The sequence below is a fragment of the Amycolatopsis sp. EV170708-02-1 genome, from assembly GCF_022479115.1.
In the GTDB taxonomy this organism is placed as follows: domain Bacteria; phylum Actinomycetota; class Actinomycetes; order Mycobacteriales; family Pseudonocardiaceae; genus Amycolatopsis.
Genome location: NZ_CP092497.1, coordinates 1319133 through 1376803 on the forward strand (window position 1 = coordinate 1319133; position 57671 = coordinate 1376803).

General features: G+C 68.5%; 47 protein-coding genes and 4 pseudogenes (2 of these 51 cut by a window edge). 30 read left to right on the forward strand and 21 right to left on the reverse strand.

Annotated features, from left to right (window positions below; translation table 11 throughout):
- Together MJQ72_RS05955 and MJQ72_RS05960 are read left to right on the forward strand one after the other, a co-directional pair.
- Nucleotides 1–310, forward strand: the 3' end of a protein-coding gene (locus MJQ72_RS05955; protein WP_240598126.1) for a DJ-1/PfpI family protein. The gene continues 401 nt to the left of window position 1, outside the view; 310 of the gene's 711 nt are visible here — the last part of the coding sequence; the start codon falls outside the window, past its left edge; its stop codon occupies nt 308–310.
- Between the two features lie 86 nt (nt 311–396).
- Nucleotides 397–3363: a BTAD domain-containing putative transcriptional regulator gene (locus MJQ72_RS05960; protein ID WP_240598127.1), complete on the forward strand. Its 2967-nt coding sequence runs from the start codon at nt 397–399 to the stop codon at nt 3361–3363.
- 175 nt (nt 3364–3538) lie between these two features.
- On the opposite strand, the gene MJQ72_RS05965 is transcribed toward MJQ72_RS05960, so the two are convergent.
- Nucleotides 3539–4651 (reverse strand): erythromycin esterase family protein, encoded by a 1113-nt coding sequence (locus tag MJQ72_RS05965; RefSeq protein ID WP_240598128.1) that lies wholly within the window; start codon nt 4649–4651, stop codon nt 3539–3541.
- 425 nt (nt 4652–5076) lie between these two features.
- Between MJQ72_RS05965 and MJQ72_RS05970 the strand changes: the two genes are divergently transcribed.
- From MJQ72_RS05970 to MJQ72_RS05980, 3 genes are all read left to right on the forward strand, one after another.
- The gene (locus MJQ72_RS05970; protein WP_240598129.1) at nt 5077–5934 is read left to right on the forward strand and encodes a helix-turn-helix transcriptional regulator; all 858 of its coding nucleotides are present in this window, start codon (nt 5077–5079) and stop codon (nt 5932–5934) included.
- Between the two features lie 67 nt (nt 5935–6001).
- A complete protein-coding gene (locus MJQ72_RS05975; protein WP_396426932.1) occupies nt 6002–7513 on the forward strand; it encodes a CHAD domain-containing protein in 1512 nt (503 codons plus the stop codon).
- A gap of 75 nt (nt 7514–7588) precedes the next feature.
- Nucleotides 7589–7942, forward strand: a complete 354-nt coding sequence (locus MJQ72_RS05980) for an STAS domain-containing protein (protein ID WP_240598131.1) — start codon at nt 7589–7591, stop codon at nt 7940–7942.
- A 134-nt stretch (nt 7943–8076) separates the two neighbouring features.
- Here the strand turns inward: MJQ72_RS05980 and MJQ72_RS05985 are convergent, their stop codons facing one another.
- From MJQ72_RS05985 to MJQ72_RS06000, 4 genes are all read right to left on the reverse strand, one after another.
- The gene (locus MJQ72_RS05985; protein WP_240601261.1) at nt 8077–9513 is read right to left on the reverse strand and encodes a DNA polymerase ligase N-terminal domain-containing protein; all 1437 of its coding nucleotides are present in this window, start codon (nt 9511–9513) and stop codon (nt 8077–8079) included.
- Between the two features lie 128 nt (nt 9514–9641).
- Nucleotides 9642–11660, reverse strand: a complete 2019-nt coding sequence (locus tag MJQ72_RS05990; RefSeq protein ID WP_315860833.1) for an ABC transporter ATP-binding protein — start codon at nt 11658–11660, stop codon at nt 9642–9644.
- Nucleotides 11660–13393 carry an ABC transporter ATP-binding protein gene (locus MJQ72_RS05995; RefSeq protein ID WP_240598132.1) on the reverse strand — a complete coding sequence of 578 codons (1734 nt, stop codon included), beginning with the start codon at nt 13391–13393 and terminating at the stop codon, nt 11660–11662. The genes MJQ72_RS05990 and MJQ72_RS05995 overlap by 1 nt, the downstream gene beginning before the upstream one ends.
- Nucleotides 13394–13423: 30 nt before the next feature.
- Nucleotides 13424–14059: a TetR/AcrR family transcriptional regulator gene (locus MJQ72_RS06000; protein WP_240598133.1), complete on the reverse strand. Its 636-nt coding sequence runs from the start codon at nt 14057–14059 to the stop codon at nt 13424–13426.
- Between the two features lie 272 nt (nt 14060–14331).
- Between MJQ72_RS06000 and MJQ72_RS06005 the strand changes: the two genes are divergently transcribed.
- The 7 genes from MJQ72_RS06005 to MJQ72_RS06035 all read left to right on the forward strand — a co-directional run bounded on the left by MJQ72_RS06005 (nt 14332) and on the right by MJQ72_RS06035 (nt 19729).
- A complete protein-coding gene (locus MJQ72_RS06005; protein WP_240598134.1) occupies nt 14332–15558 on the forward strand; it encodes a sensor histidine kinase KdpD in 1227 nt (408 codons plus the stop codon).
- On the forward strand, nt 15555–15989 hold the full coding sequence (locus MJQ72_RS06010) for a roadblock/LC7 domain-containing protein (protein ID WP_005159022.1): 435 nt from the start codon (nt 15555–15557) through the stop codon (nt 15987–15989). Before MJQ72_RS06005 ends, MJQ72_RS06010 begins: the two co-directional genes overlap by 4 nt.
- 19 nt (nt 15990–16008) lie before the next feature.
- Entirely contained in the window at nt 16009–16392 is a 384-nt protein-coding gene (locus MJQ72_RS06015) for a DUF742 domain-containing protein (protein WP_016334731.1), read from the forward strand.
- Nucleotides 16393–16517: 125 nt separating this feature from the next.
- Entirely contained in the window at nt 16518–17159 is a 642-nt protein-coding gene (locus tag MJQ72_RS06020) for an ATP/GTP-binding protein (RefSeq protein WP_240601263.1), read from the forward strand.
- A 24-nt stretch (nt 17160–17183) separates the two neighbouring features.
- The gene (locus MJQ72_RS06025) at nt 17184–18410 is read left to right on the forward strand and encodes a styrene monooxygenase/indole monooxygenase family protein (protein ID WP_240598135.1); all 1227 of its coding nucleotides are present in this window, start codon (nt 17184–17186) and stop codon (nt 18408–18410) included.
- Nucleotides 18411–18528: 118 nt separating this feature from the next.
- The gene (locus MJQ72_RS06030; RefSeq protein WP_240598136.1) at nt 18529–19383 is read left to right on the forward strand and encodes a Ku protein; all 855 of its coding nucleotides are present in this window, start codon (nt 18529–18531) and stop codon (nt 19381–19383) included.
- Nucleotides 19384–19516: 133 nt separating this feature from the next.
- Nucleotides 19517–19729 (forward strand): hypothetical protein, encoded by a 213-nt coding sequence (locus MJQ72_RS06035; protein ID WP_240598137.1) that lies wholly within the window; start codon nt 19517–19519, stop codon nt 19727–19729.
- A 157-nt stretch (nt 19730–19886) separates the two neighbouring features.
- On the opposite strand, the gene MJQ72_RS06040 is transcribed toward MJQ72_RS06035, so the two are convergent.
- The 6 genes from MJQ72_RS06040 to MJQ72_RS06065 all read right to left on the reverse strand — a co-directional run bounded on the left by MJQ72_RS06040 (nt 19887) and on the right by MJQ72_RS06065 (nt 24158).
- Nucleotides 19887–20108 carry a DUF2795 domain-containing protein gene (locus MJQ72_RS06040; protein WP_240598138.1) on the reverse strand — a complete coding sequence of 74 codons (222 nt, stop codon included), beginning with the start codon at nt 20106–20108 and terminating at the stop codon, nt 19887–19889.
- Between the two features lie 147 nt (nt 20109–20255).
- Entirely contained in the window at nt 20256–20411 is a 156-nt protein-coding gene (locus tag MJQ72_RS06045; RefSeq protein WP_007034891.1) for a DUF6131 family protein, read from the reverse strand.
- Between the two features lie 209 nt (nt 20412–20620).
- A complete protein-coding gene (gene ahcY / locus MJQ72_RS06050) occupies nt 20621–22096 on the reverse strand; it encodes an adenosylhomocysteinase (protein ID WP_240598139.1) in 1476 nt (491 codons plus the stop codon).
- A gap of 250 nt (nt 22097–22346) precedes the next feature.
- Complete coding sequence (locus MJQ72_RS06055) at nt 22347–23396, reverse strand: DNA polymerase IV (protein ID WP_240598140.1); 1050 nt, start codon at nt 23394–23396, stop codon at nt 22347–22349.
- Between the two features lie 9 nt (nt 23397–23405).
- On the reverse strand, nt 23406–23831 hold the full coding sequence (locus MJQ72_RS06060; RefSeq protein ID WP_240598141.1) for a YciI family protein: 426 nt from the start codon (nt 23829–23831) through the stop codon (nt 23406–23408).
- 60 nt (nt 23832–23891) lie between these two features.
- Nucleotides 23892–24158, reverse strand: a complete 267-nt coding sequence (locus MJQ72_RS06065; RefSeq protein WP_240598142.1) for a DUF3040 domain-containing protein — start codon at nt 24156–24158, stop codon at nt 23892–23894.
- A 254-nt stretch (nt 24159–24412) separates the two neighbouring features.
- On the opposite strand from MJQ72_RS06065, the gene MJQ72_RS06070 reads away from it, so the two are divergent.
- Nucleotides 24413–25471 (forward strand): cobalamin-independent methionine synthase II family protein, encoded by a 1059-nt coding sequence (locus MJQ72_RS06070; RefSeq protein WP_240598143.1) that lies wholly within the window; start codon nt 24413–24415, stop codon nt 25469–25471.
- Between the two features lie 22 nt (nt 25472–25493).
- On the opposite strand, the gene MJQ72_RS06075 is transcribed toward MJQ72_RS06070, so the two are convergent.
- Both MJQ72_RS06075 and MJQ72_RS06080 read right to left on the reverse strand, forming a co-directional pair.
- Nucleotides 25494–26120, reverse strand: coding sequence for a LysE family translocator (locus MJQ72_RS06075; protein ID WP_240598144.1), 627 nt, complete (start codon nt 26118–26120; stop codon nt 25494–25496).
- On the reverse strand, nt 26117–26683 hold the full coding sequence (locus MJQ72_RS06080; protein ID WP_240598145.1) for a GNAT family N-acetyltransferase: 567 nt from the start codon (nt 26681–26683) through the stop codon (nt 26117–26119). The genes MJQ72_RS06075 and MJQ72_RS06080 overlap by 4 nt, the downstream gene beginning before the upstream one ends.
- A 51-nt stretch (nt 26684–26734) precedes the next feature.
- Here MJQ72_RS06080 and MJQ72_RS06085 point away from each other — a divergent pair, with 51 nt between their 5' ends.
- Nucleotides 26735–27508 carry an alpha/beta fold hydrolase gene (locus tag MJQ72_RS06085; RefSeq protein WP_240598146.1) on the forward strand — a complete coding sequence of 258 codons (774 nt, stop codon included), beginning with the start codon at nt 26735–26737 and terminating at the stop codon, nt 27506–27508.
- A 198-nt stretch (nt 27509–27706) separates the two neighbouring features.
- On the opposite strand, the pseudogene MJQ72_RS06090 reads toward MJQ72_RS06085, so the two are convergent.
- Nucleotides 27707–28521: pseudogene (locus MJQ72_RS06090) on the reverse strand (MerR family transcriptional regulator).
- A 43-nt stretch (nt 28522–28564) separates the two neighbouring features.
- Complete coding sequence (locus MJQ72_RS06095; protein ID WP_240598147.1) at nt 28565–29719, reverse strand: epoxide hydrolase family protein; 1155 nt, start codon at nt 29717–29719, stop codon at nt 28565–28567.
- Nucleotides 29720–29828: 109 nt separating this feature from the next.
- On the opposite strand from MJQ72_RS06095, the gene MJQ72_RS06100 reads away from it, so the two are divergent.
- Together MJQ72_RS06100 and fdhD are read left to right on the forward strand one after the other, a co-directional pair.
- Nucleotides 29829–31160 carry an OFA family MFS transporter gene (locus MJQ72_RS06100; RefSeq protein WP_240598148.1) on the forward strand — a complete coding sequence of 444 codons (1332 nt, stop codon included), beginning with the start codon at nt 29829–29831 and terminating at the stop codon, nt 31158–31160.
- The gene (fdhD, locus tag MJQ72_RS06105; RefSeq protein WP_240598149.1) at nt 31160–32002 is read left to right on the forward strand and encodes a formate dehydrogenase accessory sulfurtransferase FdhD; all 843 of its coding nucleotides are present in this window, start codon (nt 31160–31162) and stop codon (nt 32000–32002) included. Before MJQ72_RS06100 ends, fdhD begins: the two co-directional genes overlap by 1 nt.
- A gap of 59 nt (nt 32003–32061) precedes the next feature.
- Here the strand turns inward: fdhD and MJQ72_RS06110 are convergent, their stop codons facing one another.
- From MJQ72_RS06110 to sucC, 3 genes are read right to left on the reverse strand one after another with little or no spacing between them, the layout of a single operon-like run.
- A complete protein-coding gene (locus MJQ72_RS06110) occupies nt 32062–32550 on the reverse strand; it encodes a carbonic anhydrase (protein ID WP_315860835.1) in 489 nt (162 codons plus the stop codon).
- A complete protein-coding gene (gene sucD / locus MJQ72_RS06115; protein ID WP_240598150.1) occupies nt 32547–33425 on the reverse strand; it encodes a succinate--CoA ligase subunit alpha in 879 nt (292 codons plus the stop codon). Before sucD ends, MJQ72_RS06110 begins: the two co-directional genes overlap by 4 nt.
- Nucleotide 33426: 1 nt before the next feature.
- Nucleotides 33427–34590 carry an ADP-forming succinate--CoA ligase subunit beta gene (gene sucC / locus MJQ72_RS06120; RefSeq protein WP_240598151.1) on the reverse strand — a complete coding sequence of 388 codons (1164 nt, stop codon included), beginning with the start codon at nt 34588–34590 and terminating at the stop codon, nt 33427–33429.
- Nucleotides 34591–34822: 232 nt separating this feature from the next.
- On the opposite strand from sucC, the gene MJQ72_RS06125 reads away from it, so the two are divergent.
- The 4 genes and pseudogenes from MJQ72_RS06125 to MJQ72_RS06145 all read left to right on the forward strand — a co-directional run bounded on the left by MJQ72_RS06125 (nt 34823) and on the right by MJQ72_RS06145 (nt 41365).
- The gene (locus MJQ72_RS06125) at nt 34823–36562 is read left to right on the forward strand and encodes a thiamine pyrophosphate-binding protein (RefSeq protein WP_240598152.1); all 1740 of its coding nucleotides are present in this window, start codon (nt 34823–34825) and stop codon (nt 36560–36562) included.
- A gap of 16 nt (nt 36563–36578) precedes the next feature.
- Nucleotides 36579–37808: a formyl-CoA transferase gene (gene frc / locus MJQ72_RS06130; RefSeq protein ID WP_240598153.1), complete on the forward strand. Its 1230-nt coding sequence runs from the start codon at nt 36579–36581 to the stop codon at nt 37806–37808.
- Nucleotides 37809–37820: 12 nt separating this feature from the next.
- Nucleotides 37821–39949 (forward strand): annotated as a pseudogene (locus MJQ72_RS06140) (acetate--CoA ligase family protein).
- Nucleotides 39950–39982: 33 nt separating this feature from the next.
- The gene (locus MJQ72_RS06145; RefSeq protein WP_240598156.1) at nt 39983–41365 is read left to right on the forward strand and encodes an OFA family MFS transporter; all 1383 of its coding nucleotides are present in this window, start codon (nt 39983–39985) and stop codon (nt 41363–41365) included.
- Between the two features lie 59 nt (nt 41366–41424).
- Here the strand turns inward: MJQ72_RS06145 and MJQ72_RS06150 are convergent, their stop codons facing one another.
- On the reverse strand, nt 41425–42153 hold the full coding sequence (locus tag MJQ72_RS06150) for a GntR family transcriptional regulator (protein ID WP_315860836.1): 729 nt from the start codon (nt 42151–42153) through the stop codon (nt 41425–41427).
- Nucleotides 42154–42427: 274 nt separating this feature from the next.
- On the opposite strand from MJQ72_RS06150, the pseudogene MJQ72_RS44770 reads away from it, so the two are divergent.
- The 7 genes and pseudogenes from MJQ72_RS44770 (at nt 42428) to gcl (ending at nt 51689) form a co-directional block, all read left to right on the forward strand.
- Nucleotides 42428–43419, forward strand: a pseudogene (locus tag MJQ72_RS44770) (2-dehydropantoate 2-reductase).
- A 14-nt stretch (nt 43420–43433) separates the two neighbouring features.
- Nucleotides 43434–45352, forward strand: a pseudogene (locus MJQ72_RS06165) (molybdopterin oxidoreductase family protein).
- Between the two features lie 10 nt (nt 45353–45362).
- Nucleotides 45363–47099, forward strand: coding sequence for an NAD(P)H-dependent oxidoreductase subunit E (locus tag MJQ72_RS06175; protein ID WP_240598161.1), 1737 nt, complete (start codon nt 45363–45365; stop codon nt 47097–47099).
- Nucleotides 47096–48019, forward strand: coding sequence for a 2Fe-2S iron-sulfur cluster-binding protein (locus MJQ72_RS06180; protein ID WP_240598162.1), 924 nt, complete (start codon nt 47096–47098; stop codon nt 48017–48019). Before MJQ72_RS06175 ends, MJQ72_RS06180 begins: the two co-directional genes overlap by 4 nt.
- 260 nt (nt 48020–48279) lie before the next feature.
- Nucleotides 48280–49107, forward strand: coding sequence for a hydroxypyruvate isomerase family protein (locus MJQ72_RS06185; protein ID WP_240598163.1), 828 nt, complete (start codon nt 48280–48282; stop codon nt 49105–49107).
- Nucleotides 49104–49991, forward strand: coding sequence for a 2-hydroxy-3-oxopropionate reductase (locus tag MJQ72_RS06190; protein ID WP_240598164.1), 888 nt, complete (start codon nt 49104–49106; stop codon nt 49989–49991). Before MJQ72_RS06185 ends, MJQ72_RS06190 begins: the two co-directional genes overlap by 4 nt.
- 3 nt (nt 49992–49994) lie before the next feature.
- Nucleotides 49995–51689: a glyoxylate carboligase gene (gcl, locus tag MJQ72_RS06195; protein WP_240598165.1), complete on the forward strand. Its 1695-nt coding sequence runs from the start codon at nt 49995–49997 to the stop codon at nt 51687–51689.
- Between the two features lie 45 nt (nt 51690–51734).
- On the opposite strand, the gene MJQ72_RS06200 is transcribed toward gcl, so the two are convergent.
- Nucleotides 51735–52163, reverse strand: a complete 429-nt coding sequence (locus MJQ72_RS06200; protein ID WP_016334712.1) for a pyridoxamine 5'-phosphate oxidase family protein — start codon at nt 52161–52163, stop codon at nt 51735–51737.
- A gap of 414 nt (nt 52164–52577) precedes the next feature.
- On the reverse strand, nt 52578–53783 hold the full coding sequence (locus tag MJQ72_RS06205) for a lytic transglycosylase domain-containing protein (RefSeq protein ID WP_240598166.1): 1206 nt from the start codon (nt 53781–53783) through the stop codon (nt 52578–52580).
- Between the two features lie 250 nt (nt 53784–54033).
- On the opposite strand from MJQ72_RS06205, the gene MJQ72_RS06210 reads away from it, so the two are divergent.
- The 3 genes from MJQ72_RS06210 to MJQ72_RS06220 form a co-directional block, all read left to right on the forward strand.
- On the forward strand, nt 54034–54612 hold the full coding sequence (locus tag MJQ72_RS06210; protein WP_240598167.1) for a helix-turn-helix transcriptional regulator: 579 nt from the start codon (nt 54034–54036) through the stop codon (nt 54610–54612).
- A 97-nt stretch (nt 54613–54709) separates the two neighbouring features.
- Nucleotides 54710–57031, forward strand: a complete 2322-nt coding sequence (locus tag MJQ72_RS06215) for a penicillin acylase family protein (protein WP_240598168.1) — start codon at nt 54710–54712, stop codon at nt 57029–57031.
- Nucleotides 57028–57671, forward strand: the beginning of a protein-coding gene (locus tag MJQ72_RS06220) for a S9 family peptidase (RefSeq protein WP_240598169.1). 682 nt of this gene lie beyond the right edge of the window; 644 of the gene's 1326 nt are visible here — the first part of the coding sequence; the start codon lies at nt 57028–57030; its stop codon lies beyond the right edge, outside the window. The genes MJQ72_RS06215 and MJQ72_RS06220 overlap by 4 nt, the downstream gene beginning before the upstream one ends.

Genomic DNA, 57671 nt, shown 5'->3' on the forward strand with positions numbered 1-57671 from the left:
ACTGCTGGGCGCGTTCGGCGCGGAACCGGTCGCGGAGCGCTGGGTCGAGGACGGGAACGTGATCACCGCCGCCGGGGTGTCGGCGGGGATCGACCTAGCGCTGCATCTGGTCGAGCGGCTCGCCGGGGCCGAGATCGCCCGGACGATTCAGTTCGTCATCGAGTACGACCCGGAGCCGCCGCAGGGGCCGCTCGACTGGTCGAAGCGTCCGTACGGGGACCTCAAGCCCTTGCTGGAGCACACGCTGAACGACGCGCTCGCCAACGAGCCCGAGCTGCGGGACAGGCTCCTCGCCCACACCGGGAAGTAAGGGGGCGGCCATCCGGGTGAGAAATCGCCGACTCGGGGACAGCACCGGGTTACATTCGGGTCATCCGTCCAGGTGATAGGTGGTTCGTGGAGTTCAAGGTGCTCGGCCCGCTCGCGGCCTCGGTCCCGCTGCCGTCGGCGGCTCAGCCCCGTCGGGTGCTCGCGGTGCTCCTGACCCGGCCGAACGAGGTCGTCCACCGGGACACGCTCGTGGACGAACTCTGGCCGCAAGGGCCGCCGTCGAGTGCCGCGGCGGTCGTGCAGATGGCGATTTCCAAGCTGCGCAAGGCATTGTCACCCGGCGTGCCGGTGGACGACGAGCGGCAGCGGCTCAGGTCCGGCCGGAGCGGCTATCGGCTGACGGTGTCCGAAGGCGAGCTGGACGTCACCGATTTCTCCGAGCTGACGGCCGCGGCCGCGAGGGCGACCGGTGACGAACGCAAGGCCTTGCTCGAACGGGCTTTGGGGTTGTGGCGTGGCCGGGCCTTCGCCGACGTGCCGGTCGGTCCGCTGGTGGAGGCGCACCGGCTGTGGCTCGAGGACCGGCGCTGTTCGGTGCTGGGGAAGCTCGTGGAGCTGGACCTGGCCGCCGGTGACCACAAGGCGGTCGCGGACCGGTTGGGTCCGGAGCTCGTCGCCCGGCCGGGCGACGAGCGTCTCGCCGGGTGGCTGGCCGAGGCGTTGCACGGTCTCGGCAGGCGGGACGCGGCTCTCGCGGTCCTCGACCGCTGCCGCCAGGCGCTGTGGGAACAGTCCGGAGTCTCGCCGGGGGACGGCCTGCTCGCGGTCCACCGCCGGATCTCCGGAACCGGCTGGTCGGCGGGTGGCGCGCCGTGCCGTCTGCCCGCGGCGACACCGGATTTCACCGGCAGGGCGGCGGAGCTGGCGGAGGTGGGACGCGCGTTGCGGGCTCCCGCGCCGATCGTGCTGCACGGGGCGGCGGGAGCGGGGAAGAGCACGCTGGCCGTCCAAGCCGCGTGGCGCGTGCGCAAGCGGTTCCCGGACGGCCAGCTCGTCGCCGATCTGCGTGAACCCGGTGACGTCCTCGCCGGGTTCCTTCGCGCGCTCGGTCTTGCGGAAGCGGAACTCCCCGCGGACCGGGCGGGGCTGATCTCGTTGTGGCAGAGCCACTCCGCCGACCGGCGGCTGCTGGTGATCCTCGAGAACGGCCGGTCCGAAGCCGAGGTACGGCCGTTGCTGCCGAGTGGCCCCGGCTGCGCGACGATCGTCACGACACGGCGGCGGCTGGCCGGTCTCGCCGGTGCCAGGCCGGTCGAGGTCGGGGCGCTGCCCTACGAGGACGCGCGGACGCTGCTCGGCGAGATCGCCGGAGAAGCCCGGTTGTCCGCCGAACCCGATGCCGTCCGCCGGGTGCTGGCCTGCTGCGACGGTCTTCCGCTGGCGGTGCGGGCGGCGGGGACGAAGCTGCTGCAGCGGCCACGGCTGAGCGTCGCCGAGTTCGCGACACGCCTGGAGAACGAGCGGCTGCGCCTCGACGAGCTCGCCGTCGGCGACCTGGCCGTGCGCCCGGTGCTCGCCGAATACCTCGCCGAGCTGTCGGCGCGACAGCGGAATTCCCTGCGGTTGCTGGGTTTTCCCGGTTCCACCGAGATCGCCGACTGGTTCGCGACGGCCATGCTGGGGTGTCCGCCCCGCGAGGCGGCGGAACTGCTCGACGAACTCGTGGACGACCATGTGCTCCACGCCGAACCGGATCAGGCCGGTTCTCTCAGGTACCGGCTCCCGGGGCTGATCCGGCTCGCGCTCCGGGAACCGCCGGAGCCCGCGGCTCTCAGACGCGCGCTGACGGTGATGGCGGCGTTGGCCGAACACGCTTCCGCCGCGCTCGGCGCCGGGTACCCGCCCTCCCGGCGCGCGGACGTCCCGGCGGCTGTTTCGGATCGCGTCGCGGCCGACCCGATCGGCTGGCGGGTCGCGGAAACCGCGAATCTCGCGCTCGCCGTCCGTACCGCGAAGAACCATGGCTGGACCGGGCTGGCCATGCGGCTGGCCGACGCCTACAGCGATCTCGTCGGACCGCGGAAAGGCGGTTCTCCCGCCTGGCTCGGATTCGGCATCGTGCGTGATCGCCTCGATCTCCCCGCGGAGGCGGAGAAACTGCTGAAGCTCGGGCACGCCCACGCCGACGCGGGGGATCTGGCCCGGGCGAGGACCAGTTTCTCGTTGGCGGAGGCCAGGTTCCGCTCCGTGGGTGATCAGCCGGGCACCGGGGCCGCGCTCGTCGCGCTCGCCGACGTCGACGCGGACTCCGGCCGGACCGGCGCGGCGGTCCACGCGCTGCGCGAGGCATTGGACCTGTTGCGGGACTGTGGTGACCTCGCCGGGCAGGCCATGGCGTCGGCCCAGTTCGGCTCGCTGTGGGACGACCTCGGCGACTTCCGCCGGGCCAAAGAATGCTTCGACGCGAGCCTGCTCCTTTCACTCCATTGCGAAGACGGGCACCAGCACGACAGGTCCGCCAAGCGGTACGCCGACGTCCTGCGCCGGAACGGACGCGTCGACGAGGCCGGTGCCCTGCTGACGAGCGCCCTGATCGGCACGCGCAGCTCGCGTGAACGGCATTGGGAGGCGCACGTCCTCCGGAGCCTCGGTGACCTCCACGCGAAAACCGGTGACGCGGGGGAGAGCGAACGATGTCTCTCGCGCTCACTGGAACTGTTCGAGGATGTCGGGCACCGTCACGCCGCCGCGTACACGCATCGAAGCTTCGGCGAGTCGTTGCGTCTGGCGGGTGAACACAGCCGTGCCGCGGAGCACCTGAGCCTGGCGATGAGTACCTTCCGTGAGCTCGGAGACCGCCGGGGCGGCGGATACGCCTTGCTCAGCTTCGGGCGCCTTCGGTCGGACGAAGGCATCGTGACCGAAGCCGCCCAAGGGCTCCGGACCGCGGCAGGACTGTTCCGGGAACTGGGATTCCCGGTGTGGGAACTGCGTGCGCTCCAGGGCCTTTCCGCCGTCGACGGGAGCGGGCGCCAGCGGGATCGGGCTCGTGAAGCCTTGACGAAGATCCGCTTCGGGGTGACCCCGGCATAGCCCGGCGAGGGATCGACGGCCTCGGCGTTTGGCGAAGTTATGGCGACGGTGTGTTGACTGCTGCTCAAGTGAGCGGACTTCGCGCCGCCCCGAATTCGCGGAACTGGGGGTGGCGGCGCGTGCTCGTGGCCGGGTGACGCCTTCAGAGGGCAGGAGGCGTCACCCGGTTCGCAGGCTAGCCCCGGACGTGCAGGATCACGTCCGCGTCGTTCAGCATCCCTTGGTCGAGCGGGAAGTAGCCCTGCCGAGGGGTGGGATCGGTCCGGACGCTCGCGGTCGGGACGTCGGAGGCGGGGAGCAGCCCCCAAGCCGTCGTGACGTGCTTCTGCAGGAACCCTTCGTAGGTGTCGGGTTCCGGCTCCTTGAGCGCGATGTCCTCGCTTTCGCCGAGACTGGTCGCGACGAAGGTGTAGCGATCGCCGAGCAGCGGCGCCACCAGCGCGCCGGCGGGGAACCAGGTCGTCTCGGTTCCGGCGACGTGCATCGTGCTCGCTTGGCGCCGCAGATGGAGGTTGTGGGCGAAGACCAGCGTCCGCCCGCGACCCGCTTCGGCGGCGCGGATGTCCAGCAGGTTCCGCGCCATGAAGGCGTCCCTGGTCGCGACGAGGGGCGCGTAGCGCTCGTGCGGCGCGAGAGGCTCGGCGCACTGCCGGTGGTAGCGCAGCAGATCGATGCCCGCCATGAGATGGAGCTCCGCCCGCGACCACGCGTCCGCTTGGGGCTGCCGAGAGCGAAGGACGGTGAGCAGTTCGGCGGCGATCGCGCGCAGGCGGTAGGCATCGGCCGTGGCGCCGGGCGAGGAAGCCGCGTCCAGGACGGCTTCCGTGCGGCTCCAGCGTTCGTCGTCGCCCGCCGGGCCGGCGATGTCCACGTCGAGCCCCAGGAAGTCGCGGGCGTACTCGAGGTAGCGCCGTGGGCTGGGCGCGGACGTGTTCTCGGTCTGCGTGTCGAAGCCGTGGAACGAAAGCCGCTCCTCGGGCGGCCGGGTTTCGTTGTACTCGCGCATCCAGGCGATCAGCCGCCTGTTCGCCTCCACGGCACCGAAGACGTGCGAGAAGCCCTCGCTCATCGCGAGGTCGAGGCTTCCGGTGCCGTCCTGGACGAAGTCGTTCGCGACGAGCGCGGCCACGCGATCCGTTTCGAGGGCGATCGAGCGGAAGCCGCGCTCGACCAGCTGGGCGAACAGCTCGTTGCGGACCTCCGCGAAGACCGGGGTCGCGTGCGTCGGCTCGCCCAGTGCCAGCAGGTCGCAGGAGGGGGTCACGAAGTCTCGGATGTCTTGACTCATGAGGTTCAAGCATATCATTGATGTACCGGTTGAAACTTCTGTCGACTTGACCTGGAGATCCGGTGTTGAAGCTTCAAACCGGGCGTCAGGTGATGACTGTGGCTCGCCGAGGCGCGGCCGCCGTGACTGCGAGTCCCTTGCCGACGCGGAGTCCGTGAGGGCCTCCTTCACTACCTTCAAGGTAGGCAAGGAGGCCCTCACGGACCGAACCCGATTCTGCGGTACCGCAAGAAATCCACTGACGAATAGCTGGATCTCTTTTCTTTCTTCCGCTATAAAGCTTTAAAGAACCCTTCGCGCGCGAAGGCGCTTCGCTCGCGAAGCAGCCTTTCGCATAGGTGCGCGAGTGCAAGTTATCAGCAGTTGAGGTGAATCACCGCGTGGCAATCGCCGCGCGGCCGAAGTTCGGCCCTACTTTGTCCCGCATGGTTGAGAAGGATTCGACGGCGCGGACCCGGGAGCTGGGCCACCGCATGAAGGCGTTCCGGCAGCGCAGGCACTTCAGCGGCGCCGACGTCAGCCGCCGTAACGGCTGGTTGCAGAGCAAGGTCACGAGGTGGGAACAAGGGCTGCGCGAGCTGTCCGTGGTGGACGCGGCGCTGTATCTCGCGACCTGCGGCGAGGCGGAGCCCGAACGCGATCTGCTGCTGGAGCTGACCCAGCCCGGTGGCGACCTGTACTGGGTCCGGCCGTACTTCGACGAACTCGTCGACCCGATGAAATCCCTGGAAATACAAGAAAACCTCGCGCATACGCTGGTGCGCTACGAGTCGTTGACGCTCCCCGGGCTGCTGCAGACCGAACCGTACGCCCGCACCGCCTTCGAGCTGATCGGCAACCGCGACCAGGCCCGGCTGGACCAGGTCGTGAGCGCCCGGATGGAACGGCAGCGGTTGCTGCAGCGGGATCGTCCGCCGCGCTGCCGGTTCTACGTGCACGAGCGCGCGCTGCGGTCGGTCGTCGGCGGTCCCCGGATCATGCACGAGCAGCTGCTCCACCTCGTCCTGTCGGCGAACCTGCCTTATTGCTCCATTCGCATCGTCCCCGAAAGCGACGGAGTGGGCCGGGTGATCGAGAATTCGTTCACCATCATGGAATTCGCGGAACATCCGGCGGTGGTGTACACGGATTCCTACGCGGCCGGAGTGTTCATCGACGACCGGGTCGCGGTCGAGGCCTATTATTCCCTCGTCGCGAGGTTGGAAAGCGAGACGCTGACCGAGGAGAGATCTCGGCAAATGCTCGCCGAATGGGCGGACCGGTACGACCGGATGGAGGAATGATCCGTCCGGGGTTTCCCGCCGCCTCCGTACGGGGTAATCCTTCCTGGTAGCCGAGCAGAAGGAGTTCGTGGTGACGAAGACGCAGGGTGGTGCCCCGGTCGCCGAGGCGGAGATCGAGCGGAAGTACGACCTGGCGGCCGACCGGCCGATCCCGCCGCTGGTCCCGGCCGGTCCGGTGACGAACCAGGCCGAGCCGAGGGTCGACGTCCTCGACGCCACGTACTTCGACACCGCCGACTTCCGGCTCGCGCAGGCGGGCATCACACTGCGGCGGAGGCTCGGCGGGACCGACGAGGGCTGGCACCTCAAACTCCCGGTCGGGGAGGACAAGCGGGAGGAACTCCGCCTCCCGCTGGCGGGGAAGCCGGACAAGGTGCCCGGCGCGCTGGCGAAGCTGGTCCGGTCGCACACGCTCGGCGCCAAGCTGGTCCAGGCCGCGCATCTGCGCACCGAGCGCACGTCGTACGCCTTGCTCGACGCCGAGGGCCGCGAGCTCGCGACGCTGACCGACGACGTCGTCACCGGAGAGGCGGGTGGAGACAAGGCGCATCTCGACCGCTGGCGGGAGATCGAGATCGAACTCTCGCCCGGCGCCGATCCCGAAGTGCTCCAGAGCCTGGAACGGGCGGTCGTGGAAGGGGGCGCCGAGCGGTCGAGGTGGCCGTCGAAGCTCCGGCGGCTCACCGACGAGCTCGTGCCCCCGGTCACCGGGGCTTCGGGCTCGGTACTGGCGGATTACCTCGCCGCGCAGCTGGACGCGCTGCGCCGCAACGACATCGGGGTCCGCCGGGACGTCGAGGACGCGGTGCACCAGATGCGCGTCGCGAGCAGGCGGTTGCGGAGCGGCCTGAAAACCTTCCGTCGCTCGCTCGACGCCGACGTCGCGAACCGGCTCGCCGACGAACTCCGCTGGCTCGGCGGCGAGCTCGGTCCGGCGAGGGACAGCGAGGTGATGGCCGCGCGCCTTCACGACGAGGTCGAGGCGCTCCCGGCCGAACTCGTGCTCGGGAACGTCGAGCAGCTGATGACGCGGCACTTCGCGCGCGAGGCTGAAGAGGCCAAGGCGCGTGCCGTCCGGGCGCTCGACAGCAAGCGCTACACGAAGCTGTTGCAAGCACTGGAAAAGCTCGTCGGGAAGCCGCGGAAGATCAAGGATGGCACCAAGGAGCTGCGCAAGGCCGTCGCGCGGTCGGACCGGAAGCTGCGCGAGGCCGTGGCCGCGGCGACTGCGCTGAAGCCCGGCGCGGAGCAGGACGCGGCCTTGCACGAGGTGCGCAAGAAGGCCAAGCGAGCCCGCTACGCGGCGGACGCGGTCCGGCCGGTGACCGGCAAGAAGCTTCGAAAATGGCGAAAGAACGTCAAGGCGGTGCAGAGCACCCTCGGCGAGCATCACGACATCGTGGTCAGCCGGGAGGTCCTGCGGCTCCTCGGCCTCCGCGCCTACGCCGAAAACGAAAACGCGTTCACCTACGGGCTTCTGCACGGTCGTTCGGTCGCCGGCGCCGAGGCCGCGCACCGGCGCTTCGCCGGGGAATGGCAAAAGGTGGGTAAAGGTTCTCGTCCGAAATGGCTCAAATGAGGTAGCCCGGGTTGACCTGTCGCCGTCGCCGAGTAACGTCGAGGGAACTTGGTGGTCTGGAGAGAGGCGCCCCCAATGTTGCCTGGTCAGCGCGTACCCGGCGAACAGCCGGCCCTGGCCGTGACCACCTGCCGCCGCAAGGACGGCGTCTTCATCCTCACCGCGGTGGGGGAGATCGACGCGGCGACGGTCGGGCGCTTCCGCACCGAGCTCAGCGGCGCCTGCGTCAAAGGAAAGCACGTGATCCTCGACCTCTCCGGCGTCGGATTCCTCAGCTGTGCCGGATTGCAGGCGCTCGAAGAGGCCAACGCGACGTCACCCCGGTTCTCGGTGATCGTGAAGACCGCTTTGGTGTCACGGATTCTCGACGTCAGCGGGGTCGGCGCCGACCTCGACGTCCGGTGGGACGTCGAGGACGTGCGAATCTAGGCGCTGTCCTGCAAGTCTTGTCCGCGGTGGTGGGATGAAGGCTCCCTTCGCCGCGTCTAATGCGGTGAAGGGAGCCTTCGGCCCTGGTCAAGCGCGGGCCACATTTGCCTCACCCCTCGATACAGGACAGCGGTCTAGCCGAGTTCGACCTCGTCGGCGTCGACGTCCGGCAGCAGGCCACGCCACCGCGGATTGCGCAGGCAGCCCGCCTCGGTCCAGCCGCCGAAGACGACCTCTCCGACGATGGTCGGCCGCGACCAGCGCGCGTCCCGCGCCTGTTTGTCCGGTACGGAGTGGAACGGGGATGTCTTGCGTTCCAAGCGGAACAGCTGCTTGGAGAGCGTCTCCAGTTCGTCGCTCGCGAAGCCGACACCGACGTTTCCGATGTACCGCAAGCCGTCCTCGTGCGGGACGCCGAGCAACAGCGAACTGAACGTGCCCGCCCGGCTGCCGCCGCCCGGCCGCCAGCCGCCCAGGACCACTTGCTGCACCAGGGTTCCGGTGATGGAAAGCCATTCACCGGTGCGCTTTCCCGGGTGGTACGCGGAGTCGGCCCGTTTGGCGACGACACCGGCGAGCCCGTGTTCGCGGGCCGCCCTGGCGACCGCGCCGCCGTCGCCGAGGTAGTACCGGGGGACCTGCCAATGCGGACCGGCGAGCCCGAGTTCGTCGAGGAGTTCCCGCCGTTCGACGTAGGGCGTCCCGACACAGGAGCGGCCGTCCAGATGCAGGAGATCGTTCACCAGGTAGAACGCCGGATATCGGGAGGTGAGCCGTTTCGCGGAGTTCTTCGTCGCCCGCGCGCGGTGCCCGAGCCCTTCCGGACTCGGTTTCCCGCCGTCGAAGACGACGATTTCACCGTCGAGAAAGACTTCCGTGGCACCGAGTTGTTCGCCGAGGCCGCGGAATTCGGGATACAGCCCGGTGACGTCGTCGCCCGAATCGTCGTAGGCGGTGATCCGGCCGCCGGACACGCGAACGAGGGTGCGGCGCCCCGACCAGTCGAATTCGTAGGCCCATTCCGGGTCTTCGCCGGTCGACGGGAGACGGCCCGGTTTGGTCAGCATCGGGGCGAGGAAGGAGGGGAGTTCCTTCCGGCCGGGGTCGGCGGGGTCGAGCCGTTTGAGCAGCCAGCCGTTGTCGCGACCGTCCTTCTTCACGTTGAGGAACAGGTATTTCCCGCGTGCCCGCGTCCCGTGGAAGACCACTTCGACCTTGTGGTCGTTGAAGTGCAGCGTTTCGTACCGGCCGGTGTCCCAGATGGTCATGGTGCCGCCGCCGTATTCACCCGCCGGGATCTCGCCTTCGAAGGTGAGGTATTCCATCGGGTGGTCTTCGGTGTGCACGGCCAGGCGTTCTTGGTCCGGTGACATCGGCAGGCCCTTCGGCACCGCCCACGAGACGAGCACGCCGTCCCGTTCGAGGCGGATGTCCCAGTGCAGGCTGCTCGCGTGATGTTCCTGGATGACGAAGAGATCGTCGGCCCCGGTCTTCCCGTCGTGGTCCGGAAGGGGTTCGGGGGTTCGTCCCGGTCTGCGCTTACGGCGGTATTCGCCGAGTTTCTCCGCCATGGTCGGCCAGCGCGCCCCTTTCCGGATCGGGTCACGCAAGCCTAGCGCCGTTCACGGTCCTTCCGTGCGCCGAAGGTCCCTTTTCCCACGGTAAAAGGAGGAAAAGGGACCTTCGGCGCCGGTGCGGGTCAGTCGGTCTCGGCCAGCGCCTCCGCGAACTGGGCGGCGTAGAGCCGGGAGTACGCACCACCGGTGAGCAGCAGGGTTTCGTGATCGCCCTGTTCGACGATCGACCCGTTCTCCATCACCAGGATGACGTCCGCGTCGCGGATGGTGGAGAGCCGGTGCGCGATGACGAAACTCGTCCGCCCCTCGCGCAGCGAGTTCATCGCCCGCTGGATCAGCACCTCGGTCCGGGTGTCGACCGAACTGGTCGCCTCGTCCAGGATGAGGATCGCGGGCTTCGCCAGGAACGCCCGTGCGACGGTGATCAGCTGTTTCTCGCCGGCGCTGACCGTGCCGCCCTCGTCGTCGATCACCGTGTCGTAGCCGTCCGGAAGGGTGCGGACGAACCGGTCGACGTGGGTCGCCTTGGCCGCCGCCACGATCTCGTCGTGCGTGGCGCCCGCGGAACCGTAGGCGATGTTCTCCGCGATCGTGCCGCCGAACAGCCACGCGTCCTGCAGCACCATGCCGGTCTTGGCGCGCAGGTCTTCGCGGTCCATCCCGGCGATGTCGACGCCGTCGAGGGTGATCCTGCCGCCGTCGAGTTCGTAGAACCGCATGAGCAGGTTGACCAGCGTGGTCTTCCCCGCGCCGGTCGGGCCGACGATGGCGACGGTGTGCCCCGGTTCGACGGTGAGCGACAGGTCCTCGATGAGCGGCGTGTCCTCGGCGTACCGGAACGACACGTGCTCGAACTCGACCTGACCCCGCACCTGCCCGACCCGTGCGGGTTCGGCGGGCTCCGGCTCCTGCTCGTCCGCGTCGAGCAGCGCGAAGACCCGCTCCGCGGACGCGATACCGGACTGCAGCAGGTTCGCCATGCTGGCGATCTGGGTGACCGGCTGGCTGAACTGCCGTGAATACTGGATGAACGCCTGGACGTCGCCGAGCGACAGCGTCCCGGACGCCACCCGCAGCGCGCCGATCACGGCCACCAGCACGTAGCTCAGGTTGCCGATGAACATCATCGCGGGCTGGATGGTGCCCGAGATGAACTGTGCCTTGAAGCTCGCGCCGTAGAGTGTGTCGTTGTGCTCGCGGAAGACCTCCTCGGCCTCCTCGCGGCGGCCGAACACCTTGACCAGCGAGTGCCCGGTGTACATCTCCTCGATATGCGCGTTGAGCCGTCCGGTGGTGGACCACTGCTTGATGAACTGCGGCTGCGCCTTCTTGCCGATCTTGGCCGCGACGAGCACCGACGCCGGCACCGAAAGCAGCGCGACCAGCGCCAGCACCGGCGAGATGACGAACATCATCACCAGCACGCCGACGACCATCAGCAGCGACGACACGATCTGCGCGAGGGTCTGTTGCAGTGACAGCGCGAGATTGTCGATGTCGTTGGTCGCCCGGCTCAGCACCTCGCCGCGTGGCTGGCGGTCGAAGTAGCTCAGCGGGAGTTTGGCGAACTTCTCCTCGATCCGCTCCCGCAGGTCGAACACCGCCCGCTGGACCAGGTTCGTGGTCAGCCTCGCCTGCAGCAGCGAGAAGAACGACGCCACGATGTAGAGCAGCAGCACCCACAACAGGACCTGGCCGACGGCGTCGAGATCGATGCGCTGACCCGGTACGAAGTCGATCCCCGAGAAGAGGTCGGCGAGTGTGTTGTCGCCTTCCGCCCGCAGGCCGGCGATGACCTGTTCCTTGCTGACCCCCGCGGGCATGTCCTTCGCGACGACGCCCGCGAAGATGAGGTCCGTCGCCATGCCGAGGATCTTCGGCCCGATGACGCTCAGCGCGACGCTGACGACGCCGAACAGCAGGATGCCGTACAGCGTGGCGCGCTGCGGTTGGAGCAGCCGCAGCAGCCGTTTGAAGGATCCCTTGAAGTCCAAGGCCTTCTCGGCGGGCTGCCCGCCCATCAGGCCGGCGGGGCCACGGCCGAAACCGCCGCCCCCGCCCGGGCCCGGTCCCCGTGCCGCGCTCGCGCGCTCGCCGTGGGGTTTGGCCGGGGCGTTCGTCGTGGATTCGGGCGCGCTCATCAGGCGGCCTCCTGCTCGGTCAGCTGGGACAGCACGATCTCCCGGTAGGTTTCGTTGCCGTCCATGAGTTCGGTATGGGTCCCGGTCCCGACGACGCGGCCTTCGTCGAGTACGACGATGCGGTCCGCGTTGCGGATCGTGCTGACCCGTTGCGCGACGATCACGACGGTCGCTTCGGCGGTCTCGGCCACGAGTGCCCGCCGCAGCGCGGCGTCGGTCGCGTAGTCGAGCGCGGAGAACGAGTCGTCGAAAAGGTAGATCTCGGGGCGCCGCACCAGCATCCGGGCGATCGCGAGCCGCTGCCGCTGCCCGCCCGAGACGTTGGTCCCGCCCTGGGAGATGGGGGAGTCGAGCCCCTCGGGCATCCGTTCGACGAAGTCCTTGCCCTGCGCCACCTCCAGCGCGTGCCAGAGTTCCTCGTCGGTGGCGTCGGCCTTGCCGTAGCGAAGGTTGCTGGCGACCGTCCCCGCGAAGAGGTACGGCTTCTGAGGCACCAGCCCGACGGCGTCGGACAGCACGGTCGCGTCCAGTTCGCGGACGTCGACGCCGTCGACGCGCACCGAGCCGTCGGTGGCGTCCATCAGCCGGGGGATCAGGTTGAGCAGCGTGGTCTTCCCGCTGCCCGTGCTGCCGATGATCGCGGTGGTCTCACCGGGCAGCGCCAGCAGCGAGATGTCCTGCAGCACCGGCTTTTCCGCACCGGGATAGCGGAATTCCACATCGGACAGTTCGAGCCGCCCGTGCACCTCGCCGGGCGCCACCGGGTTCTCCGGGAGGACGACACTGGTGTGCGTGTCCAGCACCTCGGTGATGCGCTCGGCGCTCACCTCGGCACGGGGCACCATCATGAACATGAAGGTGGCCATCATGACCGCCATCAGGATCTGCATCAGGTACGACAGGAACGCGGTGAGCGCGCCGATCTGCATGCTGCCCTCGTCGATGCGCAGCCCGCCGAACCACAGCACGGCGACACTGGAGGCGTTCATCACGAGCATCACGATGGGGAACATCAGGGCCATCAGCCTGCCGACGATCAGCGAGACGTCCAGCAGTTCGGTGTTGGCCTTCGTGAACCTCCGCCGCTCGTGGGTGTCTTTGACGAACGCGCGGATCACCCGGATGCCCATGATCTGCTCGCGGAGGATCTGGTTGATCTTGTCGATGCGCTCCTGCATCAGCCGGAAGGCGGGCCGCATCTTCGCGATGATGATCCCGACCGAGACGCCGAGGATCGGCACCACGAGCACCAGCAGCCACGAGAGGGTGACGTCCTGGTTCAGCGCCATGATGATGCCGCCGAAGCACATGATCGGCGCGGACACCATCAGGGTGAACGCCATCAACGTCAGCATCTGCACCTGCTGGACGTCGTTGGTCGTGCGGGTGATCAGGGACGGCGTCCCGAACTGGCCGACCTCGCGGGCGGAGAAGTCCTGGACCCGGTGGAAGACCGCGGCGCGGACGTCGCGGCCGACCGCCATCGCGGTGCGGGCGCCGTAGTAGACGGCACCGATCGAACACGCGATCTGCACCAGCGACACCAGCAGCATGACGCCGCCGACCCCGAGGATGTAGTCGATGTCGCCCTTGACCACGCCGGAGTCGATGATGTCGGCGTTGAGGGTGGGGAGGTAGAGCCCGGCGAGGGTCTGGACGAACTGCAGCAGCACGATCAGCCACAGGTCTCGCCGGTACGGGCGCAGGTGAGTGCGCAACAACTTCGTCAGCACAACGGTTTCTCCCCAGTGGTGGGTAGGGTGTTACTGCTTGTTCGGTTTCTTCACCGGTTCGGGTCCGGTGAGGGACGGGATGCCCGCGGCGGCCTCGTGCAGGAGGACCTCGAGCGTCTCCAGGAACGGCCCGGCGCCCTCGTTCATCAACCAGCTGAAGAACGCGGTCTTCACCGCGGACTCCACGATCGCCGCCATGAGCCGCGCGTTCAACGCGTTTTCCGCGCCCGCGCCCGCGCGTTCCAGGATGGCGTCCGCCAGCACCTGTTCGACCTTGGCGTGCGCCTTGAGGAACTCGCCCTGCACCGACGGGTGCAGCAGCAGGGACCGTGCCAGCTCCACCGAGTGGCGGTTCGGTTCTCCCAAGCTGCCGTAGGCTTCCAGTGTCGCGGTGCCGACCGCCTCCCACAGCGTCTCTTCCGAAGGCCTCTCGCGCAGGGCCTCCCGCAAGATCTCCTGCCGCTCGACGATGAACGAGCAGATCGCCTCCTCCTTGCTGGAGAAGTAGTTGTTGAAGGTGCGCGGGGAGACGCCCACGGCGTTGGCGATGTCCTCGACGCGGACCTGCTCGACGCCCTTCTCCATGGCGAGCCTGAGCGCTGCCTCGCTCATGGCGCGCCGGGCCGCGCGCTTCTTGCGTTCACGCAGTCCCAAGGGTGCGGTCATACCAGCAGACTAGGGAAAAGTTGCGTGGCGCGCAAATTTCTGCGCAGTCCGCACTTTTCGGACATCACCCGTGGCGTGCAACACGCAAGATGCAGCCGAATGGCCTAGCGCGCCGCGCTCACCAGCCGTAACGCGTTCGTGACCACGTCACTGCCAGCGGTTGAACGGAAACCGACTGTGGACACGGATAGTGACTTCTGCTTGCATGGCCGTCGTTGTGCTGGGGAGTGCGACACGGGTCCGGGTATGCGAAGAGAAAGAAGTGGAAGCACATGGTGACGCGGGCTCGAGGCTTGCTTGACCGCTCACGGGTTCTTCTGGACCGTTCCAGGGTCGCCGCGGCGCAGTTCCTCGCCGCACCGCCCCGGCACGCTCCGTCGGCTCCACCGGTCGAACCGGAAGCGGAGCAGCGGCCTGCCGTGGACGCGCCGGACGCCGGCGCGCTCGCCGGGGTCTGCTCCAATGTCGCGCTGCGCGACCTCAACCTGCTCGACCAGCTGCTCGCGCAGCTGGAGGCGATGGAGGCGGGGGAGGAGAACTCCGACCGGCTCGCCGAGCTCTACCGGCTCGACCACCTGGCGACCCGGTTGCGGCGCAACGCCGAGAACCTGCGCGTTCTCGCCGGTCGCGACGCCGACGACACGACGGCCGGTATCTCGTCCGTGCTCGACGTGATGCGGGCGGCGATGTCGTCGATCGACCACTACTCGCGGATCACGATCGGCCGCGTCGTTTCGCTCGGCGTGGTCGGGTTCGCCGCCGAGGACGTCAGCCGGATCCTCGCGGAGCTGTTCGACAACGCCGCGAACCAGTCTTCGCCGAGCTCTCCGGTCAGCGTCAGCGCGCATCTCACCGAACAGGGGAGCGTGCTGATCCGGATCGAGGATGAGGGCATCGGCATGCCACCCGAACGCCTCGCGGCGCTGAACGAGCGGCTCGCGGCCGGTCCGGTGCTCGACGACGATTCCGTGCGGCATATGGGACTCGCGGTCGTCGGCAGGCTCGCCGACCGGCACGAGATCACCGTGAAACTCGACCGCCGCACCCCGCACGGCACGGTCGCCACCGTGCTGCTGCCGGTCCCGGTGGTCTCGGAACTGGCCGAGAAGCAGTGGTCCGGTTCGCAGACGGTCGTGCTGCCGCAGGCCAGGATCACCAACGGCGCGCCCGTGGGAACCCCGGTCGCGACACCGTCCGGGCTGCCGCGGCGCCGCCCGGCCCCCTCGGCGGCACCGGAACCGGAACGGAAGCCCAGCCCGCGTCCGCGCACGGCCTTCGAGCCGCCCGCCGACGGTGGCACCACGGCCAGCGGTCTCCCGCGCCGGGTTTCCCGCAGTATCAGGACTTTGCCCGACGAACCGGCCCCGCCGACCACCCCGCCCGCCGACGCGGCGGACGGGCACGAGGCGCTGCTGGCCGACCTCGATGCCTTCACCGACGGCGAGCGTGCCGCACTCGACGACCGGCACGAGCGTGAGACCGGAGGAAACACCCAGTGACCGCCCAGGACGCGACCACGGATTTCACGTGGTTGCTCGACGACTTCGTGCGCAAGGTGCACGGCGCCAGCCATGCGCTGATCATGTCCGTCGACGGTTTCCCTTTGACCGCCTCGGAATCGGTGTCCAGTGACGACGCCGAGCAGCTCGCCGCCATCGCGAGCGGCCTGCTCAGCCTCGCGGGCAACAGCGCCGCGCTGTTCGGCAAGGGCAACTGCGAGCAGATCATCATCCGGCTCACCCGCGGGTACTTCCTGTTCATGGGGATCGGTGCCGAAGCGGGGCTCGCGGTGCTCACCGAACCGGACTGCGACATGAAGGTCGTCGCCTACGAGATGACCCAGTTCATCACCAACGCCGGTCACGCCCTCACCCCCGAGGTGCGAGCGGGGCTCCGGCAGGTCCTGACCGCCCGACGGCCGCAGGCCTGAGAATCCGGAGAAGGAAGGGATGACCGTGTCCAGCGACCAATCTCCGGACCGGCCCGTCAAGATGCGCAGCCGCAGAATCCGGCCGTACGCGTTGACCGGCGGCCGGACCAAGAGCAGCCAGCTGCTGCTGGTGGAGACCCTGATCTCGGTCCCGCGTTACGACCCGTCGCTGGCCGAGGCGCTGATGCCCGAATCGCGCTCGCTGTACGAGCGCGCTCGCGAACGCTCGTCGATCGCCGAGCTTTCGGTGGGACTGGATCTGCCACTGGGCGTGGTCCGGGTGCTCATCGGCGACCTCGCCACCCAGGGCGCCGTCTTCGTGCACCCGACGGCCCACGCCTACAACCACGATACGAACGTGCTCGAGAGGATCCTCGATGGACTCAAGCGCCTCCCGGTCTGACACAGGCGGAGCGGCGGAGCCTTCGGGTCTTCGGTCGCATCGGTACCCAGTTCGAACCCGCCCCGGCCGGCAGGCCCCGTTTTCGGGGTGTCAGGGCGCCATTCAGGAAGGGCGTGAGTGACGTCGTGAAAGAGCGCCCTGGCGACACGAATGCGGTCGCGGGTTCCGAATCGAACACCGATCTGCTGGCGATCTCCGCCAAGATCGTGGTCGCCGGTGGATTCGGCGTTGGCAAGACGACGTTCGTCGGCTCCGTCTCCGAGGTCCCGCCCCTGAGCAACGAAGCCTGGATGACCGAGGCCGGGGCCGGGGTCGACGAGCTGGTCCCGCCCGGAACCAAATCCACCACCACGGTCGCGATGGACTTCGGCCGGATCACCCTGCGCGAAGACCTGCTCCTGTACCTGTTCGGCACGCCCGGACAGGCCCGGTTCTGGTTCCTCTGGGACGACCTCTCGCGCGGCGCGCTCGGCGCCGTCGTGCTGGTCGACACCAGCAGGATCGACCAGTCGTTCGCCGCGATCAACTACTTCGAGAACGACTCGGAGCTGCCGTTCATCGTCGCGGTCAACCAGTTCGAGGGCATGCCGGTGCACGACCTCGAAGAGGTCCGCGACGCGCTGGCGCTCTCTCCGGACATCCCGCTGGTCACCTGCGACGCCCGCGACCCGAAGTCGGCGGTCGCGACGCTGCAGGAACTGGTGTCGCACACGCTGTCCCTCGCGGTGGTCTCCGGACCGGGCCGCGAGTTCGCTTCACTCAGCTGAACGGTTCTGGGAGGAACGTCGAGGATGCGCAAGGTTCTGATCGTCGGTGCCGGGCAGTCGGGGTTGCAGCTGGCCTTGAGCCTGCTCGCCCACGACTACGACGTCACGGTGATGTCGGCGCGGACGCCGGACGAGATCCGGTCCGGCAAGGTGATGTCGACCCAGTGCATGTTCCATTCCGCTCTGCAGCACGAGCGGGATCACAAGCTGAACCTGTGGGAGGAAGAGACCGTCAAGGTCGAGGGGCTCGGCGTTTCCATCGCGGGACCGGACTCCAGCCGCGTGCTGGACTGGTTCGGCCCGCTGGAGCACTACGCGCAGTCGGTGGACCAGCGGGTGAAGATGGCCGCCTGGCTGGAGCTGGTGGAGGACCGCGGCGGCAAGGTCGTCATCCACGGCGTCACCACCTCGGATCTGGCTCCGCTGGCGAAGCTGTACGACCTGGTCGTCATCGCGGCCGGCAAGGGCGAGCTGGTCCAGCTGTTCGACCGGATCCCGGAGCGCTCGCCCTACACCGAACCCCAGCGGGCGCTCTCGCTGGCGTACGTGCACGGCCTGGAACGCCGGCCGGAGCATCCGGACAAGGCGGCGGTGCGGTTCAACATCATCCCCGGCGTGGGTGAACTGTTCATGATCCCCGCGTACACGCTGAGCGGGAACTGCGACATCCTGTTCTTCGAGGGCGTCCCCGGCGGCCCGCTCGACTGCTGGGACGACCGGCCGTCGCCCCAGCAGCATCTCGACCGGATCCTGTCGCTGATGAAGCAGTTCCTCCCCTGGGAGTACGAGCGCTCGCGGAACGCCGTGCTGACCGACGACAAGGCGACGCTGGCCGGCGGGTACACCCCGGTCGTGCGGAACGCGGTCGGCAAACTGGGTTCGGGGACCGCGGTGCTCGGCATGGCCGACGTCGTCGTCGCCAACGACCCGATCACCGGCCAGGGTTCCAACAACGCGAGTCACTGCGCGGCGTCCTATCTGGACTCGATCCTCGAACGCGGGGACAAGCCGTTCGACGAGGAGTGGATGACCGCGTCGTTCGAGAAGTACTGGGAGTACGCCCAGCACGTGACGACCTGGACGAACGCGATGCTGCAGCCGCCGCCCCCGCACGTGCTCCAGATCATCGGCGCGGCGGGGGAGAATCCCGCCGTGGCGAAGCGGTTCGCGAACGGGTTCTCCGATCCGACCGATTTCCAGCACTGGTTCCTCGATCCCGTGAAGGCGGAGAAGTACCTGGCCGAGGCCTGATTCCGGGAGCGCGACGGTCCCGCGTCCAGGTGCGCGGGACTGTCGCGGTGCGCCGTTTCGGGCTACCGTTGTCACCGTGCGTGAGTACGGTCGGTGACGGCAGCGGAGGTGCGGCTCGATGCGTTCGATGTGGAAGGGCTCGGTGTCCTTCGGGCTGGTGAGCATCCCGATCCAGCTCTACGCGGCCACCGAGAACAAGAACGTCTCGCTGCGCCAGGTGCACGAGGCCGACGGCGGCCGCATCCAGTACAAGCGGTTCTGCACGATCGACGGCGAGGAAGTGCCCTACGCCGAGATCGCCAAGGGCTACGAACTGCCCGACGGCGAGATGGTCGTCCTCACCGACGAGGACATGTCCGAACTGCCGCTGGCGTCGTCGCGGGCGATCGACGTGCTCGAATTCGTGCCGCTGGAGTCGATCGACCCGATCCAGTTCGACAAGACCTACTACCTCGAACCGCAGAAGAACGCCGTCAAACCGTACGTGGTCCTGCGTGACGCGCTGCAGAAGGCGAGCCACGTCGCGGTCGCGAAGGTCGCCATCCGGCAGCGGGAGACGCTCGCGATCCTGCGGGTGCACAGCGACGTCCTGACGATGACGACGATGCTGTGGCCCGACGAGGTCCGCGTCCCGGATTTCGGTTTCCTGCACGAGGATCCGCCGCAGGTGCGGCCACAGGAACTGACGATGGCGGGTTCGCTGATCGACTCGCTGTCGGAGCCGGTGTTCGAGCAGGACAAGTACACGGACTCCTACCGCGAGGCGCTGGAGGCCATGATCGAGGCGAAGGCCGCGGGCAACGAGACGGCGAAACCGAAGGCCGTCGGAGCGAAGGCCGACGTCGTCGACCTCATGGAGGCCTTGCAGGCCAGCGTGAGCGAGGCGAAGAAGAGCAGGAAGCCCGCGGCGGCCAAGAAGGCCACCGCGGCTAAGAAACCCGCCTCCGGCAAGCGAACCCCGAAGAGCGCTTGACCCTCCTTTGTGGACGGTTGTGCCCGGCGTCACCCCGCCGGGTGCCGCGACACGCCGCGCGGATGCCAGGATCTGTCGCCCCTCGGTGGTAGTAAGGCAATCGAGGAGAACTTTCCTGATCCCGGGAGGCGGTATGAGCATGGAGTGCGCGTTCTGCGCCGTCGGACTCGACCACTGCCACGGCACCCTGGTGGTCCACCTCGACGGCGGTTTCACGGAATGCAGCGAAGACGGCTGCGCCGACTTCGACTTCGCGCGGCACACGCTGACGATCGACTGTTTCGACGTCGACGGCGGCTGCTCGTGCGCGGAGGTTCCGGCGCGGGTGCTGCTGCGGGCTTCTTGACCGGCGGTCAATACACCACTCCGGCCCGATTCGGGTGATCGCGACCGATTGCCACTCGAAGGTGTAAGCGTTCGTGTACATCGCGGCCGGGAATGTGTTAACTATGACGGGGTCCTCCGGCTCTCCCTCCCCCTCGGAGCCGGGGGACCCCTTCATGTCACGGCGCTTCCTTCGCGGTGTCGTGGGTCGAAGCGCCGTCACAGGCGCACACCGCCTCCCAGACTCCGTCTCCATCCTGGTAGTCACGCGCGGGAAGGGCACCCAGCGGGCCGAGAACCTCGTCGCCCGCTCCGGCCGCGGCGGCGGCCCGCAGGAGCTCGTCGCGTCCGCACGGATAGCGTGCCTCCGTCAGATACGGGCGCGGGTCTGTTCCTGCCATCGGCTCTCCCTCCTTCTCCTTGTCCGGGGCGGATACCCGGCGGACGGAGGACGGAAACAGCCCGGGCACCCGGCGTGAGGGGAACGCCGGGTGCCCGGGCTGTTTCGGTGCCGGTACCGGGGGCTCGGTACCGGTTCGGTCCGGTGCTCAGTACCAGTGGGCGCGACCGCCGATGGCCTTCCCGGTGTTCCCGAGAACGGCCAGGATGATGCCGATGACCGCGAGCGCGATCCCGATCGAGTACAGAACGGGGATGCTGGCGATGACACCGACGACAATCAGGATGACGCCGAGAATGATCACGGGAACACCTTCTCCTTCGTAGTCGCCCGGCCCGGGTGCTGCCGAGGTGTGGCTACGCAAGGGATTCCCGCCTCGATTTCGTGAGAAACAGGGCCATCCGGCCGAAGTTTTCACGCATTCGGCCTATTCGGCCTAGTGGCTGCCCGCTCGGCCTCGTGAGTGGCAAGGACGGTTCTAACCGTCCTTGCCACTCACGAGGCGTGAAGACCTCAGTACCGGTAGTGGTCCAGTTTGTACGGACCCTCGACGTCCACGCCGATGTACTCGGCCTGGCGCTTGGTCAGCTTCGTCAGCCGGACACCCAGCGCGTCCAGGTGCAGGCGGGCCACCTTCTCGTCGAGGTGCTTCGGCAGCACGTGGACGTCGGTGGTGTACTCGCCGGGCTTCGTGAACAGCTCGATCTGGGCGATCGTCTGGTTGGTGAAGGAGTTCGACATCACGAAGCTCGGGTGGCCGGTCGCGTTCCCGAGGTTCATCAGCCTGCCCTCGGAAAGCACGATGATCGAGTGCGCCTCGCGGTCCGCCGTCGCGGGGAAGACCCACTCGTGCACCTGAGGCTTGACCTCGATCTTCTGGATGCCCGGGATCTTCGCGAGGCCGGCCATGTCGATCTCGTTGTCGAAGTGGCCGACGTTCGCGACGATCGCGTTGTGCTTCATCTTGGCCATCTGGTCGGCCATGATGATGTCGAAGTTGCCGGTGGTGGTGATGAAGATGTCACCGCGCTCGACGACGTCGTCGAGTTCCACGACGTCGAGGCCCTCCATCGCCGCCTGCAGCGCGCAGATCGGGTCGATCTCGGTGACGACCACGCGGGCGCCCTGGCCGCGCAGCGATTCCACCGCGCCCTTGCCGACGTCGCCGTAGCCGCAGACGACCGCGACCTTGCCCGCGATCATCACGTCGGTGCCGCGGTTGAGACCGTCGATGAGCGAGTGGCGGATGCCGTACTTGTTGTCGAACTTCGACTTGGTCACCGAGTCGTTCACGTTCATCGCCGGGAAGAGCAGCTCGCCTTCCTTGGCGAGCTTGTAGAGCCGCTTGACGCCGTTGGTGGTCTCCTCGGTGACCCCGCGGACCTCCTTGGCGATACGGGTGAACCGGCCGGTGTCGCGGCCGAGGCTCTCGCGCAGGGTCTCCAGCACGAGGCCGTACTCTTCGCCGTCTTCCTCGGTCGCCTGCGGGACGGCGCCCGCGGCCTCGAACTCGACGCCCTTGTGGATCAGCAGGGTCGCGTCGCCGCCGTCGTCCAGGACCATGTTCGGGACGCGGCCGTCGCCGAAGTCGAAGAGCTGGTCGGTGCACCACCAGTATTCGGCGAGCGTCTCGCCCTTCCATGCGAACACCGAGGAGCCCGACGGGTTCTCGACGGTGCCGTCCGGGCCGACGACGACGGCAGCGGCGGCTTCGTCCTGCGTGGAGAAGATGTTGCAGGACACCCAGCGCACCTCGGCGCCCAGCGCGACGAGCGTCTCGATCAGCACGGCGGTCTGGACGGTCATGTGCAGCGAACCCGCGACCCGGGCGCCCTTCAGCGGCTGTGAGTCGGCGTATTCGCGGCGCAGCGCCATCAAACCGGGCATCTCGACCTCGGCGAGGCGCAGCTGCTTGCGGCCGGCCTCGGCGAGCGAAAGGTCGGCGACGGCGAATTCGATCCCGTTGACCTTGGACAGGGTGGGGCTCACTGGTTCTCCATTCATCAAGGAAGGCAGGGCGGAGCGGTCCTTCTCGCCGGTGGCGGGAAGGACGGTGTCAGTGCGGGGGTTCAGCGCGCGGCCTCGACGACGAAGGCCGGAAAAGGGTTCTGACGCAAGAAAGGCACCTCCACAGTGGGAGGCGCCCTTACGTCTGTCGCGGCGGGCCGAGCGTGGCGGAAGAATTCCGTCGCAGCGCCTCTCGACCCGGAACCAGAATGGCAAAGCGCCGCGAGCGCTGTCAAGGCGACGCGGGCGTGCCGAATTCGGCGCGGACTCCCAGCAGCCGGACGGGTCTGCCGAGGTCGAACATGCCGAGCACGGTCCGCGCCGCCTTCTCGATTTCGACGGGGTCGGCGGTCGGTGCGGGCAGGGTCACGCTGTGCGTATGGGTCTGGAACGGGGCGAACCGGACCTTGACCGCGACCCGTGCGGCGGGCCTGCCTTCCTCGGCGACGTCCTGTGAGACCCGTTTCGCCAGCGCGGCGATTTCGGTGGCCATGACCTCGGGATCGGTGAGGTTCTGCTGGAAGGTCGTCTCGCGGCTACGGGAACGTGCGACGTAGGGCGTCGCGGTGACTTCGGCGTCGCCGAGCCCGCCGGCGAGGATCCGGTACCAAGGGCCGAGCTTCGGGCCGAACCGGGCCGCGAGATCCGCCGGATCGGCACCCGCCAGTTCCAGCACGGTGTGATAGCCGGCCTCGGCGAGCTTCTTCGTGGTCTTGGTGCCGATGCCCCAGAGCGCGTCCGTCGGCTTCTCGGCCATGACCTCCCACCAGTTGTCCTGGACGAGACGGAAGATCCCCGCCGGTTTGGCGAACCCGGTGGCGAGTTTGGCGCGCAGCTTGTTGTCCCCGATGCCGACCGAGCAGGAGAGCCCGGTCTCTTCGGCCACCGCCAGCCGGATGTCGGCGGCGAGCGCTTCGGGATCGGCGGTGGTGACACCGAGGAATGCTTCGTCCCAGCCGAGCACCTCGACGACCACGGGGAATTCCCGCAGCGTCGCCATCACCCGATCGGAGACTTCTTGGTACGCGGGTGCGTCCGTGGCGAGGAAGATCGCGCCCACGCAGCGTTTCGCGGCGGTTCGCAACGGCATCCCGGACCGGATGCCGAATTCCCGCGCCTCGTACGACGCCGTCGCCACCACGGCCCGTTCGGTCGGATCGCCCGTGCCGCCGACGACCACGGGCTTGCCGCGCAGCTCGGGACGCCGGGCGACCTCGACCGCGGCGATGAACTGGTCGAGGTCGACGTGGAGTACCCAGCGTATCCACTCCCGGTCGGTCATGAGCCGAGCTTAGGACCGTTCCGCGATCTCGTCGCGCATCCGCTGCTCGTTCTCCTGCAGTTCGGGCGTGAAGTTCTCACCGAAATCCTCGGCTTCGAGGATCTTGCGGACCTCGAGCACGGTGTCGCCGGTCGGGGGAGTGGGACAGCGCTTCGCCCACTCGATCGCCTCGGCTCGCGACGGGACATCGACGATCCAGAAGCCGCCGACGAGTTCCTTGGCCTCGGTGAACGGGCCGTCGGTGACGGTGGCCCCGGCCGAGTTGAGCGTGACGCGAGCGCCCTTGGAGCTCTCCTGCAGGCCTTCGCCGCCCACCAGTACACCGGCGTCGAGCATCTCCTGGTTGAACTTCGCCATGGCGGTCAAGGCCTCCATCGGCGGCATCTTCCCGGCTTCGGAATCCTCGTCCGCCTTGATGATGATCATGAACCGCATACGTCTTCCTCCCAGTGAACCCGACGTTTCGCCCGGACTCTACCGGCGGCGGGAAGACGATCAGTCGCGGCCGAACCGGGAAAGATGCACGATCACCGCGGTGGTCACGGTGATCATCCCGGTCAGCAGCAGGGCCGGACTGTTCAGCATCAACCCCAGCAGCATCAACAGTGCCGCGGTGCTGTCGAGGCTCAGCAGGACGGCCAGCCGGAGCAGGGGCGGCCGGGCGGGCCTGCCGGCGCGGAGCCGGGCCGCCAGCGCCGGCTCGGTGAGCTCGAACCAGCGCTCGATCTTCTCCAGCTCTTGCCGGTCGTGATGGCTCAGCATCGGTTTCTCCTTCGGCGCGCCCCGGCCGTCGACAACCACGGAATACCCAGGAGCAGGCCGGGATAAGCATCGAATTTCACCCTCCTTAGTATAACGGCCTATACGCTTGGGCGAAAGAAGATCGATTTCGATCGAATGGTTGCGCCATTAGGGGTTTCGGCACCGATAAAGATCGTCGAAGACGGGGGATCTCGGTAGCTTCTGCGCTTGTGGCCAGGGTGGCCGCGGTTGCGCCATCCGGGAGGACACGAGCGATGACCATGCCCACCGAACCGATCGGCAGTATTCCCCGGCCCGGTTATCTCATCGACGCGCTCGGTGAGCACGCGGCCGGACGGCTCGACGCCGACGGGCTCGGCGAGTTGCGGGAAAAGGCCCTGGTGGACACCATTCGGCGCCTGGAGGAGACCGGTTCCCCGGTCATCACCGACGGGGAACAGGGCAAGCCGAGCTTCGCCACGTATCCGTTGGCGGGCCTCACTTCGCTGGCGCCGGACGGTGTCGTGATCCCGTTCGCCGACGGGCACACCCGGCGGCTTCCGAGGCTCACCGCCGGGCCGTTCCGCTATCAGGCGTACGCCGACACCTATCTGCGCGAGGCGAAGAAGCACACGACCAGGCCGGTGAAGCAGGCGGTGATCGCGGCCTCGGCGGTCGGTCTCGTCTATCCCGGTGAAGAATTGGCGGGCTACGCCAAAGAACAGTTCATCGCCGACCTGGTGAACGAGGCCGAGGCCGATATCCGCCGCAGCCTCGACGCGGGGGCGCACAGCGTTCAGATCGACTTCACCGAGGGCAGGTTGTCGCTGAAGCTCGATCCGTCCGGCGGCCTGCTCCGGTCCTTTGTGGACTTGAACAACGCGGTGCTGGATCGCTTCTCCGAAGAAGAGCGGAAGAAGATCGGGGTGCACACCTGTCCCGGTGGGGACCAGGACTCCGTGCACAGCCTCGATGTCGATTACGCCGGCCTGCTGCCCACGCTGTTCCGGCTGAAGGTCGGCAACGTCTACGTCCAGCTCGCCAGTGAGGCGGATCCCGAACGGGCGCTGCGAGTGATCGCCGAGCACGGGAGGCCGGACCAGCGGGTCTTCATCGGTGTGACCGACCCGATCGACCCGCGGGTCGAAACCGCCGAGGAGGTCCGGGACCGGATTCTTCAGGCGGCGCGGTACCTTCCGCCGGACCGGCTGGGCACCTGCGACGACTGCGGGTTCTCCCCGTTCGCCGACGACACCTCGACCTCCCGGGACCTCGCGTTCGCCAAGATCGCCGCCCGCGTCGAAGGTACGCGCCTCGCCGCCGAAGCACTCTGACGTCGCGCGATGGGCGCCTTCGTCAGTTCTGGACCGCGACCCGGATGCCGAGTCCGACCAGGAAGGTGCCCATCACCGCGTCCATCGTGCGCCGGACGCGGCCGGAGCTGAAGAACCTCCGCAGCGAACCGACCAGCGTCGAGAGGACGAACGTCCAGACGACGGCCACCGTGGTGGCCAGGACGGCGAGTTGCAGGGTCTGCGCTGTCGAGGCCGAATGCGGGAGGAACTGGGGGATGAGCGCGAGGAAGAACATCGCGACCTTCGGGTTGAGCAGGTTCGTGAACAGTCCCTGCCGGAACGCCTCCTTGGGCGCGACGACCGGGGCGACCTTGTCCTTGAGCTCGCTGTAGTCGCCGCGGCGCACCGCGAGCCACGCCTTGACGCCGAGGAAGATCAGGTACGCGGCGCCGATCAGCTTCACCACGGTGAACGCGATCGCCGACGCGGTGAGGATCGCCGCGACCCCGAGCGCGATCGCGACCACCCAGACGAAGACGCCGAGCGCGATGCCGAGCCCGGCGGCGATCCCGGCCTTGCGCCCGCCGAGGATCGCGCTGCGGGTCACCACCAGGAAATCCGGGCCCGGTGCCATCGCGCCGAGCAGGCAGATCAGGACGAACGAAAGTGCGGTGGCCCCGGAGATCATGCTTCGATGCTATCCGGTTCGTCGATGTCCCTGGTCATGACGGCGCCCGGTACGTCCACCCCGTCGGGCGTCGTCACCGTGACTCGTTCGACCTCGGTGAAGCCGAACGAGAGGTACAGCGGGACACCGGGCAGCGTCGCCGTCAGGGTGAGCGAGCTGAAGCCCTCGGCCTTCGCCGCGAGACGGCAGGACTCGAGGATCGCGCGCCCGAGCCCGCGCCGGGTCCAGTCGCCGCGGACGAACATGGCGCGCACGCGGGCCGGCTCGGTGGCCGGATCGAGGGGACGGTCGTCGTCCGCCGCGTCGCCCGCGCCGGCGTGCGTTCGGTTGCGCCTGCTCCAGCCCCCGCAGGCGACGATCTCGCCGTCGGCCTCGTGTACGAAGTAGGTGCCGTCCTCGATCAACCGCAGATCGAGGCTCGCGATGTGTTCGGCCGCGCTCAGGGTCTGCCGCTCGTCGTAGAACCTGGGGAACAACTCCAGCACCGAGGCCCGCATCAGCGCCGCGATGGCGGGAGCGTCCGCGAGGGTGGCCGTCCGCTGCGGCGGTACGTAGGTCGTCATGCCGCGGAAGATAGCCAACGAACGCGCCGTCTCCTATCGGATAATCCCGTGATGATCACCGACGACGGACGTGAGCTGTGGACCTCGGCGACCGGCCGTGGCGAACCGATCCTGTGCTGCCACGGCGGTCCGGGCCTCTGGGACATGTTCGGCACGCTCGATCTCGGCCCGCGATTCCGGTCGATCCGGTGGGACCAGCGCGGTGCCGGGCGTTCGGAAGCGCGCGGCCCGTACACGCTCGAACGGATGGTCGCCGACGTGGACGCCGTCCGGGAATGGCATGGCCTCGACCGTGTTCCGGTGCTCGGGCATTCGTGGGGCGCGCACCTCGCTCTCCTGTACGCGCTCGCGCACCCGGAACGGGTGAGCGCGCTCGTTTACGTGTCGGGTGTCGGCCTCGGTCACGAGTGGCACGCGGAGTTCAAGCGGAACTTCGAGCGTGTGCTGGGTGGGGAGCTTCGCGGTGAAGGCCGTGAACGCGCGGTACGGCAATGGACGGCCGATTTCGTGACCGACGGCGAGCGCCACGCCGAAGCGATGGCGACGCCTTGGTTTCCGGTCAACTACGAGGCGAACGCGGCGCTGAGCGAGGAGATGCGGGCGGTGCCGGAGGCGGAGCTCGTCTCGGCCTGCCGCTCGCTGAGGGTGCCGACGCTGATCGTGGACGGGATGGCGGACAACCGGCCCCGGTGGGCCGTCGACTCGCTGGAGCAGGCCTTGCCTTCGGTGACCCGGGTGCGTTTCGACGGGGTCGGGCATGTGCCCTGGCTGGAGGCACCGGACGAGTTCCGGGCCGCGGTGACGGGCTTCCTCGCTGGTTCGTGACTGGACGGCCATCGACAAAGGTGTGGCGTCGCGAAAGCCACTTTCGCAACGCCGACGAGGCCGGGACGCGTGTCGCGAAAGCCACTTTCGCGACCTCAGATGTCCCGAAAGTGGCTTTCGCGACACTGGCGCAGGCGGTCACGGCCTAACGCCTTTCCCTTACCCCTCAAGAGAACCGTCGCTCAGGCGAGCGAGGGGTCAGGCTTTGACGATCGGTTGCTGCAGCTCGGTCACCCACTGGTCCCCGTCGGCCGGGCATTCGAGGTAGAACTCCCGCGCCGGGCCGTTCGCGCGGTAGCCGTGCGCGTCCACCCACTTCGCCAGCGCCTGGTAGCTGGGAAGCACGGTCTCCATCGAGCCACGGTGCAGGATCGTCGCCGCGGTCGCGACTTCGGCGAGGCGAACGGTCGAAAATCCTTCGGTGCCGTCGGTTTCGGCCGAGATCGGGACCGCGGCGTGGATCAGCACCCGTTCGCCGTCGGCGTCGTCTTCGTAGTAGGCGATGAGCGGTCCGGACGGCGTGATCGGGCCGAGCGCGCCGAACAGTTCCTTGTAGAGCCCTTGCACGATGGGCCCGATCTCCTCGTTCACGTATCCGCCGGCCGTCGCGGTGAGCTCGGCGACGCGTACCGCGGGAGGCTTTTGACGACGACGTCTTCGGAAGGCATGGTTCCCTCGCTTTCGATCGACCGGAGCCTCGCTTCGACGGCCTTGAGCCGCGCCTCGTCGGCCGCGATGGCCGCTTCGAGTTCGGCACGCCGCAGCCGCAGCATCCCGCGCAACTCGTCGACGCCGATCTCCGCGTCGAGGATCTCCTGCACCTGGGTGAGCGTGAAGCCGAGATCCTTGAGCGCGATCACCCGGTTGAGCCGGGCCAGCTGGTCGCCGGTGTAGGACCGGTAGCCGCTGAACGGATCGACATGGGCGGGCCGCAGCAGCCCGATGGCGTCGTAGTGACGCAGCATCCGGACCGACACCCGGCCGTGCTTGGCGAAGTCTCCGATACTGAACATGGTCCTCCCACCAGACAGCCTGACACGGTGTCACAGTCAACGGTCACCGCACGAGCCGGAAGAACGAGCGCACCTCCTCGGTGAAGACGCCCGGCTGCTCGAAGGCCCCGAAGTGGCCGCCCCGGTCCAGCTCGTTCCAGTACCGGATGTCGGTGAACCGGCGTTCGGCCCATCGGCGGGACGGGCGCGGGATCTCGCGCGGGAAGAGCGAACAGCCCGTCGGCACGGTGATCGTGTCCACGGTGGACTCGGAGAACCAGCCCGACACCTCGGCGAAACTCTCCCAGTACAGGCGGGCGGACGAGGCGCCGGTGCCGGTCAGCCAGTAGAGCGTGATGTCGTCGAGCATCGCGTCCCGGCTCAGCGCGTTCTCCGGATGGCCGTCGCAATCCGTCCACGCCTGGAACTTCTCGACGATCCACGCGCACAGCGCGACCGGCGAATCGGCCAGGGCGTAGCCGATCGTCTGTGGTCTCGTCGCCTGCTGGATCGCGTAACCCGAGCCGTCCGCCTTGGCGCTTTCGAGGTCGTCGAGCGATTTCTGCTCTGGCTCTGTCAGCTCGCCGAACGTCGCCGGATCCGGCGCGGCCAGCGGCGGGGTGAGGTGGATCCCCGCCAGCCGCTCCGGCGCCGTCCGCCCCATGAGCGTGGTGATGCTGGTGCCCCAATCGCCGCCCTGGGCGCCGTAGCGCTCGTAGCCCAGGCCGTCCATGAGGTGGATCCACGCTTCGGCGATGCGCTGGATCGACCAGCCGGTGCGGGCGGGTTTGTCGCTGAAGCCGTACCCGGGCAGGGACGGGACGACGACGTGGAAGGCGTCCGCCGCGTCCCCGCCGTGGGCGACCGGATCGGTGAGCGGGCCGAGCACGTCGAGGAACTCGAAGATCGAACCCGGCCAGCCGTGGGTGAGGACCAGCGGCAGCGCGCCGGGATGCGGGGAGCGGACGTGCAGATAGTGGATGCCGAGCCCGTCGATCTCGGCCCGGAACTGGGGGAACGCGTTGAGCCGGGACTCCGCGGCACGCCAGTCGTAGGCGTCCGCCCAGTACGAGCACAGTTCGCGCAGATACGCGGCGGGAACGCCTTGTGACCAGTCTTCGACGGTCTCGTCCTCGGGCCAGCGGGTGCGGCGGAGCCGATCCCGGAGGTCTTCGAGATCGGCCTCCGGGATCCGGGCTCGGAAGGGCGTGGTGTCCATGGCGGCCGACGCTAATGAGGGGGTCCGACAATTCGTGGACTTCCGCCGGGCCGAGTGCTATAACCAGACTACATACTGTATACAATCTGCCGTGAGCGGGGTGGGACCCATGCCCGATCCTCGAATTGTGCGAGACCACTACGGCCGCCGGTATCGCGTCGGCGAAAGCGACGTGGACCTGCTCGGCAAGCCCCGGTCGTGGATGTCATGGCTCAGTTGGGCCGCGATGTTCGCCGCCGGGATCCAGCAGTACGGCTTCGGTGTCGTCGCACCGGTCTTGATGGCCACCTACGGATGGACGTTCCCCGAAGTGGTCGTCTCCTTCGCGCTCTGGACGGTGTGCCAGGCGTGCGTGGTGTTCCCGGTCGCCCGGCTGCGCGAGCGCGGGATGTTCCCGCCCGCGGTGGCGGTGATCGCCGGTGGAGTGCTCTGCTCCACCGGGATGTTCACCCTGGGGCATGCGAGCACTCTGCTCACGATGTTCATCGGCTACTCCGTACTCGGCGGGATCGGGACGGGCGTCGTCTACGCGACTTGCGTCGGCACGGTGATGAACTGGTTCCCCGACCGTGTCCCGGCGCGGGTCGGCGCCGTCAGCGGCGCTTTCGCCTACGGGAGCGTGGTTTTCGTGCTGGCCGGGGGTTTCTGGCTGACGGAGGGCACTCGGCGGCCGATCCTGGACGTCGTCGCGGTGGCCGTGCTGATGATGATCGCGAGCACGGCGGTGCTGCTGCGCGATCCGCCGCCCCGGTGGTGGCCGGAACACCCGGATCCGCGCGTGTGGGCGGCCGACAAGGTGCGCAACCGCGGTGTCGCGGTCAACCGGCCCGCGCTGCGCGAGTACCGGCCGTCCGAAGTGCTCCGGTGCCCGACCGCGGTGGCGATGTACCTCATCGTCGTGCTCGCCGCCGCGGTCCTGCTCTTCGACGTCGCCTACCTCGCGACCTTCGTCGCCGCGCAGGGAGGCGGGCCGGTGCTCGCCGCCGTCGCGCTCGCGGTGCTCGCCGGGGTGACCGGCGCCGGACGGGTGCTGCTCGGCGGGCTGTCCGACCGGCTCGGCCGTCGCCGGATCCTGCGCCTGGCACTGGTCACGGGCGGGATCGCCCAGTTCGTCCTCCTCTACTCGGGCCACAACGCGGCGGGGCTCGTCGCCGGTGCCGCGCTGGCGGGGCTCGGCAACGGGAGCTGCTACTCGCTGCTGGTGTCCCTCGTCCGCGACTACTTCGGCGAAGAGTCCGCGCTGCAGAACTTCGGGGTGCTGTACAGCGCCAAAGCCGTCGGGGCACTGCTCGGGGTCGGTCTGGCCGCCTTCGTCGTGTCCACCCACGGCTATCTCGGCGCGTTCGCCGTCGCGGGGGCGCTCAGTGTGCTCGGGGCGTTGCTCGGCGGACGGCTTTCCCAGCCGGGACGGCCGAAATCGCTGCTGCCGGCGATCCGCTGATGGGCAGGGTGACGAGCCGACGGCGGGTGGTCCGGGTCGTGGAAGGGGTGCCCGGTGCCCGTCCGGACACGCTGACCGTCGAGGAACCGCTGGAGATCCGCGTCGGCGGCAAACCCCTGACGATCACGATGCGCACCCCTGGCCACGACTTCGATCTCGCGGCCGGTTTCCTGGTGGGCGAAGGGGTTTCACGGTCGAGCGACGACATCCGGTCGATCCGGTACTGCGCGGGCGCGACGGCCGACGGCGCCAACACCTACAACGTGCTGGACGTCGTCCTCGCCGACGGGGTCGCCCCACCCGACGCCTCCCTGGAGCGCAACTTCTACACCACGTCGTCGTGCGGGCTCTGCGGAAAGGCGAGCCTCGACGCGGTCCGGACGACCGCGACCTGGCCGGTGGACGGCGACGGTCTGGTGATCTCACCGTCCACAGTGGCCGAACTGCCCGATCGGCTCCGCACCGCGCAACTGGTCTTCGATCGCACCGGTGGGCTCCACGCGGCGGGTCTGTTCAGCGCGGCGGGGGAGCTGTTGTGCCTGCGGGAGGACGTCGGCAGGCACAACGCCGTCGACAAGGTGGTCGGCTGGGCGGCACGCCGGGGGAGGCTGCCGCTGTCCGGGACGGTGCTGATGGTCAGCGGGCGGGCGTCGTTCGAGCTGGTGCAGAAGGCGGTCATGGCCGGGATTCCGTTGCTGGCGGCGGTTTCCGCGCCGTCGTCGCTGGCGGTGGACCTCGCCGCGGAGATGGGCCTGACGCTGGTGGGATTCCTGCGGGGCACGTCGATGAACGTGTACAGCCGGCCGGACCGCCTCGGTTTGTCGGGTGACTGGCCGGGGTGAAGGCTCCCTTCACCGCATTAGACGCGGCGAAGGGATCCTTCACCCCACCTTCGACCCTCTCAACAGGACACTTCGGCGAGCTTCCCCGTCCGCTCGTCGTACACGAACCCGCGCACCGAGGCGGTGTGCAGCAGGAACGGCGAGGTCCGAAGGCGCGCGATGCACTGCCGGACGTCCTGGGCGGAGTCGGTGAACGTCTCCGCCGCCCACGGCGGCCGGATCCCCGTGCTCGCCTCGATCTGCCGGGCGAAATCGGTGTCGGTGAACGTCCGCATCCCGCAGTCGTGGTGGTGGATGAGCACGATCTCGCGCGTGCCGAGCAGACGCTGGCTCACGGTCAGGGACCGGATCGCGTCCTCGGTCACCGCGCCGCCCGCGTTCCGGATGACGTGTGCCTCGCCTTCGCGGAGCCCGAGCAGCCGGTACACGCTGATCCGCGCGTCCATGCAGGCCACGACGGCGATCCGCCGCCGTGGCCGCCTCGTCGCGTCGCCCACGGTCTCCTTGTAGGCGCTCGCGTTCGCCAGCAAGGCGTCGATCTCGCTCACCGGACGAGGGTTTCCCGGACGATCGCCGCGGTCTCGCTCGGCGTGCGGCCGACCTGGATCCCGGCCGCCTCCAGGGCCTTCTTCTTCGCTTCGGCCGTTCCGCCGGTCCCGGACACGATCGCGCCGGCGTGCCCCATCGTCTTCCCCGGTGGCGCGGTGAACCCGGCGATGTAGCCGACGACGGGTTTGCTCACCCTCGCCCGGATGTACTCGGCGGCCCGCTCCTCGGCGTCGCCACCGATCTCGCCGATGAGCACGATCACGTCGGTCTCGGGGTCCTTTTCGAACGCCTCGACGACGTCGATGTGCGTGGTGCCGATGATCGGGTCGCCGCCGATGCCGACACACGTCGAGAACCCGTGTTCGCGCAGTTCGTGCATCAGCTGATAGGTCAGTGTGCCGGATTTCGAGACCAGCCCGATCCGCCCGGGTTTCGTGATCCCGTCCGGGATGATGCCGGCGTTGGACCGGCCGGGGCTGATCACGCCCGGGCAGTTCGGCCCGATCACCCGCGTGGGGCTTCCCTGCGCGTGGGCCCAGAAAGCGGCGGCGTCGTGCACCGGAACCCCTTCGGTGATGACGACCGCCATCCCGACTCCGGCGTCCACGGCTTCGATGACGGCGTCCTTCACCGCGGGCGGGGGGACGAAGAGCACCGAGACGTCCGCACCGGTCGCCGCGACGGCCTCGGCGGTATCACCGAATACGGGCAGAGAACGCCCGGAGAGGTGGACCTCCTGTCCGGCTTTGCGCGGGTTGATCCCGCCGACGACGTTCGTTCCCGCGGCCAGCATGCGCGCGGTGTGCTTGCGTCCTTCGGCACCGGTCATACCCGCGACGACGACCTTGCTGTGTTCGTCCAGGAAGATCGCCATCTCACGCCTCCGGTTCCGCGGCCGCCAGTTTCGCCGCCGCACCGGCGGCGTCGTCCATCGTGTCCACCAAGGTCACCAGGGGATGCGCGGCCGCGACGAGGATCCGCCTGCCTTCGGCGACGTTGTTGCCGTCGAGCCGTACCACGAGCGGTTTGGCCGCGCGATCGCCGAGCAGGGCGAGCGCGCGGACGATCCCGTCGGCGACGGCGTCGCAAGCGGTGATCCCGCCGAAGACGTTGACGAAGACGCTGCGCACCTGCTCGTCGCCAAGTATGACACCGAGCCCGGCCGCCATGACCTCGGCCGACGCGCCGCCGCCGATGTCGAGGAAGTTCGCGGGCCCTCGGGCACCCGCTTCCGCGGCGGCCGCGGCCACGACGTCCAAAGTGGACATGACCAGTCCGGCGCCGTTGCCGATCACGCCGATGTCGCCGTCCAGTTTGACGTAGTTGAGCCCGGCCTCCCGGGCCCTTCGTTCGAGCGGGTCCTCGTCCGGCGAATCGACGAGCCCGGCGTGGGACGGTTGCCGGAACGCGGCGTTCGCGTCGAGGGTGACCTTCCCGTCGACCGCGACGACCGTCCCGTCCGTGGTCAGCACGAGCGGATTGACCTCCACCAGCGTGGCGTCTTCTTCGGTGAAGACCGTCCACAGCGCGACGATCGCGTCCGTCGCCGCGGCGGGCAGCCCGGCGGCTTCGATGATCCGGCAGGCCAGCGCGGTGTCCACACCGGTCAGTGGATCGACCGGGATCCGGGCCAGCGCACCGGGTTTCGTGGCCGCGACCGCCTCGATGTCCATCCCGCCTTCGGCCGACGCCATCGCGAGGAAGGTCCGGGCCGCGCGGTCGAGCAGGAAGGAGAGGTAGTACTCCTCGGCGATCGCGCTGGCTTCGGTGACGAGCACCTTGTGTACCCGATGTCCCTTGATGTCCATTCCGAGGATGTCCTCGGCGGCCTGTTCGGCGTCGTCGGGGGAGTGGACGACCTTCACCCCGCCGGCCTTACCGCGTCCACCGGTCTTGACCTGCGCCTTGACCACGACGGATCCACCCAGTTCGACGGCGATCGCCCTCGCCGATTCCGGTGTGGTGGCGACCTTTCCCCGGGGGACCGGGACACCGTGCCGCTCGAAGAGATCCCGTGCCTCGTGCTCGAAAAGGTCCACGTGAAGTCCTTTCTCCGCGGAAGAGGACGAGCCCCGGGGGCGGCCGGGAAAACCTTCTTGCGGCCCTGGACACCGGAGCGTTCGAAGAGTAACTATATGCCTACCTCATACGGTATGCAATCTACAGTCTGCCGCGACCAGGGGCTTCGAACAGGGGCGGGCGGACGGAGCAGAACCGGAAACGAGCGCACGGATCAGAGAGGTCCGGCGTGCGAGAAAGAGGAGTTGAACGATGGCGCCAACGACCGGCACCGCTGCGGGGGACACCGCGACGAAGGCCACCACCAACGGTTCCGAACCCGCCCCGGACCTGATCTCCGGCGGCCACCTGGTGGCCAAGGCGCTCAAGGCGGAGGGCGTCGACACGATCTTCACGTTGTGCGGCGGGCATATCATCGACATCTACGACGGCTGCGTCGACGAGGGCATCGAAGTCATCGACGTCCGGCACGAGCAGGTCGCGGCGCACGCGGCCGACGGCTACGCGCGGATCACCGGCCGCCCCGGCTGCGCGGTCGTCACCGCTGGCCCGGGGACCACGGACGCCGTCACCGGTGTCGCGAACGCGCTGCGGGCGGAGAGCCCCATGCTGCTCATCGGCGGCCAGGGCGCGTTGACCCAGCACAAGATGGGTTCACTGCAGGATCTCCCGCACGTCGACATGATGGCGCCGATCACCAAATTTTCCGCGACCGTCCCGCATACCGCGCGGGTCGCGGATCTGGTCTCGATGGCGTTCCGGGAGTGCTACCACGGCGCGCCGGGACCGTCCTTTTTGGAGATTCCCAGGGACGTTCTCGACGCGAAGGTCCCGGTGGACCAGGCGCGGATCCCCGCCGAAGGCCGGTACCGGGCGTCGACCCGCAACGCCGGTGACCCGGCCGACATCGAGAAACTCGCGGATCTGCTCGTCCACGCGAAGAAGCCGGCCATCCTGCTGGGCAGCCAGGTGTGGACGACCCGCGCCACCGGACCGGCGACGGAGCTGGTGCGCGGGCTGAACATCCCGGCGTACATGAACGGCGCCGGGCGCGGCACGCTGCCGCCCGGCGATCCGCACCACTTCCAGCTCTCGCGCCGGTACGCTTTCGACAACGCCGACGTGATCGTCATCGTCGGCACCCCGTTCGACTTCCGGATGGGCTACGGCAAACGGCTCTCGCCGGAGGCGACCGTCGTGCAGATCGACCTCGACTACCGCACCGTCGGGAAGAACCGCGACATCGACCTCGGCATCGTCGGCGACGCGGGGCAGGTGCTCGCCGCGGTCGCGGAGGCGGCCACCGGCCGGGTCGACAACGGTGCCGTCGCGCGCAAGGCCTGGCTGGAGGAACTGCAGGACGTGGAGGCGAAGGCGAAACAGAAGCGCCTGCCGCTCCAGCATTCCGACGCGAGCCCGATCCACCCGTACCGGCTGGTGCACGAGATCAACGAATTCCTCACCGAGGACTCGCTCTACATCGGCGACGGCGGCGACATCGTGACGTTCTCCGGACAGGTCGTCCAGCCGAAGGCGCCGGGGCATTGGATGGACCCCGGCCCGCTCGGCACGCTCGGCGTCGGGATCCCGTTCGTCCTCGCCGCGAAGCACGCGCGGCCGGAGAAGGAGGTCGTCGCCCTCTTCGGCGACGGCGCGTTCAGCCTGACCGGCTGGGACTTCGAGACCTTGGTGCGGTTCAACCTGCCGTTCGTCGGGATCGTCGGCAACAACTCCTCGATGAACCAGATCCGGTACGGCCAGGCGGCGAAGTACGGCCTCGGCCGGGAACGCGTCGGCAACACGCTCGGCGACGTCCCCTACGACGAGTTCGCCAGGATGCTCGGCGGGTACGGCGAGGCGGTGCGCGACCCCGCGGACATCGGCCCGGCGCTGCTGCGCGCCCGCGAGTCCGGAAAGCCTTCGCTGATCAACGTTTGGATCGACCCGGACGTGTACGCGCCCGGAACCATGAACCAGACCATGTACAAGTAGCCGGGAGGGATCACCGATGGGAAAGGCACTCGACGGCGTCCGCGTCCTCGACATGACGCATGTCCAATCAGGACCTTCGTCCACGCAGATTCTGGCCTGGCTCGGCGCGGACGTGATCAAACTGGAGACCCCCGGCCGCGGTGACATCACCCGCGGCCAGCTCCGGGACCTGCCAGGCGTGGACAGCCTTTACTTCACGATGCTCAACGCCAACAAACGCAGCATCACCCTGAACATGAAGAGCGAGCAGGGAAAGCAGGTCTTCGACCAGCTCGTGTCCAGTGTGGACGTCCTGGTGGAGAACTTCGGGCCCGGCGTGGTCGACCGGTTCGGCTACCCGTGGGAGCGGCTGGCGGAGCTGAACCCGCGGCTGATCTACGCCTCGATCAAGGGCTTCGGGCCCGGCCGGTACGCGGACTTCAAGGCCTACGAGGTCATCGCTCAGGCGATGGGCGGGGCGATGAGCACCACCGGCTTCGAGGACGGCCCGCCCACCGCGACCGGTGCGCAGATCGGGGACTCGGGGACCGGCATCCACCTCGTCGCCGCGATCCTGGCCGCGCTCTACCAGCGGACGAACACCGGCCGCGGGCAGCGGGTCCAGGTCGCGATGCAGGACGCGGTGCTGAACCTCTGCCGGGTCAAGCTTCGCGACCAGCAACGGCTCGCGCACGGCCCGCTCAACGAGTACCCGAACGACGTCTTCGGCGACGAGGTCCCGCGTTCGGGCAACGCGTCCGGCGGCGGCCAGCCGGGCTGGGCGGTGAAATGCGCGCCGGGCGGGCCGAACGACTACATCTACGTGATCATCCAGCCGGTCGGCTGGCAGCCCATCACCCGGCTGATCGGTAAACCCGAACTGGCCGAGGACCCGGACTGGGCCACCCCGGAAGCCCGGCTGTCCAAATTGGACAAGGCCTTCGGGATGATCGAGGAGTGGACCGAGAAGCACACCAAATGGGAGGTGATGGAGGCGCTCAACGCCCACAACATCCCCTGCGGCCCGATCCTGTCCACCAAGGAACTCGCCGAGGATGCCACGTTGGCCGAGCTCGGCTCGGTCGTCGAGGTCGACCACCCCGAACGCGGGGCCTTCAAGACCGTGGGCTGCCCGCTGAAGCTGTCGGATTCGCCGGTCGAGGTCGAACGCTCGCCGCTGCTCGGCGAACACAACGCCGAGGTCTTCGGCGAGCTCGGCTACGGCGCGGACGACCTGGACCGGCTGCGCGCGGCCGGCGTGATCTGAGTGGAGAAACTCGTGGCAGACAAAGAGATCGTCGAGAAGATCCTCGAAAAGGTCGCCGCCGAGGGGCGGACGTCGCTCACCGCGCCGGAAGGCCGTCAGGTATGCGAGGCGTACGGCATCCCGACCCCGGCGGAACGGCTGGCGACCACCGAGGAGGAGGCCGTCGCGCAGGCGGAGGAGATCGGGCTCCCCGTGGTGCTGAAGATCGTCTCGCCGGACATCCTGCACAAGACTGAGGCCGGTGGGGTGCTGGTCGGCCTCTCGACCGCCGAGGCGGTGGCGGACGGCTTCCGGACCATCGTCGCCAACGCCGAGGCGTACGACGCCGAAGCCGAGATCACCGGCGTACAGGTGCAGCGGATGCTCAGCAGCGGGCAGGAGGTGATCATCGGCGCCACCACCGACGCCACGTTCGGCAAGATCGTCGCCTTCGGCCTCGGCGGGGTGCTGGTCGAGGTGCTCAAGGACGTCACGTTCCGCCTCGCCCCGCTCGACCGCGACGAGGCGTTCTCGATGATCGACGGCATCGCCGCCGCCGAGATCCTGCGCGGCGTCCGAGGTGCGGAACCGGTGAGCCGGGACGCGCTGGCCGACGTGCTCACCCGCGTCGGCACCCTGGTCACCGACTTCCCGCAGCTGGCCGAGGTCGACCTCAACCCGGTGCTGGCCACCCCGGCGGCGCCACCGCGGTGGACGTCCGGATCCTGGTGGATCCCGAAGCGGCGCGGGAGCCGGTGCGGTTCACCCAGGAGGAGATCCTGGCGTCGATGACCCGGATCATGAAGCCGGCGTCGATCGCCGTCATCGGCGCGTCGGCCGAGGCGGGCAAGATCGGCAACTCGGTGATGAAGAACCTCGTCAACGGCGGGTTCGCGGGGGAGATCCATCCCATCAACCCCAAGGCGGCCGAGATCCTCGACCGCAAGGCCTATCCGAGCATTTCCGACGTTCCGGGCGACGTCGACGTCGCGGTGTTCGCCATCCCCGCGAAGTTCGTCCCCGCCGCGCTGGAGGAGGCGGGCCGCAAAGGGGTGGCCGGGGCGATCCTGATCCCGTCCGGCTTCGGCGAGACCGGGAACATCGAACTCCAGGACCAGGTCGTCGCGATCGCGCGGGAACACGGCGTCCGGATCCTCGGCCCCAACATCTACGGCTACTACTACACGCCGGAGAATCTTTCGGCGACGTTCTGCACGCCGTACGACGTCAAGGGCGGTGTCGCGCTCTCCTCGCAGAGCGGCGGTATCGGGATGGCGATCCTCGGTTTCAGCCGATCGGCGAAAATGGGTGTCTCGTCGATCGTCGGGGTCGGCAACAAGGCCGATATCGACGAGGACGATCTGCTCACCTTCTTCGAAAACGATGAAAACACCGACCTGATCGCCATGCATCTCGAAGATCTGAAAGACGGGCGATCGTTCGCGGAAACGGCGAAACGGGTTTCGGTGCGGAAACCGGTCGTCGTCCTCAAAGCGGGCCGCACTTCCCAGGGCGCGAAAGCGGCGAGCTCGCACACCGGCGCGCTGGCGGGTGACGACAAGGTCTACGACGACATCCTGCGGCAGAGCGGGGTCATCCGGGCACCCGGCCTCAACGATCTTCTCGAATACGCGCGCGGTATCCCCTTGCTGCCGACGCCGAAGGGTGAGAACGTCGTGATCATCACCGGCGCGGGCGGGTCGGGTGTGCTGCTTTCCGACGCCTGTGTGGACAACGGGCTGAATCTGATGGAGATCCCGCCCGATCTCGACGCGTCCTTCCGCGAATTCATCCCGCCGTTCGGCGCCGCGGGCAACCCCGTCGACATCACCGGCGGCGAGCCACCTACCACCTACCGGAACACCATCGCGCTCGGTTTGGCGGACGAGCGAATCCATGCCTTGATCCTCGGCTATTGGCATACTATCGTCACCCCGCCGATGATCTTCGCGGAACTGGTTTCGGAAGTCGTTTCCGAATATCGGGCGAAGGGGATCCACAAGCCCGTCGTCGCCTCGCTGGCAGGCGATGTCGAGGTCGAACAGGCCAGCAGTTTTCTGTACGAGCACGGTGTCGTCGCCTATCCCTACACGACGGAGAAACCGGTGGCCGTGCTCGGTGCGAAGTATCGCTGGGCACGTTCCGCGGGACTGCTCGGCTGATTCCGGCCCCAAACCGACCCAAGGAGAATGACAATGACGTCATCGACCGCGGCTCAACCACCCGGAGCGTACAAGGAAGTAATCGATTCGAACGGCCGGATCTATCGCGTCGGCGAAACCGATCGCGACATCATGGGCCGTCCACGATGGACGATGGTGATCCTGCCCTGGGTCGCCATGATGGCCATCAGTTCGTCGGAATACGCGTTCACGTCGGCGGAGGAGACGCTGTCGGCCGCACACGGCTGGCACGGCGCCACCATCTTCTGGCTGCTCGGGGTCTGGGTGTTCTTCCAGGCGATCGTCGCCTTCCCGGCGGGGAAGATGCGGGAGAACGGGACCTTGCCCGCCAAAGCGGCGATGCTGCTGGGTGCGGTGGGCACCCTGCTGGCGTACCTTTCGCTCGCGTACGCGCCCAGCGAGATCTGGGCGTACCTGGGCTTCGGGTTCTTCGGCGGCGGAGGGGCAGGGCTGGTGTACGCGACCTGCGTCAACATGGTGGGGAAGTGGTACCCGGAGCGCAGGGGTGGGAAGACCGGCTTCGTCAACGGCGGTTTCGCCTACGGTTCGGTGCCTTTCATCTTCCTCTTCACCTCTTATATGGACCTTTCCAACTTCTCGGGCGTCCTGCTCGTGGTCGGCATCTTCCTGGCGGCGGTGGTCGGGGTGAGCGGTTTCTACTTCCAGGACCCGCCGAAGAACTGGTGGCCGGCGCACGTCGACCCGTTGAAGGTGTCCGACGATCCCCGGGTCCGCCGTTCCCTGCAGAAGAATCCGCCGGCGGTGAAGCAGTACACGCCGAAGGAGGCGCTCAGGACCGGCATGCTGCCGCTGATGTGGTTCTGCCTGTTGTGCACGGCCGGGGTGAACATCTTCGGTATCGCGATGCAGGTCCCGTTCGGCAACGAGATGGGTTTCGCGGGCGGGATCGTCGCGCTCGCGATGAGCCTGAAGGCGATCATCAACGGCACCGGCCGCGGGGTGATCGGCTGGATCTCCGACCGCTACGGGCGGCGCCAGACCCTGTTCATGGTCTGCGTGGTGCTCGGCCTCGCGCAGGTGGCGGTGTACCTGTCCGGCTCGATCGGCAGCATGCCGCTGTTCCTGCTGGCCTCGATGATCTCCGGTTTCGGCGGCGGCGCGATCTTCCCGCTGTTCGCGGCGATGACGGCGGACTTCTACGGCGAGAACAACAACGCCAGCAACTACGGCCTGGTCTACAGCTCGAAGCTGATCTCGGGCCTGGTCGGCTCCGGTGTCGGCGCGATGGTCGTGGTGGCGTGGGGTTACGGCGGCGCGTTCTTCCTCGCGGGCGGGACGAGCCTGCTGGCGGCCGCGCTCAGCCTGCTGCTCCGGCAGCCTGGGCGCTCGCGTTCGCGGACGCCGAAGCGTGAGCAGGAGCTGAACCCGGCCTAATGCCGCGTGCCGTCCGTCTGGACACGCGTGTCGTCCGTCCGATCACGCGAGATCGCCGTTCAGTCGTCCTTCGGGCGTTCGTGGAAGGCCTGCCTGGTGCGCTCGGTGTGCTGGTTCATGATCCGTTCGGCGGCGACGGGGTCACCGGTGGCGATGGCCTTGATCAGGTCCTCGTGCTCCTGCCAGGCGTCGTGGCTGCGCGGACGGGCGATCGGGGTGTAGTACCAGCGGACCCGGCGGTCGACCATGCCGATCATCTCGGCGAGGACGGCGTTGCCGGACAGCTCGGTGATGAACGCGTGGAGTGCGGCGTTGGCCGCGACGAGGCCTTCGGTGTCGTCGGCGGCCAACGCCTCCAGCCCGGTCTTCTGCAGTTCCCACAGGCGTTCGACGTCTTCGCCGCCGGCCCTGTCGGCGGCGAGACGGGCGGAGTGCGCCTCCAGCACGGTGCGCACGCTGAGCAGTTGATCGGCTTCTTCGTCGGTGGGCATGTGCACGAAGGCGCCCTGCGCGGGGCGGAGGTCGACCCAGCCCTCGCTCTGCAGGCGCTGCAACGCTTCGCGGACCGGCTGGCGGCTGACGCCCAGGTACTCGGCGAGGTCCGCCTCGACCAGGTGCTGGCCGGGTTCGAGGGTCCGGTTGATGATCAGCTCCGCGAGCGCTTCGTAGACGACCTGGCGCAGGGGAGCGGGCCGCTCGACGCGTTTGGCCGTCGCCGGGTTGAGCGTGCCCTTGGCGCGGCGGCCGGTGGGGCCGCGGTCGGGCAGGGGTGAAACGGGCTGGCTCACAGGACCTCCGGATGACTCGTCCGGTTCAGGATACAGGTTTTGGTATGCAAAATCCCGACATTCGCCCCTCTGCTCCGCATTTCGTCCTCTGAGTGCGGCCCGGTGCAGTGCTTGGAGGCGTAACTCGCGTGATCGGAGGCCGAACTCGCGTGCTTGGAGGCGTAACTCGCCGGACCTGGCGCATTGAGAGGACGAAATGCGGGAGGGGTTGGCGCGACGACCATCTACAGGATACTGTATGCAATCTGGTCTTCGGCTGAGCGGGAGGCACGTCATGAAGGTCGCTGTTCTGGGTGCGGGCGCGATCGGCGCGTACGCCGGCGCCGCGCTCCACCGAGGCGGGGCGGAGGTCCACCTCATCGCGAGACGGGCGCACGGCGAAGCGATGCGCGCGCACGGCGTGCGGGTGCTCAGCCCGCGCGGGAACTTCACCGTCCGCCCCCATGTCACCGACGATCCGGCGCAGGTCGGACCGGTCGACTTCGTCTTCCTCGGCCTGAAGGCGAATTCGTACGCCTCCTGCGGTCCGCTGATCGCGCCGCTGCTGGGCGAGGACACCGCGATCGTGGCCGCGCAGAACGGGATCCCGTGGTGGTACTTCCACGGCCTGACCGGGCATCCGCTGGAGAACCGCCGGATCGAGACGGTCGACCCCGGGGCGCGGTGAGCGAGGTCCTCGAACTGCGCCGCGCGATCGGCTGCGTCGTCTACTGCTCGACGGTGATCGAGGAGCCGGGCGTGATCCGGCATCTCGAAGGAACCCGGTTCGCTTTGGGGGAGCCGAAAGGCGGCGTCACGTCCCGGTGCGCGGCGCTCGCCGACGCGATGATCGCGGGCGGGCTGAAGGCCCCGGTCGAACTCGACCTGCGCGACGAGATCTGGGTCAAGCTCATGGGCAATGTCGCCTTCAACCCCCTCAGCGCGCTGACCAGGGCGACCATGGTCCAGATATGCGAGCATCCGGACACTCGCGAGCTCGTCGCCGCGATGATGAACGAGACCCTCGCGATCGCCCGTGCCGCGGGCAGCGATCCCCAGGTGTCGGTCGAGAAACGCATCAACGGCGCCTGGCGCGTCGGCCACCACAAGACGTCGATGCTGCAAGACCTCGAGGCGGGCAAGCCGTTGGAGGTCGACGCGATCATCGGCGCCGTCGTCGAGCTCGCGGAGCTGACCGGCGTACCCGCCCCCGCGTTGCGCCACGTCCACGCCGCGATCGGCCTGCTCGGCCAGACCGCGAACGCCGTTCCCGTCGGAGCGCACTGAATCGGAGGAACCCGATGAAGCGCAAGAACACCGAGCCGTACGTCCGGCTCACCCAGCCCCTGGTCCGCGATTCGGGCGTGCTGCGCCCGGCGAGCTGGGAGGAGGCGCTGGAGCGCGCCGCCGCCGGGTTCCGGCGCACGCTCGACACCAAAGGGCCCGAAGCCTTCGGCATGTTCTCCTGTGCCAGGGCGACCAACGAGATGAACTACGTCGCACAGAAGTTCACGCGGTCGGTGATCGGCACCAACAACGTCGACTCGTGCAATCGCACCTGTCACGCGCCGAGCGTCGCCGGGCTGGCGCGAGTGTTCGACAGCGGCGGCGGGACGTCGTCGTATCAGGAGATCGAGGACGCCGACGTCATCGTCGTCTGGGGCGGCAACCCCCGCGAAGCCCACCCGATCTTCTTCCAGCACGTGCTCAAGGCCGTCCACCGCGGCGCGAAACTGTTCGTGATCGACCCGCGCCGGACCAGCACCGCGAGCTGGGCGCACCGGCAACTCCAGCTGCACGTCGGCACCGACATCCCGCTGGCGCACGCGATCGCGCGCGAGATCATCCATTCCGGACTGGCCAACACCGCCTTCATCGAACGGGCCACCGAAGGGTTCGCCGAGTTCGCGGCCTCCGTCGAGCCATGGACGCTGGAAGCCGCCGAGGAGACGACCGGCGTCCCGGCCGAGCTGATCCGCGAACTCGCGCACACCTACGCCCGCGCCGACCGCGGCCAGCTGTCGTGGACGCTCGGGATCACCGAGCACCACAACGGCACCGACAACGTCCTGTCCCTGATCAATCTCGCGCTGCTGGCCGGACACGTCGGCCGGTACGGCGCGGGGCTGAATCCGTTGCGCGGGCAGAACAACGTCCAGGGCGGCGGGGACATGGGCGCCATCCCGGACCGGATGCCGGGGTTCCAGAACATCCTCGACGCGGACGTCCGGGCGAAGTTCGACGCGGCCTGGGGTTCGAACATACCGCCACACAAGGGACTCAACCTCACGCAGATGCTCGACGCGATGGAACGCGGCGACCTGACCTGCGTCTACATCATCGGCGAGAACCCGGTCCAGTCCGAAGCGGACTGTGAGCACACGATCAAACGTCTGTCCAATGTGGAACACCTGGTGGTGCAGGACATCTTCCTCACCAAGACCGCACAGCTGGCGGACGTCGTGCTGCCCGCTTCGGCCGCGTGGTGCGAATCGGACGGCACCTTCACCAACAGCGAACGCCGCGTCCAGCGGGTCCGCAAGGCGCTCGAACCCCCGGAGGGCGCGCGAGACGACATCCAGCTGCTGTGCGAGCTCGCCCGGCGCCTCGGCCACGACTGGGATTACCAGGGCGGCGAGGAGGTCTGGAACGAACTCCGGACGTTGTCGCCGATGCACGCCGGGATGAGCTACGCGCGCTTGGAGGAGCTCGGCGGCATCCAGTGGCCCTGCTATCGCGAGGACGAGCTCGAACCGACGTTCCTGCACGGCAGGCTCTGGGAAGAGGATCCGGCGAAACGCGGCAGGCCGGCGCCGTTCACCGTGATCGCCCACAGCCCGCCGGTGGACCTGCTGACCGAGGACTTCCCGATCCGGCTGACCACCGGACGGCGGCTGGACTCCTACAACACCGGCGTCCAGTCCGGCGGTTTTCCCTCGCCGCTGCGCCGAGGGAGACCCTCGACCTGTGTCCGGCGGACGCGATGCGGCTCGGGGTCGCCGAGGACGAGGTCGTGCGGATCTCGTCCCGCCGCGGCGAGATCGAGGCACCGGTCCGGATCGACGAGGGGCTGCGTCCCGGTCTGGCGTTCATGACCTTCCATTTCCCGGACGAGATCGACGTCAACGTCATCACCATCGAGGCGACCTGTCCGGTCGCGGGAACGGCCGAGTACAAGGCCGCCGCGATCCGGGTCGAAAAGCTGCCCGTCACCGTGTGAGGAGTCCGGAATGGACCTGCGTTTCCTGAACGCCGAACCGACGGACGCCGAACGGCACGCCGTCGACGCGCTCGGAGCCGGAAGCCGCGATCAGCTGCTTCCCGCGTTGCACGCCGTGAACGACCGGGTCGGTTGGATCAGTCAGGGAGCGTTGAACCACATCTGCCGCCGGCTGAACGTCCCGCCGGCGGAAGCCTATGGTGTCGCGAGTTTCTACGCGTTGTTCTCGCTCAAGGAACGGCCGCCGCGCGTGATCCACGTCTGCACGGACCTGGCATGCCGGGTCAACGGCGCGGAGGCGGTGACCGACACCTTCGACGCCGCGGGAATCGCCTGGCATCGCAGCCCGTGCCTGGGCGTCTGCGAACGCGCTCCGGCGGCGCTGGCCTTCGAGGCAGGCGATCCGGCCGAGCTGAGATTGCTCGCTCCGGCCACCCCGGGTGAGCTCACCCGCGAACCCTCCGGCTGGACGGAAGCCCCGGCTTCCGTTCCGCAGCAAGGGGAACCAGGGCTGCGCCTGCTGCGCCGGGTCGGGGTCGTCGGGCCCGGGAGCCTGGACGCCTATCGTGCGGCAGGTGGCTACGCGGCGTTGAGGAACGCGTTGCTGCTCGGACCGGCCGGGGTCATCCGCGAGGTGACCGATTCGGGGCTGATGGGCCGGGGCGGGGCGGCGTTCCCGACGGGCCGGAAGTGGGACGCCGCCGCCCGGCAGCCCGAACGGACCCGGTACCTGGTGTGCAACGCCGACGAGAGTGAACCGGGCACGTTCAAGGACCGCGTGCTGATCGAGGGCGATCCGTTCGCGCTCGTCGAAGCGATGACGATCGCCGCGTTCGCCATCGGGGCGCAAAAAGGATACGTCTACCTACGCGGCGAGTACCCGCGCGCGCTGAGGATGCTGAGCGACGCCATCGACACGGCTCGCGAAAGAGGATTCCTGGGCGAGAACATCCTGGGACGGCAAGGGTTCTCGTTCGACATCGAGATCAGGCGCGGTGCGGGCGCCTACATCTGCGGCGAGGAGACGGCGATCTTCAACTCGATCGATGGCTTTCGCGGCGAGCCGAGATCGAAGCCGCCGTTCCCGGTCGAGAAGGGGCTGTTCGGCAAGCCCACAGTGGTGAACAACGTCGAGACCCTGGTCAACATCCCGCTGATCCTCACCGAAGGCTGCGAGGCGTATCGCCGCATCGGGACCGAACGTTCGACCGGGCCGAAGCTGTTCTGCCTGTCCGGCAACGTCCGGCGCCCCGGCGTGTACGAAGTGCCGTTCGGGACGACGCTGGCGGAGCTGCTCGAACTGGCCGGGGGAGTGCCGGAGGGCCGTGAACTGCGGGCCGTCCTGCTTGGCGGCGCGGCGGGTGGTTTCGTGCGCCCGGACGAAACCACCCTGCCGCTGACCATGGAGGACGCGCGCGCCGCGGGAACCACGCTGGGTTCCGGGGTCGTGCTCGCGCTCGACGACCAGGCCGACCTCGGCGGGTTCCTGTTGCGGATCGCGGCGTTCTTCCGGGACGAGTCGTGTGGGCAATGCGTGCCGTGCCGGATCGGCACCGTGCGGCAGGAGGAGGCGCTGCACCGGATCGTCGGCGGCCGCAGGCTCGGTACCGGCGGCGACGACCTCGCGCTGCTGCGCGAAGTCGGCCAGGTGATGCGGGATTCGTCCATCTGCGGACTGGGCCAGACCGCCTGGAACGCCATCGAGTCGGCGATCGACCGGCTCGGCGCACTGGAGGAGCGATCGTGAGCATTGTCGGATTGGGACTCCCGAGCCGGCTCGTCGAGTTCACTGTGGACGGTGAGGCCGTCAGGGTTCCCGAAGGATCCACGATCCTGGACGCCTGTGCCGCGGCGGGCAAGGACATCCCGACGCTCTGCCACGGAGACACCCTCGAGCCGGCGAACGCCTGTCGCGTCTGCATGGTGGAGGTCGAAGGTTCACGCACGCTCGTGCCGTCCTGCTCCCGCAAGGCGGAACCGGGCATGGTGGTGCGGACCGAGACCGACCGGACGAGGCTCAGCCGCAAGGTGGTGCTCGAACTCCTCGGATCGGCGACGGATCTGTCCACCACACCCGGCGTCGCGGGCTGGATGGCCGAATGCGGAGCGGAACCCGAGCGGTTCGGCCCGCCCGCGCCCCCTTCGGACGATCGCGACGACCGCCGCCCCGGCGAACACGAGATCCCGGACGGGCTGACGGCGGCGACCGTGCGCCAGCCGGTCAAAGTGGACAACGAGCTCTACGTCCGCGACTACGGGAAATGCATCCAGTGCTACAAATGCGTCGACGCGTGCGGCGAGCAGTGGCAGAACACGTTCGCCATCACCATGGCGGGGCGCGGTTTCGACGCGCGGATCTCGACGGAGTTCGCGAACCCGCTGCCGGACAGCGCGTGTGTCTACTGTGGAAACTGCGTCGAGGTCTGCCCGACCGGCGCGCTGAGTTTCAAACGCGAGCACGACAAGCGCGAGGACGGTACCTGGGACGAGTCGCGGCAGACCGCCACGACCACCATCTGCACCTTCTGCGGGGTCGGCTGCTCCTTGACGCTGCACGTCCAGGACAACGAGATCGTCAAGGTGACCTCGCCCCACGAGAGTTCGGTGACCCACGGGAACCTCTGCATCAAGGGTCGCTTCGGCTGGCAGCACGTCCAGAACCGCTGAGTCTCGCCAGGGTGCGTGACCGGATGGCCGACACGCGTGATCAGACGGACGACACGTGTGTCGGCCATCCAGTCACGTGTGTCGTCCACCTGATCACACGCGCCGTCCCCGCGGACACGCGAGACCGCTGAACCTCGCGACCGGCCGTACCCGCGCTCGACCGCCTCTGCCGGTATACCGCCCGTTGACCTGGACAGGTCAGCGGGCTATTCTCGATATACGAAAGAAAGTTTCCGCAGAGCGAAATTGCAGAGGTTTCGATGGCTGATCTTGCCGGTTCGCGTCACGCACTGCCCTACGTGCTGAACCTGTCGCTGGTCTTCACCGAGTTGCCGCTGCTCGACCGGGCGGAGGCGGCGCGCGCGGCGGGCTTCACCGCGGTCGAGTACTGGTGGCCGTTCGAGACGCCGGTGCCGGAGGCCGCCGAGGTCGACGCGTTCGTGGCGTCGGTCGAGCGGGCGGGTGTCGCGGTGACCGGGCTGAACTTCTTCCCCGGCGACATGGCGGGTGGTGATCGTGGCCTGGTCACCTGGCCCGGTCGCGAGGACGAGTTCGCCCGCGGTATCGCTTCCGCGATCGATCTCGGCGAGCGGCTCGGCTGCCGCCGGTTCAACGCGCTCTACGGCAACCGGGTCGACGGCGCGGATCCGGCCGCGCAGGACAAGCTCGGCTTGTCGAACCTGGCGCTCGCGTCGGACGCGGCCGCGCGGATCGGCGCGGAGATCGTCCTCGAGCCTTTGTCAGGGGCGGAGAAGTACCCGCTCAAGACCGCGGACGACGTACTGAAGGTGCTCGACGAACTCGGGCGGGACAACGTGAAGCTGCTGGCCGACCTGTACCACCTGGCGGTCAACGGTGACGACCTCGACACGGTCACGACCGTCCACACCGGACGGATCGGCCATGTGCAGATCGCCGATGCCCCAGGGCGCCACCAGCCGGGGACCGGAACGCTGGACATCGAGGGATACCTGGAAAAGCTGCAGACGGCGGGCTACCGCGGGCAGGTCGGCGTGGAGTACAAACCCGACGGGCCGAGCGCGGATTCGCTGTCGTGGCTGCCTTTCGAACGAAGGGGACTGGCATGACCAAGCTGGGATTCATCGGCCTGGGGATCATGGGCGGGCCGATGGCGGGACATCTCGTCGCCGCCGGCCACGAGGTGAGCGGATTCGACACGAACGCGGACGCGCTCGCCAGGCTGGAAGCCGCGGGCGGCCGCGCCGCGAACGGGGTGACCGACGCCGTGGCGGACGCGGAAGTCGTCATCACCATGCTGCCGAACCATCCGCAGGTCGAGGCGGTCGTGCTGGCGGCGGGCGGAGTGCTGGAATCGGCGAAGCCCGGCACGCTGCTGATCGACATGAGCACCATCAGGCCGGAGACCTCCATCGAGGTGGCCGAGCGGGCCGGTGAACGCGAGATCCGGGTGCTCGACGCGCCCGTTTCCGGCGGCCAGGCCGGGGCCGAGCAGGCCTCACTGTCCATTATGGTCGGTGGTGAGGCCGACGACTTCGCCGCCGGGCTCCCGATCCTGGAGTCGGTCGGCAAGACGATCGTCCATGTCGGGCCGCACGGCGCCGGCCAGGTCGTCAAGGCCGCGAACCAGCTGGTCGTCGGCGGCACGTACGGGCTGATCGCCGAAGCCATCGTGCTGCTGGAAGCCTCGGGCGTGGACGCCGGCGTCGGACTGGACGTCCTCGCGGGCGGCCTCGCGGGCAGCCGGATCCTCGAACTGAAGCGGAAGTCCATGGTGGCGAGGGAATTCGCGCCGGGTTTCCGGATCGACCTGCACCACAAGGACATGGGCATCGCGCTCGCCGCCGCCAGGCAGGCCGACGTCGCGCTGCCGCTCACCGGGCTGGTCGCCCAGCTCGTCGCCGCCGGACGGGCGATGGGCCACGGCTCGCTCGATCACTCCGCCCTGCTGAAGGTCGTCGAATCGCTGTCCGGCGCGGAAAACAAGGAGTGACGCATGCCCAGAATCCCCGCCATGCAGGCCGTCGTCGACGTCCTGGTCAGTGAGGGCGTCGACACCGCTTTCGGTTGTCCGGGCGCCGCGATCCTCCCGCTGTACCACGCGATGCAGGACAGCGGTATCGAGCATCTGATCGTGCGTCACGAAGAGGGCGCGACCCATATGGCCGACGGCTGGGCGAGGACCACCGGCAACGTCGGCGTCGCGATCGGCACCTCCGGGCCCGCCGGGACGAACATGATCACCGGCCTCTACACCGCGCAGGCCGACTCGATCCCGATCCTGTGCATCACCGGGCAGGCCGACTCGCGGAAGCTGCACACCGAGGCGTTCCAGGCCGTCGACATCGTCGAGATCGCCAAACCGGTGACCAAATGGGCGGTGCAGGTCAAAGAGGCGGCCCAGCTGCCGTGGGTGTTCCGGGAGGCGTTCCGGATCGCGCGGTCCGGCCGCCCGGGGCCGGTGCTGATCGATCTGCCGATCGACGTCCAGCGGCAGGAGATCGAATGGGACTCCAGTATCGACTCGCCGCTCCCGGTCACCAGGGCGACGCCGTCCCCGGCCAGGGTCGAGCGGGCGCTGGACCTCCTCCTGGCCGCCGAGCGGCCGCTGATCCTCGCGGGCGGTGGCGTGGTGCTCGGCGACGCGAGCGACCGGCTGCGGACCGCGGCCGAACTGCTCGGCGTCCCGGTCGGCGTGACGTTGATGGGCAAGGGAAGCTTCCCCGAAGACCACGAGCTGTTCGCCGGAATGGCGGGTATCCAGACCTCGCAGCGCTGGGCGAACGCGGCCTTCCTCGAAGCGGATCTGGTGCTGGCGCTGGGCGCGCGGTTCGGCGACCGGCACACCGGTGACCTCGACGTCTACCGCGGGAACCGGAAGTTCATCCACGTCGACATCGAGCCGACCCAGCTGGGCAAGGTGTTCGGGCCGGACCTCGGCATCGTCTCGGACACAGGCGCCTTCCTGGACGCGCTGATCGAGGCGGCGTCGAAGCGTTCCCTGGCGCGGGACCGCGCTTGGCCGCGGCGCATCGGCGAGCTCAAGGAGAGCCTGCCGCGGCGCGAGGACTTCGAGGACACGCCGATCAAGGCGCCTCGGGTGTTCAAGGAGATCAACGAGTTCTACGGCGAGGACGCCTACTTCGTCACCGCGATCGGGCTCTACCAGATCTGGTCCGGGCAGTTCCAGCGCGCGCACAAGCCGCGGCACTATCAGGTGTGCGGCCAGGCGGGCCCGCTCGGCTGGGAGATCCCGGCGGCGATCGGCGTCAAGAAGGCGAAACCGGAGGCCGAGGTCGTCGGCGTCGTCGGGGACTACTCGTTCCAGTTCCTGGTCGAGGAGCTGGCGGTGGCCGCGCAGTACGACGTCGGGTTCGTGCTGATCATGCTGAACAACGAGTACCTCGGGCTCATCCGGCAGGCGGAAACCGGCTACGAGATGAACTTCGAGGTCGACATCCACTACGACAAGATCGGCACGGACAACGTGAAGGTCATGGAGGCCTACGGCTGCTCCGGCACCCGCGTCACCGAGCCGGGCGAGATCCGGGCTTCGCTGGAGTGGGCGCGCAAGGAGGCCGAGCGGACGTCGCGGCCGGTGCTCGTGGAGATCATGATCGAACGCGAAGGGAACGCCGCGATGGGCAAGGCACTCGACAGCGTCGTCGAGTTCGAACCGATCGCGGGCTGAACGACGGTGTCCCGGTGGCTCGCCTGCCGGGACACCGTCGTCCGGTCAGGCCTTGCCCTGGTCGTTGCTCAGCCACTTCTCGGGCCGGACGCGGACCAGCACGGAGTTGTCGCTGAGCGCGCCGTCGACGTATTTCGTGCCCTCGTCCTCCGGCAGGTAGCGGTGCGCGATCTTCAGCGCCTGCTCCCGGGTCGGCGGGGTGTCGTTCGCGATGACCGGACCCTCGGCCGTCACGTACTTGTACGGCAGCGTCTCCGACTGCGCGACCAGGCTGAGCCTGCCCGCCTTCTTGATCGCCTTGTCCTTGACCGAACCGCCGTCCATCCAGATCAGGAGTTCGCCGCCGGGCTCGTAGTCGTACCAGACCGGAACGGCCAGCGGGGCTCGGCCTTCCCGCTCCACGGCCAGGACCCCGATGTGGACCTCGCTCAGGAAGGCTTCCCGTTCCTCGGCGGTCATGACGAAAGACGACATCCGTGTCTCGCTTCTCTCGTAGGTGAGCTACGGAAGCGACAACGCGGCCTGTCCGCGGGACATTCCGGGCACGGGACCCGACCCAGTCGGTATCCACGCCCTTCTCGCCTGAAGCACATGAAGGGGTCCTTCACGGACCGCAGGTCTCGAATCAGACACCCTTGGCCCTAGCGACCCAAACACTCACGAGGCGGCACCTGCGAGCGAACCGCCGCTCTCCGTGCCGACCGGGGCGAAGGCTCCTTTCGTCGCATCAGACTCGGTGAAGGGAGCCTTCAGCCCACAACCACTCCGCTAGTGCCTGCTGGCGCAGGTTGGATCGGATCCTTCAGCGCTTCCGATGTGCCAGGTGTCGAGCCCTTCACGACATCCCCACGACCGCGAAAACTCACGTGAGCGCCACCCTGGCGAGCGTTATGGCGTGGGCGAGGTGCTGCTGGTCGGGGACGTCTCGCCGGTGTTCCCCGCCGGGGTCGAGGACGGCGCCGCGGAAGACGTGCTGGACGGCGGAGGCGTCGTCGAAGACGGAGGGGTGCTCGAAGGAGGTGTCGAGGAAGGCGGAGTCGACGAGGGAGGCGTCGACGAAGGCGGCGTGCTGCTCGGCTTCGAAGGCGAAGTGCTGCTCGGCGGCGTGGTGCTGCTCGGCGGGACGGAAGTGCCGGGCAACGGGGTCGGCCCCGGCGTGGTCGTGCCGGGTGGGGGAGTGCCGGGCAGGGTCGGCACCGGGACCTGGCCGCCGGGCGTGCCGGCGGCGACGTCCTGGGAGTCCGGCGCGCCGACGGGGACCTGGCTGTCCGGCATCGTCGCGACGCCGCCGCGGTAGGCAACCGCCCAGCGGATCACGGTGTCCACATAGGACAGCGAGTGGTTGTAGCGGTACACGGCGACGCGCTGGGTCTGCTCGGACGTCAGGTCGACCCCGCCGGAGCAGAGGTAGCGGCCCGAGGCCAGCGTCGCGTCGTAGATGTTGTTCGGGTTCGACTCGCCGTCGCCGTTGCCGTCGGAGGCGTAGCCCTTCCACGTGGACGGGATGAACTGCGTCGGGCCGACGGCGCGGTCCCACACCGTGTCACCGTCGTACTTGCCGCCGTCGGTGTCGGAAATGGCGGCGAACGGCCCGGCGCCGTTGAGCTGCGGGCCGAGGATCGGCTCCAGCGTGTTGCCCTTGGCGTCCACGTAGCCGCCGCGCGCGTGGTTCGATTCGATCCGGCCGATGCTCGCGATCAGTGCCCAGTCGATGTGGCAGCCGGGCAGTTCCTTCGCGAGGATGTCCGCGGCGTTCTTGTACGCCTTCATCATGCTGGCGGGGATGCCGAGAGCGCCCGAAGGTGCGAACGCGCCGCCGACGTTGCCGGAATGCCCCGGGACGGTCAGCGGGTCCGGGGTGGGCGGCTCGGGGAGGCTGCCGTCGACGGCGATCTCCGGGACCGTGCCCGCCGGTGGCTGCCAGGCCGAGGCCTGATTCTGCGGGGCGGCCGGTTTCGGCGCGGCGATCGGGGTGTCGGGTCCTGCCGACGCGGTGACCGCGGGCAGCACGGCGAGCGCGCCGCCGGCAAGCGCGAAGGCCGTCCGGTGCCGGGCGGACAACTTGTCCGTCTGTCGGGGGCGGTGCTTCGACATGTTCTCTCCCGCAAGGTCGACTCCGGGCAAAACTATCCGATACGACCTGTTTTCGGGGACGACGCAACGAAAAACTCGCGATCCTGTCGAGTTTTCGTCCTCGCGGCACAAGACCTTCGTAGTGAAGTTGTCAATTTCACGCTGAGTTCACCGAATCGTCAGCAGAATCCTCTGCCCTCCTCGCGGAGTGGTCTGAACCGTGTGCAAAGAGACCTTTGCACAATCTCCTTTGCACGGCTACCTTGGGGTCATGACCGGTCCGCCGCCACCCGAAGAGATCGCCGACGCCGCCGTGCTGAAGGCGGTGATGCACCCGTTGCGCCGCCGGATCATGGAGGCGTTGGGCCGCGGCCCCGCGACGGCGACGAAGCTGGCCAAGGAGCTGGGGGAGAGTTCGGGCGCGACCAGCTATCACCTGCGGGAACTGGCGAAGTACGACTTCGTCGACGAGGCGCCGGAGCTCGCGCACGGCAAGGAGCGCTGGTGGCGCGCCCGGCCACGCGACATCCGCTGGCCGCGGCACAGCGAGCAGAACGACGAGATGCGCGCCGTGTTCGACGAGGCGCAGCGCGCCGCGTTCACCGAGGACCTCGAACAGCTGGCGAGTTTCCTCGAGCGCCGCGGTGAGCTGGGCGAATGGGGTGACGCGCTGGTGTTCTCGCGCGGCTCGGTCTACCTGAACCTCGAAGAGCTCAAGGAGTTCTTCGACGACTACCTGGAGCTGCTACGCCGCTACTGGCGGCCCGAGCCAGGTCCGGACGCGCGGAAGGTGCTCGTGCGCTGGACCGCGTTCCCGGACGCGGACGGGGAGGTGAAGGAAGGGAACTGAAAACCGGTGGGAGAGCGGCCACTCGACCACCGGCATCGCGTCACCACGCCGGATGGCGTGTCTTCACGAACTACTCCACACACAAAGGGGGAGCAGCATGCTGCTCTGGAAGAGAATCGCGGCCGTCTGCGCCGCGGCGGGCCTGCTCGCGGCGGGGACCGCGGCGGCCGCGCAACCGCCGGACGGGGGATCCCGGTCGGACGCCACCATCCGCTACACCGAATACGGCATCCCGCATATCGTCGCGAACGACTGGGTGACCCTGGGCTTCGGACAGGGATTCGCCGCGGCCAAGGACAACATCTGCGCGATCGCGGACGTCGCGGTCACGACGCGGGCCGAGCGTTCCCGCTGGCTCGGGCCGGACGCGCCGCCGACGAGCGGGGTGAGCCAGGCGAACACGAACCTCGCCAGCGACCTGTACTTCCAAGGTCTCAACGAAAGCGGTGCCGTCGAGCGGCTCCTGTCGGTGCCGGCGCCGCGCGGGCCGTACCGCGAAGTCCGCGAACTGATCCGCGGTTACGTCGAGGGGGTCAACAAGTACCTGCGCACCGGTGAGATCACCGACCCGGCCTGCCGGGGCGCGGGCTGGCTGAAGCCGATCACCGAACTCGACGTGTACCGCCACAGTCACGCGGTCGGCATGATCTTCGGGCAGGGCGGCGTCGCGGACTCGATCACCGCGTCGCTGCCGGGTGCCCCGCCCGCAGGTGGCGGTACCGAACAGATGCTCGGGGAGACCGGGATCGGCAGCAACGCGATCTCGATCGGCTCCGCCGCGTCGGCGAACGGACGCGGTGTCTCGCTGGCCAATCCGCATCTGCCGTGGCAGCTGAGCGGGACCAGGCTTTGGCAGTCGCAGGTGACGCTGCCGGGCAAGCTGAACGTCAGCGGTGCGGGCATCCCCGGGATTCCGCTGATGTGGCTGGGGCACAACGAAACCGCGGCCTGGAGCGGCACCGCCACCGACACCACGCGCACGTACACGCTGTTCGAGCTGAAGCTCGTGCCCGGCTCGCCGACGACGTACCTGGTCGACGGGAAACCCGAGCGGATGCGGCGGACCGACGTGAGTGTGCTGTCGCGCAAGGCGGACGGCACCCTGGAACGCGTCGTACGTCCACAGTGGACGACCAGGTACGGCCCGGTGACGACCCGGCTCGGGCAGCGGGAACTGCCGTGGACGGCGGTGAGCGCGTTCGCCATCGCGGACGCCAACGCCACGAACCTCGGGATGACGAACTCGATGTTCGCGATCGCCCGCGGCCGGACGGCGGGGGAGATGATCGGCGCGGTCCGCGAGACGCAGGGGCTGCCGTGGATGAACATCCTCGCCACCGACGACGGCGGCCGGGTGGAGTTCAGCCAGATCCACGGGATCCCGCACGTCACCGACGAGAAGGCCGCGCGCTGCAACACGCCGCTGGGCAAGGAAATGTTCGACGCCAACGGGGTCGCGGTGCTCGACGGCTCCAAAACGGCCTGTGCCTGGGGCCGCGACCGCGACGCACTGCGGCCGGGTGTCTTCGGCCCGTCCAGCCTGCCGAGCATGAGCCGGTCGGACTACGCGGCGAACTCGAACGACAGCTCCTGGCTGGTCAACCCCGCCGAGCCGAAGACCGGCTTCCCCAGGATCGTGGGCCCGGTCCGCTACGAGCAGAACATGCGGACGCGTGCCGGTCTCGTCGAGATCGCCGACCAGCTGAAGAAGGGCGGCTTCACGGGGCAAGCGATGCGGGACCTGATGTTCTCGAACCGGGACCACGCCGCCGAACTCGTGCGGGCCGACGTCGTCGCGATGTGCCGCACGATGCCGGGACTGGACGACGCTTGCGCGGCGCTGGCGGCCTGGGACGGTCGTTCGGACGCCGGAAGCCGGGGAGCGTTGCTCTTCGACAGGTTCTGGGCCGCGGTGGACCGGATGGGGCCGGAGATCTGGAAGAACCCGTTCGACGTCAGGAATCCGGTCCACACGCCGAACACGCTCGACACGGGGAACGCGGCGATCCGCAAGGCGCTCTCCGACGCCGTTTCGGAGCTGCGAGCGGCGAAGATCCCGCTCGACGCGCCGTACGGTGACCACCACTACGTCGTCCGTGACGGCCGGAAGATCCCGCTGGGCGGCGGAACCGCGGGCCGAGGGGTCTACAACTCCCTGGGCGGTCCCTGGGATCCGACCCGTGGATACACCGAGTTCACGCATGGCGGGACGTATCTGCATGTCGTGGCGTTCAACGGGACCGGGTGCCCGGACACGACGACGTTGATGACCTACTCGCAGTCGGCGAACCCGAAATCGGCGCACCACAGCGACCAGACGGAGCTGTACTCGCGCAAGCAGTGGGTCGCCGAACGGTACTGCGAGAAGGACATCCTCGCGTCGCCGTCGCTCGAGGTGATCCGGGTGAGCAGGCGATGATCGCCGCCGTGCTCGCGGCCGTCGTGGCGGTTTCGTCGCCGCTGCCCGCCGCGGCTCCGGAAGGCGAAGTCTCGTTCACCAGCCACGGGGTCACCCTGCGGGGAACGGTGGTCGCGCCGGAGGGCGGAGGTCCGGCGCCGGGCATCGTCATGGTGCACGGATCCGGCGAACACGACCGGGACGATTACCGTGCCGAGGCGGAGGCTTTCGCCAAGGCGGGGATCGCGACCCTGATCTACGACAAGCGGACCGAGGGGTATTCGCTGTTCGAGCGGGACTACTCGGTCTTGGCCGACGACGCGCTCGCCGCCGTGCAGGCGCTGCGCTCGCGTCCCGGCGTGGATCCGGCCCGCGTCGGGGTGTGGGGCTTGAGCGAAGGAGGCTGGGTCGCGCCGTTGGCGGCGTCGAAGTCGAAGGACGTCGCGTTCGCGGTCACCGTCGGCGCCAACGGGGTGTCTCCGGATCGTCAGCAGGCGTGGGCGCTCGAGACCTATCTCCGGCGGGGCGGGGTCACCGGCTCGATGGTGGACATGGTGTCGTCGACGAACATGCGGACCCTCGCGGGTGCCGGCGTGTTCCCCGAGGCCGGGTACGACCCGGTGCCGGTGCTGGAGAAGGTGCGGCAGCCGGTGCTCGGCCT

Excerpts from the sequence above, each read along its gene's own strand:
- MJQ72_RS05965 (WP_240598128.1), bottom strand. The coding sequence starts at position 4,651 with ATGAGTCAAGACATCCGAGACTTCGTGACCCCCTCCTGCGACCTGCTG.
- MJQ72_RS05970 (WP_240598129.1), top strand. The coding sequence starts at position 5,077 with ATGGTTGAGAAGGATTCGACGGCGCGGACCCGGGAGCTGGGCCACCGC.
- MJQ72_RS05980 (WP_240598131.1), top strand. The coding sequence starts at position 7,589 with ATGTTGCCTGGTCAGCGCGTACCCGGCGAACAGCCGGCCCTGGCCGTG.
- MJQ72_RS05985 (WP_240601261.1), bottom strand. The coding sequence starts at position 9,513 with ATGGCGGAGAAACTCGGCGAATACCGCCGTAAGCGCAGACCGGGACGA.
- MJQ72_RS05990 (WP_315860833.1), bottom strand. The coding sequence starts at position 11,660 with ATGAGCGCGCCCGAATCCACGACGAACGCCCCGGCCAAACCCCACGGC.
- MJQ72_RS06000 (WP_240598133.1), bottom strand. The coding sequence starts at position 14,059 with ATGACCGCACCCTTGGGACTGCGTGAACGCAAGAAGCGCGCGGCCCGG.
- MJQ72_RS06005 (WP_240598134.1), top strand. The coding sequence starts at position 14,332 with ATGGTGACGCGGGCTCGAGGCTTGCTTGACCGCTCACGGGTTCTTCTG.
- MJQ72_RS06015 (WP_016334731.1), top strand. The coding sequence starts at position 16,009 with ATGACCGTGTCCAGCGACCAATCTCCGGACCGGCCCGTCAAGATGCGC.
- MJQ72_RS06025 (WP_240598135.1), top strand. The coding sequence starts at position 17,184 with ATGCGCAAGGTTCTGATCGTCGGTGCCGGGCAGTCGGGGTTGCAGCTG.
- MJQ72_RS06030 (WP_240598136.1), top strand. The coding sequence starts at position 18,529 with ATGCGTTCGATGTGGAAGGGCTCGGTGTCCTTCGGGCTGGTGAGCATC.
- MJQ72_RS06035 (WP_240598137.1), top strand. The coding sequence starts at position 19,517 with ATGAGCATGGAGTGCGCGTTCTGCGCCGTCGGACTCGACCACTGCCAC.
- MJQ72_RS06040 (WP_240598138.1), bottom strand. The coding sequence starts at position 20,108 with ATGGCAGGAACAGACCCGCGCCCGTATCTGACGGAGGCACGCTATCCG.
- MJQ72_RS06055 (WP_240598140.1), bottom strand. The coding sequence starts at position 23,396 with ATGACCGACCGGGAGTGGATACGCTGGGTACTCCACGTCGACCTCGAC.
- MJQ72_RS06060 (WP_240598141.1), bottom strand. The coding sequence starts at position 23,831 with ATGCGGTTCATGATCATCATCAAGGCGGACGAGGATTCCGAAGCCGGG.
- MJQ72_RS06065 (WP_240598142.1), bottom strand. The coding sequence starts at position 24,158 with ATGCTGAGCCATCACGACCGGCAAGAGCTGGAGAAGATCGAGCGCTGG.
- MJQ72_RS06070 (WP_240598143.1), top strand. The coding sequence starts at position 24,413 with ATGACCATGCCCACCGAACCGATCGGCAGTATTCCCCGGCCCGGTTAT.
- MJQ72_RS06075 (WP_240598144.1), bottom strand. The coding sequence starts at position 26,120 with ATGATCTCCGGGGCCACCGCACTTTCGTTCGTCCTGATCTGCCTGCTC.
- MJQ72_RS06080 (WP_240598145.1), bottom strand. The coding sequence starts at position 26,683 with ATGACGACCTACGTACCGCCGCAGCGGACGGCCACCCTCGCGGACGCT.
- MJQ72_RS06085 (WP_240598146.1), top strand. The coding sequence starts at position 26,735 with ATGATCACCGACGACGGACGTGAGCTGTGGACCTCGGCGACCGGCCGT.
- MJQ72_RS06095 (WP_240598147.1), bottom strand. The coding sequence starts at position 29,719 with ATGGACACCACGCCCTTCCGAGCCCGGATCCCGGAGGCCGATCTCGAA.
- MJQ72_RS06100 (WP_240598148.1), top strand. The coding sequence starts at position 29,829 with ATGCCCGATCCTCGAATTGTGCGAGACCACTACGGCCGCCGGTATCGC.
- fdhD (WP_240598149.1), top strand. The coding sequence starts at position 31,160 with ATGGGCAGGGTGACGAGCCGACGGCGGGTGGTCCGGGTCGTGGAAGGG.
- sucD (WP_240598150.1), bottom strand. The coding sequence starts at position 33,425 with ATGGCGATCTTCCTGGACGAACACAGCAAGGTCGTCGTCGCGGGTATG.
- MJQ72_RS06125 (WP_240598152.1), top strand. The coding sequence starts at position 34,823 with ATGGCGCCAACGACCGGCACCGCTGCGGGGGACACCGCGACGAAGGCC.
- frc (WP_240598153.1), top strand. The coding sequence starts at position 36,579 with ATGGGAAAGGCACTCGACGGCGTCCGCGTCCTCGACATGACGCATGTC.
- MJQ72_RS06145 (WP_240598156.1), top strand. The coding sequence starts at position 39,983 with ATGACGTCATCGACCGCGGCTCAACCACCCGGAGCGTACAAGGAAGTA.
- MJQ72_RS06175 (WP_240598161.1), top strand. The coding sequence starts at position 45,363 with ATGGACCTGCGTTTCCTGAACGCCGAACCGACGGACGCCGAACGGCAC.
- MJQ72_RS06185 (WP_240598163.1), top strand. The coding sequence starts at position 48,280 with ATGGCTGATCTTGCCGGTTCGCGTCACGCACTGCCCTACGTGCTGAAC.
- MJQ72_RS06190 (WP_240598164.1), top strand. The coding sequence starts at position 49,104 with ATGACCAAGCTGGGATTCATCGGCCTGGGGATCATGGGCGGGCCGATG.
- gcl (WP_240598165.1), top strand. The coding sequence starts at position 49,995 with ATGCCCAGAATCCCCGCCATGCAGGCCGTCGTCGACGTCCTGGTCAGT.
- MJQ72_RS06200 (WP_016334712.1), bottom strand. The coding sequence starts at position 52,163 with ATGTCGTCTTTCGTCATGACCGCCGAGGAACGGGAAGCCTTCCTGAGC.
- MJQ72_RS06205 (WP_240598166.1), bottom strand. The coding sequence starts at position 53,783 with ATGTCGAAGCACCGCCCCCGACAGACGGACAAGTTGTCCGCCCGGCAC.
- MJQ72_RS06210 (WP_240598167.1), top strand. The coding sequence starts at position 54,034 with ATGACCGGTCCGCCGCCACCCGAAGAGATCGCCGACGCCGCCGTGCTG.
- MJQ72_RS06215 (WP_240598168.1), top strand. The coding sequence starts at position 54,710 with ATGCTGCTCTGGAAGAGAATCGCGGCCGTCTGCGCCGCGGCGGGCCTG.